46 protein-coding genes and 1 tRNA gene (1 of these 47 running past the window's edge) are annotated in these 51,214 nt (G+C 53.1%); 34 read left to right on the top strand and 13 right to left on the bottom strand.

Going from position 1 to position 51,214, the window contains the following annotated elements; all coding sequences use genetic code 11:
• Nucleotides 1–164, bottom strand: the 5' portion of a protein-coding gene (locus NW211_RS08080) for a Na(+)-translocating NADH-quinone reductase subunit A (RefSeq protein WP_258327534.1). It extends 1,186 nt beyond the left edge of the window; only the first 164 of its 1,350 coding nucleotides appear in the window; it begins with the start codon at nt 162–164; the stop codon falls past the left edge of the window.
• Nucleotides 165–772: 608 nt separating this feature from the next.
• Between NW211_RS08080 and NW211_RS08085 the strand changes: the two genes are divergently transcribed.
• The 25 genes from NW211_RS08085 (at nt 773) to NW211_RS08205 (ending at nt 23,954) form a co-directional block, all read left to right on the top strand.
• On the top strand, nt 773–1,582 hold the full coding sequence (locus tag NW211_RS08085) for a MotA/TolQ/ExbB proton channel family protein (RefSeq protein WP_087408882.1): 810 nt from the start codon (nt 773–775) through the stop codon (nt 1,580–1,582).
• Nucleotides 1,583–1,609: 27 nt separating this feature from the next.
• Nucleotides 1,610–2,227: a biopolymer transporter ExbD gene (locus NW211_RS08090; protein WP_087408881.1), complete on the top strand. Its 618-nt coding sequence runs from the start codon at nt 1,610–1,612 to the stop codon at nt 2,225–2,227.
• 21 nt (nt 2,228–2,248) lie between these two features.
• Nucleotides 2,249–2,932, top strand: coding sequence for a biopolymer transporter ExbD (locus tag NW211_RS08095; protein ID WP_087408880.1), 684 nt, complete (start codon nt 2,249–2,251; stop codon nt 2,930–2,932).
• Between the two features lie 25 nt (nt 2,933–2,957).
• Complete coding sequence (locus tag NW211_RS08100) at nt 2,958–3,776, top strand: energy transducer TonB (RefSeq protein WP_087408879.1); 819 nt, start codon at nt 2,958–2,960, stop codon at nt 3,774–3,776.
• Nucleotides 3,777–3,875: 99 nt separating this feature from the next.
• Complete coding sequence (locus NW211_RS08105) at nt 3,876–4,115, top strand: hypothetical protein (protein WP_258327517.1); 240 nt, start codon at nt 3,876–3,878, stop codon at nt 4,113–4,115.
• Between the two features lie 12 nt (nt 4,116–4,127).
• Nucleotides 4,128–5,096, top strand: a complete 969-nt coding sequence (locus tag NW211_RS08110; protein ID WP_087408877.1) for a PstS family phosphate ABC transporter substrate-binding protein — start codon at nt 4,128–4,130, stop codon at nt 5,094–5,096.
• A 34-nt stretch (nt 5,097–5,130) separates the two neighbouring features.
• Entirely contained in the window at nt 5,131–6,801 is a 1,671-nt protein-coding gene (locus NW211_RS08115; protein WP_258327518.1) for a tetratricopeptide repeat protein, read from the top strand.
• Nucleotides 6,802–7,278: 477 nt separating this feature from the next.
• Nucleotides 7,279–7,629: an NADH-quinone oxidoreductase subunit A gene (locus NW211_RS08120; protein WP_087408875.1), complete on the top strand. Its 351-nt coding sequence runs from the start codon at nt 7,279–7,281 to the stop codon at nt 7,627–7,629.
• Nucleotides 7,620–8,204 (top strand): NADH-quinone oxidoreductase subunit B, encoded by a 585-nt coding sequence (locus tag NW211_RS08125; protein WP_087408874.1) that lies wholly within the window; start codon nt 7,620–7,622, stop codon nt 8,202–8,204. Before NW211_RS08120 ends, NW211_RS08125 begins: the two co-directional genes overlap by 10 nt.
• Nucleotides 8,205–8,218: 14 nt before the next feature.
• Nucleotides 8,219–9,841, top strand: coding sequence for an NADH-quinone oxidoreductase subunit C (locus tag NW211_RS08130; protein WP_258327519.1), 1,623 nt, complete (start codon nt 8,219–8,221; stop codon nt 9,839–9,841).
• A 32-nt stretch (nt 9,842–9,873) separates the two neighbouring features.
• A complete protein-coding gene (gene nuoH / locus NW211_RS08135; RefSeq protein WP_258327520.1) occupies nt 9,874–10,950 on the top strand; it encodes an NADH-quinone oxidoreductase subunit NuoH in 1,077 nt (358 codons plus the stop codon).
• Between the two features lie 36 nt (nt 10,951–10,986).
• Nucleotides 10,987–12,498, top strand: a complete 1,512-nt coding sequence (gene atpD, locus NW211_RS08140) for a F0F1 ATP synthase subunit beta (RefSeq protein WP_087408871.1) — start codon at nt 10,987–10,989, stop codon at nt 12,496–12,498.
• 15 nt (nt 12,499–12,513) lie between these two features.
• Nucleotides 12,514–12,747 carry an ATP synthase F1 subunit epsilon gene (gene atpC / locus NW211_RS08145; RefSeq protein ID WP_087408870.1) on the top strand — a complete coding sequence of 78 codons (234 nt, stop codon included), beginning with the start codon at nt 12,514–12,516 and terminating at the stop codon, nt 12,745–12,747.
• Nucleotides 12,748–12,765: 18 nt separating this feature from the next.
• Nucleotides 12,766–13,848, top strand: coding sequence for a F0F1 ATP synthase subunit A (atpB, locus tag NW211_RS08150; protein ID WP_087408869.1), 1,083 nt, complete (start codon nt 12,766–12,768; stop codon nt 13,846–13,848).
• Between the two features lie 32 nt (nt 13,849–13,880).
• Complete coding sequence (gene atpE, locus NW211_RS08155) at nt 13,881–14,135, top strand: ATP synthase F0 subunit C (RefSeq protein WP_087408868.1); 255 nt, start codon at nt 13,881–13,883, stop codon at nt 14,133–14,135.
• A 9-nt stretch (nt 14,136–14,144) separates the two neighbouring features.
• Nucleotides 14,145–14,642 carry a F0F1 ATP synthase subunit B gene (atpF, locus tag NW211_RS08160; protein WP_087408867.1) on the top strand — a complete coding sequence of 166 codons (498 nt, stop codon included), beginning with the start codon at nt 14,145–14,147 and terminating at the stop codon, nt 14,640–14,642.
• Between the two features lie 6 nt (nt 14,643–14,648).
• Nucleotides 14,649–15,191 (top strand): F0F1 ATP synthase subunit delta, encoded by a 543-nt coding sequence (locus NW211_RS08165; protein ID WP_087408866.1) that lies wholly within the window; start codon nt 14,649–14,651, stop codon nt 15,189–15,191.
• Nucleotide 15,192: 1 nt separating this feature from the next.
• Nucleotides 15,193–16,770, top strand: coding sequence for a F0F1 ATP synthase subunit alpha (atpA, locus tag NW211_RS08170; protein ID WP_087408865.1), 1,578 nt, complete (start codon nt 15,193–15,195; stop codon nt 16,768–16,770).
• A 3-nt stretch (nt 16,771–16,773) separates the two neighbouring features.
• Nucleotides 16,774–17,661 carry an ATP synthase F1 subunit gamma gene (gene atpG / locus NW211_RS08175; RefSeq protein WP_241147836.1) on the top strand — a complete coding sequence of 296 codons (888 nt, stop codon included), beginning with the start codon at nt 16,774–16,776 and terminating at the stop codon, nt 17,659–17,661.
• Nucleotides 17,662–17,758: 97 nt separating this feature from the next.
• Nucleotides 17,759–18,223, top strand: coding sequence for an NADH-quinone oxidoreductase subunit I (locus NW211_RS08180; protein ID WP_087408863.1), 465 nt, complete (start codon nt 17,759–17,761; stop codon nt 18,221–18,223).
• Between the two features lie 12 nt (nt 18,224–18,235).
• Nucleotides 18,236–18,754: an NADH-quinone oxidoreductase subunit J gene (locus NW211_RS08185; RefSeq protein ID WP_258327521.1), complete on the top strand. Its 519-nt coding sequence runs from the start codon at nt 18,236–18,238 to the stop codon at nt 18,752–18,754.
• Nucleotides 18,755–18,759: 5 nt separating this feature from the next.
• Nucleotides 18,760–19,071, top strand: a complete 312-nt coding sequence (nuoK, locus tag NW211_RS08190; protein ID WP_241147835.1) for an NADH-quinone oxidoreductase subunit NuoK — start codon at nt 18,760–18,762, stop codon at nt 19,069–19,071.
• A gap of 5 nt (nt 19,072–19,076) precedes the next feature.
• Nucleotides 19,077–20,984 carry an NADH-quinone oxidoreductase subunit L gene (gene nuoL, locus NW211_RS08195; protein ID WP_087408947.1) on the top strand — a complete coding sequence of 636 codons (1,908 nt, stop codon included), beginning with the start codon at nt 19,077–19,079 and terminating at the stop codon, nt 20,982–20,984.
• A gap of 34 nt (nt 20,985–21,018) precedes the next feature.
• Nucleotides 21,019–22,509: a NuoM family protein gene (locus NW211_RS08200; RefSeq protein WP_087408860.1), complete on the top strand. Its 1,491-nt coding sequence runs from the start codon at nt 21,019–21,021 to the stop codon at nt 22,507–22,509.
• A gap of 11 nt (nt 22,510–22,520) precedes the next feature.
• A complete protein-coding gene (locus tag NW211_RS08205; protein WP_087408859.1) occupies nt 22,521–23,954 on the top strand; it encodes an NADH-quinone oxidoreductase subunit N in 1,434 nt (477 codons plus the stop codon).
• 92 nt (nt 23,955–24,046) lie between these two features.
• Here NW211_RS08205 and ccsA read toward each other — a convergent pair whose 3' ends face one another.
• From ccsA to NW211_RS08235, 5 genes are all read right to left on the bottom strand, one after another.
• The gene (ccsA, locus tag NW211_RS14140; protein WP_309249704.1) at nt 24,047–26,230 is read right to left on the bottom strand and encodes a cytochrome c biogenesis protein CcsA; all 2,184 of its coding nucleotides are present in this window, start codon (nt 26,228–26,230) and stop codon (nt 24,047–24,049) included.
• A gap of 93 nt (nt 26,231–26,323) precedes the next feature.
• Nucleotides 26,324–27,946, bottom strand: coding sequence for a di-heme oxidoredictase family protein (locus NW211_RS08220; RefSeq protein WP_258327522.1), 1,623 nt, complete (start codon nt 27,944–27,946; stop codon nt 26,324–26,326).
• Between the two features lie 19 nt (nt 27,947–27,965).
• Entirely contained in the window at nt 27,966–29,189 is a 1,224-nt protein-coding gene (locus NW211_RS08225) for an imelysin family protein (protein ID WP_258327523.1), read from the bottom strand.
• A gap of 39 nt (nt 29,190–29,228) precedes the next feature.
• Nucleotides 29,229–30,695 (bottom strand): autotransporter outer membrane beta-barrel domain-containing protein, encoded by a 1,467-nt coding sequence (locus NW211_RS08230; RefSeq protein ID WP_258327524.1) that lies wholly within the window; start codon nt 30,693–30,695, stop codon nt 29,229–29,231.
• A gap of 218 nt (nt 30,696–30,913) precedes the next feature.
• Nucleotides 30,914–31,840: a helix-turn-helix domain-containing protein gene (locus tag NW211_RS08235; RefSeq protein WP_241147833.1), complete on the bottom strand. Its 927-nt coding sequence runs from the start codon at nt 31,838–31,840 to the stop codon at nt 30,914–30,916.
• Nucleotides 31,841–32,015: 175 nt separating this feature from the next.
• Here NW211_RS08235 and NW211_RS08240 point away from each other — a divergent pair, with 175 nt between their 5' ends.
• From NW211_RS08240 to NW211_RS08250, 3 genes are read left to right on the top strand one after another with little or no spacing between them, the layout of a single operon-like run.
• Nucleotides 32,016–33,074: an efflux RND transporter periplasmic adaptor subunit gene (locus NW211_RS08240; RefSeq protein WP_241147832.1), complete on the top strand. Its 1,059-nt coding sequence runs from the start codon at nt 32,016–32,018 to the stop codon at nt 33,072–33,074.
• Nucleotides 33,074–36,223 (top strand): efflux RND transporter permease subunit, encoded by a 3,150-nt coding sequence (locus NW211_RS08245; RefSeq protein ID WP_258327536.1) that lies wholly within the window; start codon nt 33,074–33,076, stop codon nt 36,221–36,223. The genes NW211_RS08240 and NW211_RS08245 overlap by 1 nt, the downstream gene beginning before the upstream one ends.
• A 13-nt stretch (nt 36,224–36,236) precedes the next feature.
• Nucleotides 36,237–37,553 carry a TolC family protein gene (locus NW211_RS08250; RefSeq protein WP_258327525.1) on the top strand — a complete coding sequence of 439 codons (1,317 nt, stop codon included), beginning with the start codon at nt 36,237–36,239 and terminating at the stop codon, nt 37,551–37,553.
• A 157-nt stretch (nt 37,554–37,710) separates the two neighbouring features.
• Here the strand turns inward: NW211_RS08250 and NW211_RS08255 are convergent, their stop codons facing one another.
• Both NW211_RS08255 and pta read right to left on the bottom strand, forming a co-directional pair.
• Entirely contained in the window at nt 37,711–38,919 is a 1,209-nt protein-coding gene (locus NW211_RS08255; protein WP_087408852.1) for an acetate/propionate family kinase, read from the bottom strand.
• Between the two features lie 18 nt (nt 38,920–38,937).
• Entirely contained in the window at nt 38,938–39,945 is a 1,008-nt protein-coding gene (gene pta / locus NW211_RS08260; RefSeq protein ID WP_087408851.1) for a phosphate acetyltransferase, read from the bottom strand.
• A 231-nt stretch (nt 39,946–40,176) separates the two neighbouring features.
• Between pta and NW211_RS08265 the strand changes: the two genes are divergently transcribed.
• The 3 genes from NW211_RS08265 (at nt 40,177) to NW211_RS08275 (ending at nt 43,844) form a co-directional block, all read left to right on the top strand.
• On the top strand, nt 40,177–40,560 hold the full coding sequence (locus NW211_RS08265) for an START-like domain-containing protein (protein ID WP_087408850.1): 384 nt from the start codon (nt 40,177–40,179) through the stop codon (nt 40,558–40,560).
• 112 nt (nt 40,561–40,672) lie between these two features.
• A complete protein-coding gene (locus NW211_RS08270; RefSeq protein WP_258327526.1) occupies nt 40,673–42,619 on the top strand; it encodes an LptF/LptG family permease in 1,947 nt (648 codons plus the stop codon).
• 4 nt (nt 42,620–42,623) lie between these two features.
• Complete coding sequence (locus NW211_RS08275; protein ID WP_087408848.1) at nt 42,624–43,844, top strand: bifunctional 3,4-dihydroxy-2-butanone-4-phosphate synthase/GTP cyclohydrolase II; 1,221 nt, start codon at nt 42,624–42,626, stop codon at nt 43,842–43,844.
• 160 nt (nt 43,845–44,004) lie between these two features.
• On the opposite strand, the gene NW211_RS08280 is transcribed toward NW211_RS08275, so the two are convergent.
• The 5 genes from NW211_RS08280 to dacB all read right to left on the bottom strand — a co-directional run bounded on the left by NW211_RS08280 (nt 44,005) and on the right by dacB (nt 48,929).
• Nucleotides 44,005–44,649, bottom strand: a complete 645-nt coding sequence (locus NW211_RS08280; RefSeq protein WP_258327527.1) for a hypothetical protein — start codon at nt 44,647–44,649, stop codon at nt 44,005–44,007.
• A gap of 97 nt (nt 44,650–44,746) precedes the next feature.
• Complete coding sequence (locus tag NW211_RS08285) at nt 44,747–45,622, bottom strand: hypothetical protein (RefSeq protein ID WP_087408846.1); 876 nt, start codon at nt 45,620–45,622, stop codon at nt 44,747–44,749.
• An 18-nt stretch (nt 45,623–45,640) separates the two neighbouring features.
• On the bottom strand, nt 45,641–46,366 hold the full coding sequence (gene rsmI, locus NW211_RS08290; protein WP_258327528.1) for a 16S rRNA (cytidine(1402)-2'-O)-methyltransferase: 726 nt from the start codon (nt 46,364–46,366) through the stop codon (nt 45,641–45,643).
• Between the two features lie 9 nt (nt 46,367–46,375).
• Nucleotides 46,376–47,359, bottom strand: coding sequence for a hypothetical protein (locus NW211_RS08295; protein WP_258327529.1), 984 nt, complete (start codon nt 47,357–47,359; stop codon nt 46,376–46,378).
• Nucleotides 47,360–47,522: 163 nt separating this feature from the next.
• The gene (gene dacB / locus NW211_RS08300; protein ID WP_258327530.1) at nt 47,523–48,929 is read right to left on the bottom strand and encodes a D-alanyl-D-alanine carboxypeptidase/D-alanyl-D-alanine-endopeptidase; all 1,407 of its coding nucleotides are present in this window, start codon (nt 48,927–48,929) and stop codon (nt 47,523–47,525) included.
• A gap of 175 nt (nt 48,930–49,104) precedes the next feature.
• Between dacB and NW211_RS08305 the strand changes: the two genes are divergently transcribed.
• The 3 genes from NW211_RS08305 to NW211_RS08315 all read left to right on the top strand — a co-directional run bounded on the left by NW211_RS08305 (nt 49,105) and on the right by NW211_RS08315 (nt 51,082).
• Nucleotides 49,105–49,707 (top strand): thymidine kinase, encoded by a 603-nt coding sequence (locus tag NW211_RS08305; RefSeq protein WP_087408842.1) that lies wholly within the window; start codon nt 49,105–49,107, stop codon nt 49,705–49,707.
• A 58-nt stretch (nt 49,708–49,765) separates the two neighbouring features.
• Nucleotides 49,766–50,911, top strand: a complete 1,146-nt coding sequence (locus NW211_RS08310; protein ID WP_087408841.1) for an AI-2E family transporter — start codon at nt 49,766–49,768, stop codon at nt 50,909–50,911.
• A gap of 98 nt (nt 50,912–51,009) precedes the next feature.
• Nucleotides 51,010–51,082, top strand: a tRNA-Lys gene (locus tag NW211_RS08315).
• Nucleotides 51,083–51,214: the final 132 nt, after the last annotated feature.

Genomic DNA, 51,214 nt, shown 5'->3' on the forward strand with positions numbered 1-51,214 from the left:
AGAACCTTGTCGCCCGGTTTGACGTCGACCTTGGGAGTCAATCCCGTAAAATCGTCGGGGATAATGGCGTATAGCTGACTGTTTGTCGAGTTGGATATTTCAAGGGCTGGAGCACCTTCCAACTGAATGTCGAGCCCTTTTTTGATTTTGACTACATGATTCATCATGGATGTAGAAAATGAAATTTTTGGCAAAATTACAATTCTTTTCGGTTTCTGATAGAAACTTATCTCTATTTTTTTTAAAGCGGTGTCGTCTGCTGTCCCTTTCCAGGGTGCATGTGGGGGTAGGCCGGTTGTTGCGGAAGGTCGGGTAATTTCCCTTTAAAATAAGGTGTTCGACCGGCTTCGCCCGATCGAGTGGCAAGTCCGAGATTCAGGAATATCGGCAGTCGGTTCGCCCTTTCGAATACACCCGTAAACGAGGTGGAGAAGATGCAAAAAAACTCATTGTAAAGCGGTTGTGATTCCCTGTCTACATCGGAAATAGAGAACAAAGTGTCACAGAAAAAAAAAGAGAATTATTTTTTTCTCTCGAAATATTGTGCTACATTTGACGCACAAATGCAAAAAAGGTAACAATTGGACTCGAAAAGAAGGGATGAGCCCTCGGAAAGAGCCCTTTGCATATAATAAATGTAGGAGTGTATACGTTTTATGAAATAGGCAGTGTGCGAGCGAGGATAATTTCGCGGGATACAGTGCCGAACGGGTGAAATAAAGGATTGAACTGAACTAAATAACTAATACAAACACTTAGATTTTATTTAATTATGGAAGCTAAAAAAGCTAAAAAGAACAAGGTGCGCGGTATAAAAAACGCATTCATTGTAATCATCATCTGTTTTATCATCGCATTGGTGGTATTTACTCAAGTACTTGGTGCTCCTACAAACTTTGAAGGTGGCGATCCCGAGGGTGGACATCCTCTGAATCTGCTGGGTACAATCTATAAAGGAGGTTTCATCGTACCTATTCTGCAAACTTTGCTGTTGACGGTAATCGTTCTCTCGGTTGAGCGTTTCATCGCCATGTTGAGCGTTAAAGGTAAAGGTAGCGTCGACAAATTCGTAGCTGCTGTAAAAGCTGCTTTGGAAAAAGGCGACATCGCCGGTGCTCAAGCTCTCTGCGAGAAACAACGTGGTACGGTTGCCAGCGTAGTTGCTTCGGCTCTTATCCGCTACGGCGAAGTTGAACACGACGACACGCTGTCGAAAGAACAAAAAATCGAGGCTATCCAAAAACAACTCGAAGAGGCTGCCGCTCTCGAAATGCCTGCCATGCAACAGAACTTGCCTATCGTTGCTACCATGACGACGCTGGGTACGCTGGTCGGACTTCTCGGTACTGTGTTGGGTATGATCAAATCGTTCCAGGCTCTGGCCACTGCCGGTGCTCCTGACTCGGTTGCCCTGTCGACCGGTATTTCCGAGGCCCTTGTAAACACGGCATTCGGTATCGCAACTGGTGCACTCGCTGTAATTTCGTATAACTATTTCTCTAACAGAATCGACAACATCACCTACGCTATCGACGAGGTAGGTTTCTGCATTGTTAACACATTCGCTGCTACTCACAAGTAATCGGCATAAAATCGAAAGGACCATTATATGGCTAAAGTAAAAGTAAAAAAGAAGAGTACGCTCATCGATATGACCGCGATGAGTGACGTTACCGTGCTTCTGCTTACTTTCTTCATGCTGACATCGACCTTCGTTCAGAAAGAGCCTGTGCAAGTGAGTACCCCCTCTTCGGTATCCGAAATCAAAATCCCTGAAATCAATGTGCTTCAGGTTTTGATCGAGCCGTCCGGGAAAATCTTTATCAGTCTCGACAAACAAGAGGATAGGGTGAATGTATTGAACGCAATGAGTAGTATGTACGGAGTCTCGTTTACTCCCGAGCAAATAAATAAGTTCAGATTGGCAAACTCGTTTGGTGTACCTATCAAACAGATGCCGGGTTTCCTTGATCTGAAATCCGATATCCAGGATAAGACCCTCAAAAACTACGGTATCCCCTGCGACAGTACCAACAACGAGTTTAAGGAATGGGTACGTGCTGCCCGCAAGAACAATCCCGATTTGAAGATTGCCATCAAGGCCGACCAGTCGACCCCCTATGACAAAATCAAAAACGTGATGAGTTCGTTGCAGGACATCAAGGAAAACCGTTACAATCTGCTTACTTCATTGAAGAGTTTACCCGCAGAAGAAGAAAATAACTAAAGTCATGAAAGGAATTGAATTATGGCAGAAGTAGAAGTAAAAGACTCGGGTAAAGGCGGGAAGAAAGGACAACAGAAGAAAATGAAAATCCATGTGGACTTTACTCCCATGGTTGATATGAACATGCTTTTGATCACCTTCTTCATGTTCTGTACGACGTTGAGCAAACCCCAGACAATGGAGATCAGTATGCCTACCAACGACAAGGTAACAGAAGAAGAGCAAAATAAGGTGAAGGAATCGGAGGCTATAACCATCCTGTTGGGCGACAACGACCGGGTATTCTACTACCTGGGACAACCCAAATACGAAGATTATACCTCGCTGGTTGAATCGTCTTATGGAGCAGATGGTCTGAGAGCTCTCCTCCTTGAACGCAACAAGACCGTTGTGAACAAGGTGAAAGATTTGAAGGAACGTAAAAAGAGAAAAGAGATCGACGAGGTGACTTTCGATTCGCTGGTTACCGAGGCCAAGAAAACCAAAGGTTCGCCTGTGGTGATGATCAAGGCCAAACTGGCTGATGAGAATGGTAAAAACGGTGCTTCGTACCGCAACCTGATCGATGCCCTCGACGAGATGATTATCTGCGATATTGGCCGTTATGCCATCGTCGATATCACCGAAGGCGACCTGTTCCTGATAGAGAATTACGAGAAGAAAGGTGCTCTTTCCGATCAGATAGACACCGCATTGAAGAACTAATAGTACACATTAAAGGAGAAGAAAAATGTCAAAGAATGTAGATTTAACTTCGAAAGAATGGTGCGACTTAGTTTTTGTCGGGAAAAACAAAGCATTCGGCGCATACCTGTTGCGGGTAAATTCGCCTAAGCGTTACACATGGGCCACCGTAGGTGTTATCTGTGTTGTAGCTTTTGCCTTTGCGCTCCCGTATATTGTGGATTCTTTCAAGATTGGTGAAGCTGAAGAAGAGATTTCTACCGTAGTAGAAATGTCGCAACTGCCCGAGGCCGAGGTAGAGAAACAAGAGGTTCAACCCTTGGTAGAAACGCCTCCCCCCCCTCCCTTGAAGAGTTCTATCAAATTTACCGCACCTGTAATCAAGAAAGACGAAGAGGTTTCTGACGAAGAAGAGTTGAAGTCGCAAGACGAGTTGACTCAGTCGAAAGTAAACATCTCTATCGCCGACGTAAAAGGTAATGACGAAGAACACGGTCAGGATATTGCCGACTTCCGCGAAGTGATTGCCGAACCTGTCGTAGAGGAAGAGAAACCCTACGAAGCTGTAGAGCAGATGCCTACCTTCCCCGGTGGCGAAGCCGAGCTGATGAAGTTTATCCGTGATAACCTCAAATACCCGGTTATCGCTCAGGAAAACGGTATTCAGGGTCGTGTAATTCTGCGATTCGTCGTATCGAAGACCGGTACCATCGACAACGTGACTGTATTGCGTAGTTTGGACCCCACTTGCGACAAGGAGGCTATCCGCGTTGTGAAGAGCATGCCCAAGTGGATTCCCGGTAAGCAAAACGGTAACAACGTGCCGGTATACTTCACATTGCCCGTTGTATTTAAACTTTTGTAATCTCTCGATTGTTTTAACCAAGAGATTCGTGAATATAATACTCGCAGCCTATTATCCCATGATTTTAGGTTGCGGGTATTTTATAAAAAATCAATATCTATGGAACAGAAATACGGCCGCTATGACGAAGAAGAGAACGCCGAGGCAAAACGGCGTCCGCTGGGTATGAATGTCGTTTTGGGCATGATTATGATAGCCATCTATCTGGGTATGGCTTATTTGTTGCTTTTCACCACCTTCTTTTCCAACTTGTATGACATTGTGCGCTATATTATGGGGGTCGTGTTTGCTGTATATGGAGTTTTCAGGGGATACCGATTGTTCGTAGGAATGAAATAAAAAAATGGGATTATGAATAAGTTGCTGTCATTTTCGTTTGTCGTGCTTCTTGCAGCCCTCGTTTCGTCGTGCTCGTCGTGCCAAAACAGTGAAGACGAGAAGGGCGAGCGCAAAGTGAAGGAGACCATCACCTCGGGGGTAATCGACATTAGTTGTGACGAAAGTTTCGAGCCCATCATGGAGCAAGAGATTACCGTATTTGAGGCTGCTTATCCCAAGGCTTCGATTATTCCCTATTATGTGAGCGAAGCCGAGGCGTTGAACATGTTGCTGCAAGACAGTGTGCGGTTGGCTGTAGCCACCCGCAAGCTCACTCCGCAGGAAGAGGCGTCGTTCAAGTCGCGTCAGTTGCGGGTACGTACCGTACAGATTGCTCTCGACGGCATCGCTTTTATTGTGAACAAGAACAACAAGCACGACGTCATCTCGGTCGATGAGTTGCGCAAGATTGTGACCGGCGAGGCTACGGCCTGGAATCAGATCTATCCCGGTTCGTCGCTGGGCAAAATCAATTTCGTGTTCGACAATCAGGGCTCCAGTTCCATGCGCTATGCCATAGACTCCTTGTGTCAGGGCAAACCTCTGTACCAAGGGCTGTATGCCCAGAAATCCAATCAGGCCGTTATCGACTATGTGGCACAAACCCCCAATGCGATAGGTGTGATAGGTGCCAGTTGGATAGGCAATGAGGCCGACTCGACCAACACCTCGTTTACCGATGTGGTCAAAGTGATGGCCGTTCGCAAGGCTCCGGGATACGATCCCTACAAACCTTATCAATACTACATAGCTACGGGCGACTATCCGCTCACCCGTCCGATTTACATGATTACGACAGATCCGCGCAACGGACTGCCCACCGGTTTTACCAAGTTTGTCTCTTCGCAACGTGGTCAGTTAATAATTTTTAAGACAGGTATTGTACCTTGGCAAGCCAATATCGCGTTAAAAAGAGATGTAAGCATTACCGAAAATTTTTAACTAAGCAGAAAATTATCAACTTAAATATATATCAATGAAATCAAGTCTTAAATTCTTATTTTCACTGTTCCTTGCTGCCGGCTCGTTGACCGCTTTTGCTGCCAGCTATACCGATGGAATAGAGTATTTCAAAGCGGGTCAGCCCGATCGGGCAAAAATCCTGTTGGAGCGTACGCTCGACGATGCAGGAACCAATAAGGCAGAATCGTATTATTACCTGGGTGAAATCGCTTTCGGTAACAAAGACTACACCACGGCTGCCGAATATTACAAGAAAGGTCTCACCGAAGATCCCCTCTATGCCTACAATAACGTAGGCCAAGGTAAACTCGCTTTGACCGGTTCGGACAAGGAAGCTGCCGAAAAAGAGGCCGAGAAATATTTCAAGGAGGCTCTCAAAGGTAAGAACAAGAAAGATGCCGGTATCAATCTGGCAATTGCCAAAGCCTACTACGAAACCGGTACCCCCGGCTACGAAGAGTATATGAAGAAATCGTACAAAGCCGATAAGAAATACCCCGACTATTTCATGTTCGAGGGCGATGTGCTGGTAGACCAACAGAAGTATGGCGACGCTTGCGGACGCTATGAAAACGCCATCTATTTCGATCCCAACTGTATCGAGGCTTATGTAAAGTATTCGCACATCTACTTCGACATCAACCCCACGCTGGCTATCCAGAAACTCGAGGAGCTGCAGGAGATCGCTCCCAACTCGGCTATTGCACAGCGCGAAATGGCCGAAGCCTATTACAAAAACTCGCAATACACCAAGGCCGCTGCCGCTTATGAGAAGTATATGCAGAATCCCAACCACTTCCAGACCGACCGTCCCCGTCTGGCTACGCTGCTCTTCTACGGCAAGCGCTATGACGAGTCGCTGGAGCTGGCCAAAGAGATTTTGGCTCACGACCCCGAGAACTTCGTAATCCGCCGTATCGTCATGTACGACAACTACGAGTTGGGCAACATGGAGGCTGCCGAGCAGGCTGCCATCGAGTTCCTGGGCATGAACCCCGGCGACAACGTATTCACCGCTCGTGATTACCTGACCTATGGCGACATCCTCTCGAAAGAGAAAAAATATGCCGAGGCTATCGTACAATACGAGAAAGCCTACGAACTGGACAACACCCGTACCGACATTCTCAAAGTGTTGAGCGATACCTACGAGCGCAACAAAGACTATGTAAATGCCATCAGCGTATACGAGCAATACATGGCTGCCGACACCGTAAACAACCAACGCGTGATGGACTACTATCTGCTGGGTCAGATCTGTTACAGCGCCGGACAGGCTGCCATGGACAGCATCCCCTTGCGCGACATGTATCTGATTAAAGCCGACTCAATGTTCCAGGTGGTTGTAGAGCGTTCTCCGACGGACTACCGCGGTTATCTGTGGCGTGCCCGTGCCGCCGCCGTGCGTGACCCCGAACTGAAAGAGGGCTTGGCCAAACCGCTCTATGAAGAGACGCTGGGTATCCTCGACCAGGATGCTACCAACAAAGAGAAGGCCGCTACGAAACGTGTTTACATCGAGGCTTACAAATACCTGGGTTACTACAACTATCTGCAGACAACCAATCCCGCCAAGAAAAACGAGGCCATCGCTGCTACCAAAGACTATTGGAACAAGATGCTCGAACTGGATCCGCAGAATACCGAGATTATCGAGGCCCTCAAGACTCTCGATACCTTGTAATCGAATCGACTCGCTCGATATATGCCCGAGCGGCAGCCATAAGGCTGTCGCTCGGCTTTTTTATGGGACTGTCCCAAATCCCGGATAATTCGGCTCCAAATGCAGATAAAAATAAAAAAGAACAAACCCTTGGCCTTTTGTTGAAAATAAAATTTGTATATTTGTGCGACAAAAATTTTCGAGGGATAATTTGCAGTAAAACGAAGGATTTCTGGACGGACAACGCTGCTCGGGAATATCTGAAATTGCGGCATTAACCCCTTGAATAGAAATAAAATAGAATTTATATGCAAGTCTCGGAATGGAATAAGGCGATATGGAACTGCACGAAGGGTTGTATGGCAGGGCCGTGTCGTATCTCTTTTTCGGGATTCGTGTATAACAATTATCAACCGGGCCTTGTATTGCATTCGTGACAATACGGGGCTTTGTTATTTGGAAAGGAAAATAAAAAATAAATACAAACTAAATTAACGTATGAATTCTGCACTATTTGTAGTTGTATTGATTACCGGATTGGCGCTGGTAGGAGCGGCTCTGTTGATAGCCGGCCTCATTTCGCCACGCTCGTTCAATCCGCAAAAGGGAGAGCCCTATGAGTGTGGTATCCCCTCGCGAGGAGAATCGTGGATGCAGTTCAAGGTAGGCTATTATCTGTTTGCCATTCTGTATCTGATGTTCGACGTCGAAACGGTATTCTTGTTCCCCTGGGCGGTTATATTGAAAGATTTAGGTGTAGCCGGATTATTTAATATTTTATTTTTCATGGTAGTACTTATCCTGGGATTGGTATATGCCTGGAAGAAAGGAGCACTCGAATGGAAGTGAAAATCAAATCGATGAAGTATGAAGACTTCAAAGACAATGAATATATTGAACAGCTTATCAATGAACTCAAAGCGTCCAATACCAATGTGGTGGTGGGATGCCTTGACGAGGTTATCAACTGGGGCCGCTCCAACTCGCTGTGGCCTCTTACCTTTGCGACAAGTTGCTGCGGTATCGAGTTTATGTCGCTCGGCGCAGCGCGGTACGACATGGCCCGTTTCGGGTTTGAAGTAGCTCGTGCCAGTCCGCGTCAGGCCGACTTTGTGATGGTAGCCGGTACCATCGTACACCGCATGGCGCCTGTATTGCGCCGGTTGTACGACCAGCTGGCCGAGCCCAAGTATGTGGTAGCCGTGGGTGGTTGTGCCGTATCGGGCGGGCCGTTCAGAAAATCGTATCACGTATTGAAAGGAGTTGACGAAATTCTTCCGGTCGATGTCTATATCCCGGGGTGTCCTCCGAGACCCGAAGCCATGTTCTACGGCTTGATGCAGTTGCAACGTAAGGTGAAAGTGGAGAAATTCTTCGGTGGCGTAAATCGTCAGGAAAAACGAGAGAAAGTATTAGGAAAATAATATAAGTTACCTATATGGCAAACATACAGCAAGAAATAAGCAGTTTTCTGCCGGAGGCTACCTTTGTAGAAGGAACCATTCTGGAAGTGTCGGTTCCCGATGCCAAGTGGCACGATTTGGCACTCTATTTGCACGACAAACTGCACTTCGACTATTTGGTTTCTATCGTAGGCATGGACTGGGGCGAGACCTTGGGTTGTGTCTATTATTTCACATGCACGGCCGACAATTCTCAAGTTTCGGTGAAAGTCGAAACGGCCGACCGCGAAAACCCGTTGCTCCATTCGGTTACCGACCTTTGGAAATCGGCCTATCTGTACGAGCGTGAGGTCTACGACTTCTTCGGCATCCGCTTCATCAACCACCCCGACATGCGCCGGTTGTTCCTGCGCAACGACTGGGTGGGATACCCCCTGCGCAAAGACTACGATGCCAGCCCCGAGGTTAACCCCATTCGGCTTGAGCATGAGGCTGTCGACGATGTAACGCACGCTATTGTCGAGACTCCCGACGGTAAACTCGAGGAGCGCACCAACACGATATTCGCACCCGAAGAGTTCGTCGTGAACATCGGTCCCCAACACCCCGCTACGCACGGTGTATTGCGTCTGCGCACCTCGCTCGAGGGTGAGATTGTCAAGAAAATCGATGTCTATTGCGGTTATGTACACCGCGGAATCGAGAAGTTGTGCGAATCGCTCACCTATCCGCAGACACTCCACTTTGCCGACCGTCTCGACTATCTGTCGGCTCAGCAAAACCGTCACGCCGTGTGCCTCTGTATCGAGGATGCCCTTCAACTCGAAATCCCGGCCCGTGCACAATATGTGCGCACCATCATGGATGAGTTGATGCGTATCTCGTCGCACTTGCTCTTTTATGCAACCTTTTGCATGGACTTGGGTGCAACGACGGCTTTCTTCTACGGTTTCCGCGATCGTGAGAAAATACTCGACATCTTTGAAGAGACTTGTGGTGCCCGCATGACCTTCAACTACTATACGATTGGCGGTCTTATGGCCGACATTCATCCCGACTTCCAACGCAAGGTGAAAGAGTTTTGCGCCTACTTGCCCGGCATGCTGAAAGACTATCACACCCTCTTTACGGGCAACGTGATTGCACAGCAACGTATGAAAGGCGTAGGTCTGCTCTCTCGCGAGGATGCTATCTCGTACGGCATTGCCGGCCCGTCGGGCCGTGCTTCGGGCTGGGCCTGCGACGTGCGCAAGAACCACCCCTATGCCATGTACGACAAGGTAGAGTTCAAAGAGATTGTCCGCACCGAGGGCGATGTATTTGCCCGCTACATGGTGCGTATGGATGAAATACTGGAGTCGATCCACATCATCGAACAACTCATCGACAATATCCCCGAGGGCGATTATGCACTGAAGATGAAACCTATTATCAAACTGCCCGAAGGCCGTTACTTCCGTCAGGTCGAGGCCAGTCGTGGCCCGATAGGTATCTTTATCGAGAGTCATGGGGATAAGAATCCGTATCGGTTGAAAATCAACTCGGCCTGCTTGCCGCTGGTCGGCGGGCTCGACCCGATGTGTCGTGGTGGTAAAATTGCCGACCTCATTGCCATCGGCGGTTCGCTCGACTATGTAATCCCCGATATGGACAGATAATTAGTAATCAAAAATAAATTAAAGAATAAGTTATGTTCGACTTTTCGATAGTTACCCACTGGATAGATAATTTGTTGAGGAGTGTAATGCCCGGCTGGGGAGCTTTGCTGATTGAATTTGTACTGGTAGGCGTGGCGCTGCTGCTGTTGTATGCGGTGTTGGCCCTGTTCTACATCTATTTCGAGCGTAAGGTGTGCGCCTTCTTCCAATGCCGTCTGGGTCCCAATCGAGTAGGCCCCTACGGTATATTCCAGAGCGTGGCCGATATGTTCAAGATTCTGATCAAAGAGTTGATCTCGTTGAGCCACATCGATAAGTTCCTGTTCAATCTGGCTCCTTATCTGGTTATTGTGGCCTCGATGTTGGCCTTCGGCTGCTTGCCTTTCGGTAAAGGGTTGCAGGTGATCGATTTCAACATCGGTATCTTCTTCCTGATAGCCGTATCGTCGATTGGCGTGCTGGGTATCCTGCTGGCCGGTTGGTCGAGCCACAACAAATACACCCTGATCGGTGCCATCCGAAGCGGTGCTCAAATGGTGAGCTATGAGCTCTCCATCGGGTTGTCGGTGTTGACGATGGTAGTCTTTGCCGGTACGATGTCGATTACCGGTATCGTCGAGGCACAGAACAACGGCTGGTTCATCTTCACGGGTCATATCCCCGCCATCGTGGCTTTCCTCATTTACCTGGTTGCCGGTACGGCCGAGACCAACCGTGGCCCGTTCGACTTGCCCGAGGCCGAGAGTGAGTTGACGGCAGGTTATCACACCGAGTATTCGGGTATCCACTTCGGTTTCTTCTATCTGGCCGAGTATTTGAACCTGTTCATTGTTTCGGGTGTAGCCTCGCTGCTCTTCCTGGGAGGTTGGATGCCGTTGCATATTCCCGGATGGGAGAGCTTCAACCACGTTATGGACTATATCCCGTCGGTGGTTTGGTTCTTTGGTAAAGCCATTGTGATTTCGTTTATAATCATTTGGTTCAAGTGGACCTTCCCTCGTTTGAGAATCGACCAGCTGTTGCGTCTCGAGTGGAAATACTTGTTACCGCTGAACTTGATAAATCTCTTTGTAATGGTGCTCATCGTGATTTACGGGCTGCACTTTTAATGGATAAAATATAATACTGATAATAGAGGTAAAGCTATGGCAGATAAATTTGGATATATCACGCAGGTCATCGGGCCGGTTGTCGATGTCACCTTCGAAGGCGAAGGTAACGACGTGCCGCCTATTTATGCTGCACTGAAAATCGAGCGTGAAAACGGCTCCGACCTGATTGTCGAAGTGGAGCAACATATCGGTGAAAATACGGTACGCTGCGTCGCAATGGATTCTACCGACGGTCTTGTCCGCGGTATGAAAGCAATCGACTTGCAACGGCCCTTGTCAATGCCTACGGGCTCACAGTTAAAAGGGCGTTTGATGAATGTGTTGGGCGAGACGATCGACCACCTTCCTGCTCTGGATTATACCGAATTGAAATCGATACACCAGGAGGCTCCGGCTTTTGACGACCTCTCTATCAGTACCGAGATACTTTATACGGGAATCAAGGTAATCGATTTGCTCGAACCCTATTCGAAGGGTGGTAAAATCGGTTTGTTCGGTGGTGCCGGTGTAGGTAAGACCGTGCTGATTAAGGAACTTATCAACAACATTGCCAAGGGACACAACGGATTCTCGGTATTCACCGGTGTAGGTGAGCGTACTCGTGAAGGTAATGACCTCTTGCGCGAGATGATCGAATCGGGTATCATGTCGTATGGCAAGAAGTTCGAGGAGGGTATGGCTCGTGGCGAATGGAATCTGCAGGATGTCGATATGGGGCAGGTGAACCAGTCGCAGGCCACCTTGGTGTTCGGCCAGATGAACGAACCGCCGGGAGCCCGTTTGCGTGTGGCTCTGGCCGGTTTGACGGTTGCCGAGCAATTCCGCGACTCCGATGGCGGTGGTAAAGAGATTCTGCTCTTTATCGACAACATCTTCCGTTTCACTCAGGCCGGATCCGAGGTGTCGGCGCTTTTGGGCCGTATGCCTTCGGCCGTAGGTTATCAGCCGACGCTGGCCTCCGAGATGGGTAAATTGCAAGAGCGTATCACCTCGACCAAGCAGGGATCTATCACTTCGGTTCAGGCCATTTATGTGCCGGCCGACGACTTGACCGACCCCGCACCGGCCACGACCTTCAACTTCCTGGATGCAACTACGGTGTTGAGCCGTAAAATATCGGAGCTGGGTATCTACCCGGCCGTAGACCCGCTGGAGTCGACCTCGCGTATTCTCGACCCCCATATCGTGGGCGAGGAGCACTATCAGGTGGCTCAGGCCGTGAAACAGTTGTTGCAGCACTACAACGAGTTGCAGGATATTATCGCTATCCTGGGTGTCGACGAGTTGTCTGACGAGGACAAGCTGGTGGTAAACCGGGCTCGTCGAGCACAACGGTTCCTCTCGCAACCCTTCCATGTAGCCGAACAGTTTACCGGCGTGCCCGGTGTGATGGTTCCGCTCGAGGAGACGATTCGCGGTTTCAAGATGATTCTCAGCGGCGAGATGGACGAGTATCCCGAGCAAGCCTTCTTGAACGTAGGTACGATCGACGAGGCTATTGCCAAGGGTAAGAAATTGTTGGAGCAGGCCCAAGCGGCTCACTAAAAAGAGGAATGAATTATGGTACTTGAAATTATATCTTCGGAACAAATCCTTTTCCAGGGAGAGGTCGAATCGGTCACCTTGCCGGGTGCCCAAGGTTCGTTTACCGTTCTTGAAAATCATGCATCGCTGATTTCGACGCTCGATGCCGGTACCATTGAATATGTGACGGCAGGCGAACGCCATTCGGTACCTGTCGGTGGCGGGTTTGTCGATGTGGATAACAACCGTGTGGCTGTGTGCATACGGTAATTGCTGGAGTAAAAAGAGATGAGAAAACAAATCGCATACATAGTAGCTTTTTTGTTGATGGCCTTTTCGTTCAACCTGTCGGCTCAAGAGACGAGCGGCACGGAAGAGGAGAAAGCCTTTAACCCGAAAGAGACGATTTTTAAGCACCTGCTCGATGAATATAGCTGGGAGTTGCCTTTCTCGCACGAGCACAAGATCTCGCTTCCGGTTATTGTGAGAGACTATAAGGGCGACTGGAACATCTTCTGGTCGAGCCGTCTCGAACACGGGCAGCAGTACGAGGGTTTCTATATTGCTCAAGACGGCCCCAACAAGGGCAAGGTCGAGAGTGTCGACGACCAGGGCAACCGTTACCGGCCGCTCGATTTGTCGATTACGAAAAACGTGTTGGCCCTGATTATCGCCGCTCTGTTGTGCCTCTGGTGTGTGCTCTCGGTAGCTCGCTGGTACAAGAAGAAGCACTACAAGGCACCTCGTAAGGGGGTAGGAGCCATCGAGTTCCTCATCGAGTTTATCTATACGGGAGTCATCAAGAGCACGCTGGGCGACAAGGCCCCCCGTTTTGCCCCCTACCTGCTTACGATATTCTTCTTCATCTTGTTGATGAACCTGCTGGGGCTGATAGTCATCTTCCCCGGTGGAGCCAACCTGACAGGCAATATCGCCGTCACCATGGTGTTGGCCTTGTGTACCTTTATCGTGGTGAATGTGAAAGGAACCAAGGAGTACTGGAAAGAGACCTTCTGGCCCGATGTGCCTCTGTGGTTGAAGTTCCCGCTTCCCATCATGCCGCTCATCGAGGTGTTTGGTATCTTCACCAAACCGGCGGCCCTCATGGTCCGTCTCTTTGCCAACATGATGGGTGGTCACATGATTATCCTGTCGCTCATCTCGCTCATCTTTATCTTCGGCGCTTTTGGTGCCGTGGTCGTAGGCGGCATAACCGTCATATCGGTGCTCTTCTCGCTCTTCATGCTGATGATAGACACCCTGGTATCGTTTATCCAGGCCTATGTATTTACGATGCTTTCGACGCTGTTCATTTCGTTGGCACAGGTCGAGGGGCATCATGAAGGAAAAACAGAAAAAGTAGAAAAATAAAATAAGTGTATAATCTCTAAACAACAAACATTATGTTAGGAATGATTTTATTACAAGCAGCAGCCGGCGCAAGTCTGGCTAAATTGGGAGCATGTATTGGTGCTGGTATCGCAGCTATCGGAGCCGGTGTAGGTATCGGTAAGATCGGTTCGTCGGCAATGGATGCTATTGCCCGTCAGCCCGAAGCCAGTGGCGATATTCGAAGCAACATGATTGTGATTGCAGCCCTTGTCGAAGGTGTTGCCCTGTTTGCTGTAATCGTTTGCGTGCTGTCCTTGTTCATCTAATCATAAGATATGGAACTGTTCACGCCCGAAATAGGGTTGGTATTCTGGATGTTCGTTGTCTTCGTCATCCTGTTTGTCATACTCGCCAAGTTTGGCTGGCCGTACATCTTGCGCAGCCTCGACGAACGAGCCGAGTTCATTGACAAAGGGGTCGAGTATGCCCAAGAGGCAAAATCGCACCTGGACAACGCACAGGCCGAAGCCAAAGCTCTTTTGGTCGAAGCGCAGAAACAACAAATGGAGATTCTGCACGAAGCAGCCCAGATGAAGACTCAGATTATAGAAGAAGCTCGTCAGGCTGCCTCGGTAGAAGCTAAAAAAGTGATGGACGCTGCGGCCGTGTCGATCGAGCAGGCTCGCAAAGAGTCGGAACTCCAGTTCCGTCGCGAGGTGAGCCAGTTTGCCCTGCAAATTGCCGAGAAGATGGTGCGTAAGCAACTCTCCGATGACAAGACCCAGGTCGAAATGGTCGACAAACTGTTGAATGAAATTGAGAATCAAAACTAATAGAACATGAACGAGGGGTTAATACCGAATAGATATGCGAAGGCTCTTTATAAATATGCCCGGGAACATGGTGTAGCCGAGGCAATTTATGAAGAGATGAAACGCTTTGATGATGCCTTCAAGACACATCCAGAGTTTTCCAAGATATTGGGTAACCCGGCTCTATCTCCATCGGACAAGGTACGGGTGTTGTCATCGGCTTTCGGTGAAAAGCCCGACGACTACCTGCTCCGTTTTGTTCAGTTAGTTATCAAGAACCGTCGCGAAACGTTTGTAAGGTCTATCGGGTTGGCCTATCAGGATATCTACCGTCGGGCCAATCACATTGCCCGGGTGACGATAACCACGGCTACCGCTTTGCCTAAAGAGGTGCTGGGCCGTATCGGTGACCTTATGAAAAAGCAAACGGACAAGACGCTGGAATTTGTTTATGAAATAGATCCCACCCTTATCGGCGGATTTATTTTGCGCGTAGATTCGATGCAATTAGATGCTTCGGTCAATAGTGAATTAAAAAAATTGCGTTTGAAATTGCTAAACAGCAAGTGATATGATAAAACCCAGTGAAATATCGGATATATTGAAAAAACAACTCGACGAGGTCGATTCCAAAATCAATTTCGAAGAAGTAGGTACTGTTCTCGAAGTCGGTGATGGTGTGGCCCATGTGTACGGGCTCGACAATGTGCGCTCCAACGAACTGATCGAGTTTGAAAACGGCGTGCACGGCGTGGCCATGAACCTGGAGGAGAGTAATGTGGGTGTCATTTTGCTCGATAATGTCGATAAGGTTACCGAGAATATGACGGCTCGCCGTACCGGCGAAATTGCTTCTCTGCCCGTAGGCGAAGGTTTGCTTGGTCGAGTTATCAACACGTTGGGTGAACCTATCGACGGTGCAGGGCCTATCCAGGGCGATCTCATCCGATTGCCCCTCGAGCGCAAGGCTCCGGGTGTAATCTTCCGTCAGCCTGTGAACCAGCCTTTGCAGACCGGTATCAAGGCCATCGACTCGATGGTGCCCATAGGCCGCGGACAGCGTGAGTTGATTATCGGCGACCGCCAGATCGGTAAAACGGCTATCGCCATCGATACGATTATCAACCAACGAGAAAATTACAAAAACGGCGACCCCTTGTACTGTATCTATGTAGCTATCGGACAGAAAGCCTCGTCGGTAGCTGCCTTGGTCAATACGTTGCGGGAGCATGGAGCGCTCGACTATACGGTTGTGTTGGCGGCCAACGCCTCCGACTCGGCTGCGATGCGCTACTATGCACCGTTTGCCGGAGCCGCTATCGGCGAATACTTCAGAGACCGTGGCTGTCACGCTCTGGTCATCTACGACGACCTCTCGAAACAGGCTGTGGCCTATCGTGAAATTTCGCTGATTCTTCGCCGTCCGTCGGGTCGTGAAGCCTATCCGGGCGATATTTTCTATCTGCACTCCCGTCTGCTCGAGCGTGCAGCCAAGATTATTGACAACGACGAGGTTGCCGCTTCGATGAACGACCTGCCCGAGGTTTTGAAACCGATGGTAAAAGGTGGCGGTTCGCTCACGGCATTGCCTATCATCGAGACTCAAGCCGGCGACGTATCGGCCTATATTCCTACCAACGTAATTTCGATTACCGACGGTCAGATATTCCTGGAGACCGCCCTCTTCAACCAGGGTGTGCGCCCCGCCATCAACGTAGGTATATCGGTATCGCGTGTAGGTGGCGATGCTCAGGTGAAGGCCATGAAGAAGATTGCCGGTACCCTGAAGATCGACCAGGCCCAGTTCCGCGAGCTCGAGTCGTTCACCAAGTTTGGTGGCGATGTAGACCCCGTAACGGCCATGACCATCGACAAGGGTCGCAAGAACGAGCGAATCCTCATTCAGCCCCAATACTCGCCGATACCTGTCGAGGAGGAGATTGCCATCATCTATTGCGGTACGCAAGGCCTGTTGCACAATGTACCCCTCGAGAAGGTAGCCGAATTTGAGAAATTGTATTTGCAGATATTGAAATCAAAATATAGCCACGAGGTCCTGGACGAACTGCGTATAGGACATCTCGACGACAAGATTGCCGCCCTGATGACCGAAGTCGCTACCGAGGTGGCTAACCGATTTAAGGCATAAACTATGGCATCAATGCGCGACTTGAAAGGAAGAATCGGCTCGGTCGCTTCTTCCGAAAAAATAACCGGTGCGATGAAGATGATTTCGTCGGCCAAGATGCACAAAGCCGATATGGCTTTGCGCCGTGTTCGGCCGTTCCGGGATCAGATTCAGCGTACTATCAATCATCTTATTTCTGCCGATGCAGAATACAGTTCTCCGCTCACCGAGGCACGTCCCGTGAAGCGGAGGGCCGTAGTCTTGCTCAGTTCGGACGAGGGATTGTGTGGCGCATTCAACATGAATCTGTTTAAACGCACACTCGAGCTGATAAACCGGGGGCGTGAAGAGGCCGGTAATTCCGTGATGTTTGTTGTTTATCCGGTAGGAAAGAAAGCCTCTCAATTTGCCCGTAAACTGGTGGGCAAGGGTGTGGAGATTGCCGTAGTCGATTACATGACGGCCAAGAGTTCGGGCGAAGAGATTGCCCGTTTCACGAGCGAACTTACCCGCGACTTCCTGGCAGGCAAAATCGACGAAATAGAGGTCGTATATACCCATTACAAGAGTGCCAGTAAACAACTGTTGGCTACGCGCAAGCTATTGCCTATCTCGGCCGGCGATTTGGTTACCGGCGAGAAGGTCGAGCGCAATAAGCCCTACTTGTTCGAGCCCGATGTGAATACCATCTATAATGAGGTACTGCCGCTTTATGTCTTGGCAAATATGCAGGAAGCTATCAGTTCGAACCGGGTTTCGGAACAGGCGGCACGGGTGATGGCCATGCAGTCGGCAAACGATAATGCAAAAGAATTGTTGGACGATTTGCAACTGGAATACAACAAGTTGCGTCAGCAAAGCATTACTTCCGAGTTGTTGGATATTGCAGGAGGACAAGGCGCACAAGATTGATATATCGAGATTGGGAGCTTGGTGTGCCAGGCTCTTTTTGACGAACGAAATAAACCATAGTGTTAACTAATAAAATAAGAGTTCTATAAAGAAATTTATGGGAAGTTTAAAAAATTACATGACATCTTTCTGGAAAGGATTGCTGAGCCTTCTTCAAGGAATGGGGGTTACCGGTAAATACTTCTTGAGCCGGAAAGTTACCGAACAGTATCCCGAAAACCGGGCGACCTTGAAAATCCCCGAGCGTTTCAGAGGTACGTTGACCTTGATTTACGATGAAAACGGGCAGCACAAATGTGTGGCTTGCGGTATTTGTCAGATGAATTGCCCCAACGGGACGATTAAGATCGAGGCGTCGAAGATTACCACCGAAGATGGTAAGACCAAGCGAGTGTTAGATAAATATGTGTATGACCTGGGCAGTTGCACCTTCTGTCAGATGTGTGTGACTACATGTCCTCACCATGCCATCAAGTTCACCAACGAATTTGAACACGCCGTATTCCGGCGCGAGAAACTGGTGAAGATTCTCAATCATACCGATAACCCAACCGAAAAATAATAGATTAACATTATGGAACAAATAGCAAATCAAGTTATTTTTGGCTTGCTGGCATTGGTCATCGTGGTGTGCTCGATCTTGACAGTCACCACGCGACGCATTTTGCGGGCAGCCACGTACCTCCTGTTCGTTCTGTTTGCGACAGCCGGTATTTACTTTCAGCTTGACTTCACCTTCTTGGGAGCAGTACAGTTAGCCGTCTATGCCGGTGGTATTGTAGTGCTGTTTGTCTTCTCGATCTTGTTGACGAGTCATCCCGGCGACAAGGCGCAGTTGCTTACCCCGAAGAAACGCGTGGTCGGGCTCATAGCTTCGATATTCGGTGCAATCGTGTGCGGCTATACGCTGCTCACCTATCCGTTCTTCACCAAACCGCTCACCAGTGTCATCACCGGCGAGGTGGACATGAAGGTGATAGGACATGCTCTCATGGGAATGGACAAGTTCCAGTACCTGTTGCCCTTCGAAGCGCTCAGTGTGTTGTTATTGGCTTGTATCATCGGTGGCATTATGATTGCCCGTAAAAGATAAGAACTATGGAAATACCAATGATTGCCTATTTGGTGGTAAGTACCATCATGTTTTTTGCCGGGGTTTACGGGTTCGTTACGCGTAAGAATATGCTGGCGATGCTCATTTCGCTCGAATTGATGCTCAATGCGGCCGACATCAACTTTGTGGTGTTCAACCGTTACCTTTTTCCCGAGGCATTGGAGGGATTCTTTTTCACCCTCTTTGCAATAGGTATTGCCGCTGCCGAGACAGCGCTTGCCATTGCGATCATTATCAACATCTTCCGCCACATCCGGAATGTTGACGTGCATAACCTTGATAAAATGAAATATTGATCGATATGGAATATTCAGTGATAATACTTTTACTTCCGCTTTGCATGTTCCTCTTTCTGGGACTTGTGGGGCATAAGTTGAGCGAGCGTGTAGCCGGTATTCTGGGAACCCTCGGGCTGACCGTAACGGCCGTGCTGGCCTATGTGGTAGCGTTCAACTATTTTACTATGCCGCGCAATGCCGAAGGCGTTTTTGAAACCTTGCAGCCGGTCAATTTTGAGTGGTTGCGCTTTACCGAGCACCTGCATATCGATCTGGGTATCTTGCTCGATCCTATTTCGGTGATGATGCTGGTTGTGATTACGACAGTCTCGCTCATGGTTCATATCTACAGTATGGGCTACATGCACGGCGAGAAGGGCTTCCAGCGTTACTACGCTTTCCTGTCGCTCTTCAGCTTCTCGATGCTGGGTCTGGTGGTAGCTACCAACATTTTCCAGATGTATATCTTCTGGGAGCTGGTGGGTGTTTCGTCTTACCTGCTTATCGGATTCTACTATACGAAACCGGCTGCGGTATCGGCTTCGAAAAAGGCCTTTATCGTGACCCGTTTTGCCGACTTGGGCTTCCTGATCGGTATCCTTATCCTCTCGTTCTTTACCCAGACGTTCGACTTCCAGACGCTGATGTCGAATCCCACGTCGCTGGTAACCGAGACGGCCGGCATGACCTTCATGGGTTGCTCGGTAGCCGCCTGGGCCATGGCACTCATCTTCATGGGTGGTGCCGGTAAGTCGGCCATGTTCCCGTTGCACATTTGGTTGCCCGATGCCATGGAGGGTCCTACTCCCGTATCGGCCCTGATCCACGCCGCCACCATGGTGGTAGCCGGTGTTTATCTGGTAGCCCGGCTCTTCCCCATGTATTGCGCCGTGCCCGAGGTGCTCGACCTCATTACCTGGGTGGGTGCCATCACGGCTCTCTATGCGGCTGTCGTTGCCTGTGTACAAACCGACATCAAACGTGTACTTGCCTTCTCGACCATCTCGCAAATCGCCTTTATGATGGTGGCTCTGGGTGTGGCATTCGATAGTGACCTGCACGCCGGTCTCGGCTACATGGCCTCTATGTTCCACCTCTTCACGCACGCCATGTTCAAGGCTCTGCTCTTCCTCGGTGCCGGTTGTATTATCCACGCCGTTCACTCCAACGAGATGTCGGCCATGGGTAACTTGCACAAGTATATGCCGGTGACTCACATCACCTTCCTCATTGCCTGCTTGGCTATCGCCGGTATTCCTCCCTTCTCGGGCTTCTTCAGTAAGGACGAAATCCTCACGGCCGCTTTTGAAAAGAGCACCCTTTGGGGCGTTTGGATGACGGCTGTGGCCGGTCTCACCGCCTTCTACATGTTCCGGTTGTACTACCGCATCTTCTGGTGGAGCAAACCCGACTACGGTCACCACACACCGCACGAGGCTCCTGCCACCATGTATCTGCCGTTGGTATTCCTGGCTCTGGTTACCTGCGTGGCCGGTTTCATTCCCTTCGGCGAATTTGTATCGGTAAACGGCGAGGCTTATCACATTCACCTCGACTGGTCGGTAGCTACGACGAGCATCATCGTGGCCGTTGCCGCTATTGCGCTGGCTACCTGGATGTACTTCTCGGAGAACTCCAAACCCAAAGCTCTGGCCGACAAGTTCCGTGCTCTGCACACGGCCGCTTATCACCGCTTCTATATGGACGAACTCTACATGTGGGTTACCCACAAGGTAATCTTCCAGCATATCTGCCGACCCATTGCCTGGTTCGACCGTCACATCGTCGACGGTACGATGAATATGTTGGCTACCGTGACCAACGGTGTTTCCTACGGAATCCGCAAGTTGCAGTCGGGTTACATCCAGTGGTATGTATGGGTATTCATTATGGGTGCATTGCTGATTGCCGTATTGGCCATGTGCTTTTAACTGATGGTTGAACGATAAAAAATTAAAGAAACATATGAATTTTCTATCATTATTTGTGCTTATCCCTCTCTTGATGATGCTGGGTCTCTGGATCTCAAGAGATATGAAACAGATACGAACGGTAGCGGTTATTGGTTCAACCTTATTGTTGGCGTTGTCCGTATATACTCTCGTTGAGTTTCTGGCCGAACGCGCTGCTGGAAATACAGCGACGATGTTGTTCACCGACAGCCGCATGTGGTATGCGCCGCTCAATATCCACTATGCCGTGGGCGTAGACGGTGTATCGGTGGCCATGTTGCTGCTCTCGTCTATTATTGTCTTTGCCGGAGTCTTCGCTTCGTGGAAGATCAACCCGCTGCCCAAGGAGTTCTTCTTGTGGTTCATGCTGCTGTCGACCGGTGTATTCGGATTCTTTATCTCGGTCGACCTCTTCACGATGTTCATGTTCTACGAGGTGGCTCTTATCCCCATGTACCTGTTGATTGGCGTTTGGGGTAGCGGTCGCAAAAACTATTCGGCCATGAAGCTGACCCTGATGCTGATGGGTGGTTCGGCCTTGTTGATGATTGGTATTCTGGGTATCTACTACCAGTCGGGTCTCCACTCGATGAACGTGGTAGAAATCGCCGAGCACGGCAATATCCCCATGAATTGGCAATACTTCCTCTTCCCGATGACTTTCGTGGGATTCGGTGTGCTGGGCGCCATGTTCCCGTTCCACACCTGGTCGCCCGACGGTCACGCTTCGGCGCCTACGGCCGTGTCGATGTTGCACGCCGGTGTGCTGATGAAGCTGGGAGGTTACGGCTGCTTCCGCGTAGCTATCTACCTGATGCCTCAGGCTGCTAACGAACTGGCTTGGATATTCTTGATTTTGACCGGTATCAGCGTGGTTTACGGTGCCTTCAGCGCTTGCGTTCAAACCGACTTGAAATACATCAACGCCTACTCTTCGGTAAGCCACTGCGGTCTGGTACTGTTTGCCATCCTCATGCTCAACACGACGGCCATGACCGGTGCCGTGATGCAGATGCTCTCGCACGGTTTGATGACGGCCCTCTTCTTTGCCCTCATCGGTATGATTTACGGTCGTACCCACACGCGTGACATTCGCGAGATGGGCGGCTTGATGCAAATCATGCCTTTCCTCTCGGTAGGTTACGTGATTGCCGGTTTGGCTTCGCTGGGTCTTCCGGGCTTGAGCGGTTTCGTGGCCGAGATGACCATCTTCGTCGGCTCGTTCGAGCATACCGATACGTTCCATCGGGTACTGACTATCGTAGCTTGTACTTCGATTGTGATTACTGCGGTTTATATTTTGCGCGTGGTTGGAAAACTGCTCTATGGTGCCGTACAAAACGAGCATCATCGCGAGTTGAAGGATGCCGAATGGTGGGAACGCCTCTCGGTCATCACACTCATCGTGTGTGTGGTTGCCATCGGTAGCTTCCCGCACTGGATTTCCGACCTCATTCGTGAAGGTGTAGAACCTATTACTAATTTGTTGTCTCAAGCTCTTTAATCATATAGTATATGGATTATTCACAGTTTTTAGTTATGCGCTCGGAAATATCGCTGCTGATTGTATTCTTGCTGATATTTTTCGCAGACACCTTTGGCGGGAAGAAAACCCTCAAAGGATTATCGATTACAGCGTGTGTCTTGTTTGCCTTGCATACGATCTGGAACATCATACCGGTCGAGACGACCTCGGCTTTTGGCGGCATGTATCAAACTTCGCCCATGGCCTCGATGGTAAAGACCGTGCTCAATATAGGTACCTTCATCGTGTTGCTGCAGTCGGTATCGTGGAGCGAGAATCCCGATGTGAAAGTGCGTCGGGGCGAGTTCTATGAATTGTTGCTGATAACCCTCTTCGGTATGTACCTGATGGTTTCGGCCGGTCACTTCCTGCTCTTCTTTATCGGGCTCGAGACCGCTTCGCTGCCTATGGCTGCACTCATCGCCATTACCAAGAAAGACAGCGAGTCGTATGAGGCCGGTGCCAAATACCTCTTTACGGCTGTCTTTTCGTCGGCTCTCTTCCTGCTGGGCCTCTCGTTCCTCTACGGAGTTTCGGGTTCGCTCTACTTCGGCGATATTGCCGTAGCCATCTCGGCCAACCGCACGCCGCTGCTCATCGCCACGATTGTATTCGTGCTGGCCGGTATGGGATTCAAACTTTCGCTGGTTCCCTTCCACTTGTGGACGGCCGACGTTTACGAAGGTGCTCCCACGCAGGTAACCTCTTATCTGTCGGTTATCTCGAAGGGTGCGGCTGCCTTTGCCCTGTTGCTGGTTCTCTACAAGGTCTTCTTCCTCGACCCGGCTATCTGGCAGGGCATCCTGTGGGCCTTGATTGTGCTGACGATTACCATCGGTAACCTGTTTGCCATCCGTCAGAAGAACCTGAAACGATTCCTGGCCTTCTCGTCTATCTCGCAAGCCGGTTACATCATGCTGGGTATTATCTCGGGTTCGGCTCAAGGTATGACGGCTTTGGTTTACTACGTGCTGGTATACATCTTCTCCAACCTGGCTGCCTTTGGTGTTATCTCGTCGATCGAGCGTAACAGCGGCAAGCTGAGCATGGACGACTACAACGGCTTGTACAAGACCAACCCCAAACTGAGTGTAATCATGATGCTGGCCATGTTCTCGCTGGCCGGTATTCCTCCCTTTGCCGGATTCTTCAGCAAGTTCTTCATCTTTGCTTCGGCCATTCACTCGGGCTTCTATATCCTGGTGCTCATCGCCTTGTTGAATACGATCATCTCGCTCTACTACTATCTGCTGGTAGTAAAGGCCATGTTCATCAACACCGAGAACGAGTGCGTGATTCCTGCCTTCCGCAGCGACAACGCATCGCGTGTGAGCCTCGTGGTTTGTGTAGCCGGCATCGTGCTGCTGGGTATTGCCAGCTGTGTTTACGGTTACTTTGCCGACCTCAGCATGCTGGGTATCTGATCGAACGAAAATCTTATTCCATACAGACAACGGCCGAAGAGCGATTTGCTCCTCGGCCGTTGCTTTTTGTGGGGTATGAGAGGGGGGGAGTGTCAGGCGTAGCTGTGCATGCCTCCCAGTAGGAAATTAACTCCGAAATAAGTGATGAGTACGCAACAGAAGGCTGCCACACAAAAGCCGTGGAAAAAGAGGGGCTTTCTAAACAGGGGCAGCGATTCTGTGTGTAGAGCCAAAGCGTAGACGAGCCATGTGATAAGCGCCCATACCTCTTTGGGGTCCCACCCCCAATATCGCCCCCACGAGATATTGGCCCAAATGGCTCCCACAAAGATTCCGGCGGCCAAAGCGAATATAGCGGGATAGAGCAGTATGCGCCCCACGACTTGCAATTGCTCGGACTGCCGGGGGTGTCGCCGGTATAGTAGGAGGCCGGCTATGCCATTGAACATGACGAAGGCCAACAGGGTGTAGGCGGCCATGACGAGGACAACATGTATTGAGAGCAACGGCGAGGTGAGTACCGGCATGAGCGGAGTAATCTGGGGATTGGATTCGCCCATCATCGAGACCATCATGGCCAGCCCGCCGACGAGGTAGCCGGCTGGTAGGATCAGTATGAACCGACGGTAACACAGCATCGTGATACCCAAGGCGCACCATGCCATGAACTGCATGGTTTCGAATCCGTTGGAGAGAGGCCAGTGCTCGGCGATGTAGCCTCGCAGGAGCAGTATGATTGTGAGGTAGATAAAACCGAGAGCAATCCCTGCCGGCAATAGCCGTCGCACAAGAGTCGAGCCCGGGGTTCCCCGGGTGATACGACGGCATATGTAGACAAAGGCTGCCGTCCCGGTGATGATGAGGAGTATGGCCAGAGCCAGCGAATAGTTCATGCGGTTATAGAGTCGCTCGGCTTGCAGCCGGGTCGCCGAAGGGAAATCTTCGCCACAGCACTTTTGCTGGTACCGGCTTATTTTGGTGAAGACCTGCGATAGTGCGGTGTAGTCGCGTTTGGCGACCAGTTCGTTTACATAGTTCATCGATTGTCTGATAAATACGCCTTGCTCGTAAGGCAATTCACGGGGGAGTATATCGACCTGAGAAGCCCAGTGTAGGGTGTCGTTCAACCGATAGGGGAAAATTTGCAACATGGAGCCGGTACAAAGCATCGCCACGAGGTTGAACTTTTCGTTGGCTTCGTTCACACCCCGGTTGTCGCTATTTCCGGTGTAGTCTCTCAGTGCCCGGTTGAAGTCGGTGAGTCGGGCATATCGGCCTTCTATTCCCAACAGTCGCCGAGCTTCGTGACTTTTTATCTTGATCATGGGCTCTTGTTTCCATTCGTCGTAATAGAACAGCCAGCCCGCCAGAACTTGCTCAGGTGTGAGTCCACGGTAACGGCTTTTTCCATAGAGCTTTGTGGTGAAGTCGCGAGCCAGTGTGGAGAGTGGGCAAATGCGTTGGTTGTAATATACACAGAGCTCTCCCAGTTGTGATGATTGTTCCCGGGGAAGGGTGGGGGGAGCCGTTTCGGTGGCTTGTGCCGGGAATAAGGAGGCAAGCAGGATTACGGTACCGAGGCCGATTCCCCGCAGGGCGCAATTATGTAGCAGTCGGCGGAAAGTTCCCATTCGATCGATGAGATGAGCGGCCATTGCCAAAAACAGCAATAGATAGCCTGTGTAGGTGATGCCGATGCCCCACGGGTCGTAAGATAGCGAGAGGCGCGAACCCGCCCCGTCGGTGTCGTAGGACGACTGGTAGAAGCGGTACCCCCGATAGCGGGCGATGCGGTTCATGGCAACGGTTTCGCTGCGGGTCTGCTCACCGTCGGCGATGACGATGCGGCTCACAAAGTCGAGGGGCGCCCGGGTACCCGGATAGTATTCAATATGAAATTCTTCAAGGGCGACAGCAAATGGCAACTGTTCTTCCCGCCCCTCGTTGTCGAGATATACCGAGGTGGGTTTGTCGCCTAATCGCAGGTGCAGGGAGCCTTGCCGGCCGGTCAGGTAGGTGACGAAAGCTCCGCATAGAATGATGAGGAGGGCGATGTGCAGCAGACATGAGGCGGGTCGCAATGCCCGACGGCGGCGGAGGAGGTAGATCGCCGCAGAGAGGGCAAAGGTTAACCAGAGGGCTACGAATGTGGGAGATTGGTAGATATGGCGCGAGACAAATGGTGAGCCAAACTCTTTTTCGATGATCGTCGCCGCGGTGAGTACACACAGTATGGCGGCCAGCAGGACGAATGTAATACGTTTGAGAAGTTTCATCGTTCTTGGGATAGGGTTTCTTTATACCTCGAAATGCCGACGTGCGGTACGCCGGCATTTCGTAGGTTTTGTGATGTTATAGCACACAGACGGTTAAATCGCGTCGATGAATTTGACCACGGCATCACGATCTTCTTTGCTCAATGTCCGGAATTTCTCGACCGATTGGCGGGCGTCGCTTTCGGGCGCTCCGTGCCACATGATCGCTTCGATCACATTGCGCGCGCGGCAATCGTGCAGCCTGTCGCTCTCGAACGAACCGGTACATTTCTGGTGCAGGCCTCTACCCCACAGGGGCGTGGTGCGGCACCAGCCGGTGCGTATGTCGTTCTGCATGTGGAGCCGGTGTTGTACCAAGTCGGAGTAAGGCCATATTTTCTGATGAGGATAGCGGGGCAACTCGTTGCCGTAGTTGAAAAATCCGCTGGGGTCGGTGTAATGGTCGTCGCCGGTCGTCCAAGTGGGACGGTGACAATAGCTGCACCCCATTTCGGTGAAGAGTTGTTTGCCCCGTTGTATGGTAGGATCGTCGAGGTTGCGGGCAGCCGGCACGGCCAATCCACGGTGCCATATCATCAAGTCGGTGTAATACTCGTCGCTCATCTCTACCGGGAGGTCGGTCGCCATCAGGTAGTTGTAGATGTCCTGTTCGACGCCGGCGTCGGTTTTCCGGTCGGGAAAATAGTCATAGAACCGGGCTTGTACCTCGGGATCTTTCGAAGCCTTTTCGGCGTATGCCGTTGTCATGTAGTGATAGCGACGGTTCGAGCGGGTCACGTTGGTGATGTTCCAAATAGCGTTAGCACCGGCTGCGTCTTGCAAGGGACCCCGGCTAAGGGCGTAGGTGAAGCGGAAGGGGTGTTTCTCGCCCGTACCGCCATCGCTGGGTTTGGTGTTGCTGTATTGGCTCACCCATTCGCCGTTTTGGAAAATTTTGGGATTCAATTCGAAGTAGTTGTCGTTTTCCTGTTTGGCATATTCGGCTTTCAAATCGTCGTCGTCGATGGCGTCGAGCAGCCCTGTCCCGTAGATACCGATGGTGGATTCGAGCCGGATATTTACCTGGTCGGGCGACAGGGTACGGCCGTCGGTAGTGATGAGGTCTACATAATAGGCGTCGGCGGGAATGGCCACCTCGGGATAGATGAGTTCGTAGGTGGTACCGTCGGGGAAGGTGTTGTTCCAGCTGTCGGTGTACGATTTCCAGGTAATCTTGATTTTATCCGGATTTATCGGCGCCTTGAAAGGCTCTACGGCAAATAGCTGCGGCATGCCCGTGAGCGAAGCGATATAGTTGTCGTTATCGTCGTAGATGACCAGCAGATAGCCGTTGCCTATCTCGGTAGCGTTGAAAGAGCCTTCTTGCCGTTTACCGTGGCCATAGCCCGGGTGACAGTGCATGCAGGAAGTGCGGATATAGAGGGGGCCTAACCCGCCTCGAACCGACCCGTCGTCGGCCGGGGTGAAAATCTTTTCAAACAGGGCTTCGCCGTTTTTGAACGAGGTGCTCATGCCGGCGTTCTCGACGGCTGCCGACGGTTGTTCGAAGGCCGATGAGGTGGTGTTGAAGGCGGTACCCAGCTGGCCGCCCGTGTAATACTCTTCCGACAACTGCGGTGTAACGGGACGGGGTGTGTCGTCGGGGTTGTCATCTGTGCAACCGGCGACGCACAGCGCCGCCGTTGCAAAAGCCAGTAAAAAGGGATAAGATTTCATAGCTTTTGGAATTATATGATTATTGTCCTATGGCCGATTGTGCTTCGTCGAGAGCCTTTTTCAAGTCGTTGCAAGCCGTCGTGGCCTTTTTCCACAGCTCGTTGTGCGAGCCGGCGTAGTTGACAAAGGGGGCTGGAGCTGCATCGATGGCGTTCAATGCCGCCTCGATGGCATTGCGTACGGCTGTGTCGGCCGTGGGGTTGATGCTGGCCAGGTAGTTGCTCACCGACGGGTCGCCCACGTTCATGCCCAGATAGGCGTTCTTGATGCTGACGATATTGTCGTAGAAATCGACTTTTGAGTTTTTGGCATAGGGCGATTCGATGTAGCTGAGGTCTTCCGAAGCTCCGGCGGCTGCTTCGTTGGGGCGTCCTATTTTTTGGTTACCCACCTCGTCGGCGATGTCCGAGCAGCCTTGAATAATTTCTTGGGCGGCTTCGAGATAGCTCTTGTATTTACTGCCGCCTTTACCGGCGTTTTTCATGCTTTCGCCGTAGTTGAAGGTCGGTTCGAGTTCGGCTTCGGTCAGCAAGGTTTGTTTTTGGCTCGATACGTTGGCCAGTCCTTTCCATGAAGCTTCGAGCCGCACGCATTGGTTGGCCAGGTCGCCTGCCACGGCTGTGAGGTAGACCAGTTCTTCCTTGCGGCTGAAAGCTCCGGAGCGTGCCTTGCCTGTGGTCGAAGAGGCATCGATCTGGTGGTCGAAGAGCATGTATTCAATCGCATGGAATCCCAGCAGGCCGTAGCCCAATCCGGCGGCATACTCGGCGTCCATCATGCCCATGCGCACGGGGTCGTCGAGCAGGGCTTGCAGGTCGGTCGCATTGAGCGGCCACGAGTCGATATGGGGGTCGATGTTGTAGTCGCCGGCGGCCCCGTAGAGGAAGGCTTCGCTCAACTCCCACTGTTTGCGGGCTTCATACCATTTGGCACAAGCCTGTTCGACTATCGTTTTTGTCGCGGTGCTTAATGAGCCCGAGGCAGCGATGTCGGTCGAGGCGTTGGCCAGAGCCGAGGTTTCGATTTGGGCGCAGAGGTCGGCCAGTTCGAGGCTGGCATCGGCCAGCGAGGAGTAGGTGGGGATTACGGTCTTTTCGACAAAAGCGGTAGCCGCCGCCTGCAATTCGGTTTCGCGTTGTTCTTCCCAAGAGAAATCTTTCTCTTCTTCCGTGCAGGACACACCGCCGAGCAGCAGGGCCGACAAAGCAAATAGTTGTAACGAATTTCTGAAAACTCTTTTCATTGTAATAAATGGTTTTATGATTGAAACAATACGGTTTGATTATCGCGTGAATACCCCCGAGTAGGCGATGCCTATCGACACGGCGGGCTCGTTGTTGTAGTGGCCGATGCAGGTGGCACCGCTGGAGTCGGTATAGGTGTAGGAGTTGGCATTGAGCAGCCCGATGCTGTACTCGGCCTTGATGACAATCGACTTCAGGGGGCAGTAGTTGATGCCGGCGGCCAGCCGTTGGCGTCCGCACCATTTGTAGTGCTGCACGCGGGCCGGGGTCTTGAACATCGAGTCGTAGTATTCGTAGCGGCCGAAGAGGTAGAACTTCTGTCCCCGGGCCTGCAGGGTGGGCGAGAGCGAGAAAAAGTTGTAGCCCGCCTCGATGCCGGTGGCTATGGCGTCGGAGGCGACGGCCTGTTTGGCCGATACCGACGAGGCCGGCATGCTGCCGTTGAAGGCGGTAATCATATCGGCGTCGGAGAGGTGGCCGTAGTCGAAGTTACCCCGCACAATCCAGTGGTGGGCGTCGTAGGCAAAGTCGAAGGCCCCGACGAGTACCGTCCCCTTCACCCCCTTGTAGCGGCTGTTGGTTTGTGGGTAGAGCGTATTGGAAAAGCTGTTGCCGCCGTATCCGCTCACGCTCAGGCGCAATCCCGGTACCGAGAAATTGTCGATGCGGAAAGCGCCGGCATAGGCGTTTCCTATCTTGAACTCATAGGGGCTGCCGGCTCCGTCGTGTATCCACCCTTTGCTGTTGAAGCGGTCGGAGTCGAGACCCGGTAAGAACATCACTTCGTAGCGCCATTGACGGCCTAACATACCCCATAGGCTGATGCCGGTCTCGTGCCATGTGCAAGGTAGGATCGTGTTTTCACCCTCGGGTCGGTAGACTCCGAAGAACTCGGTGGGCATGTGGTGCATGTTGGTCGCGCCTACCGGTACGATGATGTGCCCCATGCGCAGGTTGAGAGCGGGCGAGAAACTTTTTTGAATCCAGAACTGTTCGAGGGCGACTTCGCCGCCACGTTCGATTTCCGACTCGTATTCGCCGGCTTCCTCCTCTTCGATTTCAACGGCGCTTTCGGTTCCGCCATGTTCAAACTCGATTTCGCTACCCATACTCCAGCCCCGGCCGAAGTCATATCCGAGGAAGATGACGACATGAGGCAGGTCGAACCGCCCGTGGCTTTCGCCTTTATGCAGATGAGCGTCTTGATATTTCTTGTAGTCGTCGCTGAAAAAGTTGCGCGAGGCTACCGCTTCGCCATATCCCCCTATGGTGAGGCGGGGTTTCGGGGGCTCGGCAGGTGTCGTGTTTGAGGTTCCCCTTGAGGTTTTCGACTCTTGGCGTAGCTCTTCCAGAATTTCGGTTTTCAGTTCGGCTTTCAATTGTTCTCTCTTTGAGTCTGGAAGCGGAGCCGCCTCTGCTGCGGCATCTGATGTTTTATTGTTTTGCGCCGCTGCCGACAGGGGGAGCAGCAAGGCTGTCGTGAGCCATAGGATTTTTCTTTGCATGGATTCTCTTTTTTTTGATTTCCAATGCAAAATTAGAGGGTCGGTTTAGGGCGGGCAATACCTACAATTTAGTAAAAAAAAGTTGAAATTGGTATTTTTTAGGTAAAAGAGAGTCCGGCGATTCTATCTGTCCGGCGAGGTGTGGGGGATAGAATCGTACTATGTATGAGCGAGGTAGATGCCGGTGTGGTTTGTGTGTGAGTGAAAAAGCCTTGATGCTATGAATTTTGATAGGCCGACGGCGAGCAGCCCACGGCTTTTTTGAAATAAACGCCAAAGAACGATTGGTTGGCAAAGTTGAGCATGTCGCTCACTTGCTGTACATTGTATTGCCCGCTTTTCAACAGCGCTTTCGCTTCGAGAATGACATAGTCGCGAATCCATTCGCCGGCATGCCTGCCGCTGAAATTTCGTACGACTTGCGATAGATATTTGGGAGTTAGGCACAGCTGGTCGGCATAGAAGCCGATGCTCCGCTCCTGGGTATAGTGCTGCCTGAGCAAGAGGGTAAACTGGTCGAAAATCTGTTTCTTGCGCGAAACATACTGGGTATCTTGCTGCTCGATATAGGGGCTCATCAGTTGACATAAGCTGTAATAGAATATTTGTATGTAACTGTTGATAATCTCGTGAGTAAAGAGTCTTTCGGGTTGAACAAGCTGTTGGCGTATTTGGTGATAGAACCCTATCATCTCGCCCATCTCTCGGTCGGAGAGTTGCAACATGGCGTTGTCGATGAGGAACTTGCGCATGATAAGGGCGCTTTGCGGGTTACCTTCGGGCAAATTGTTGACGGTGGCAAATGCAATGATGGCTATGCGGCAGTCGGGCGAAATCTCGAGACACTGCCCGATAGAGCCTGGTGTGACAATAAGCAGGCAATTACGCTGCAACGTATGCTCTTTCAGGTTCTGACTGATTCTTATGTAACCGTCGAGGCAAAGGTGCATCATGGCAAACTGTACTTTAAACGGGTAGGGTGAGGTGATGAAGGCGAGAATCTCGGGATTGTTCAGCAGGTCGGGTAGGTGATTGGGGGCGTCGAAGTTGTCGGCCAGAAACAGTTCGTTATGGTAGGCGCAGGTCTGCTCGTTGAAGGGCAGCATGTTTAAGTTCAGCGTGTTGAGAGTCGAATCTTGTGGCATAGTCTCTTGTCGTTTTTCGAGGGCGAATATACCTATTTGAATAATAAATAGGGCGATATACTTGTTAAATAGGGTTACTTATCGACTTTTTGAACAATATGCTCGTAGAGTGCAACAAATTGCTGTCGCTGAAAAAAGGGAAATTTGCAACTGTGAAATCAACTAAAACCAGTATATGATGAAAACGAATGTGTGTATGGTGGCGGCCGCCCTGCTGTTGTGTGCCTGTTCCGGCGGAGACCGGGAGGCTGCCCGTGAACGGAGTGTCTGTTTGACCCGCCCCGAGGCATTGAGCGAGGAGACGGTAAAGCTCTATTCGGGAATTGTGAAGGAGGCGCACGAGATAAGCCTCGGGTTCAAGACGGCGGGACAGATAGCCCGCATCCATGTTGCGGAGGGCGACCGGGTGCGTCGCGGCCAGTTGCTGGCCGAACTCGACGATGCCGACTACCGGCTGGGGGTCGAGGCGTTGCAGGTGCAGTACGACCAGGTGCGCGACGAGGTGAAGCGCACCGAGCGGTTGCTGGAGCAGAAGAGCGTGTCGCCCAACGACTACGAAAAGGCTTCGGCCGGACTGAAGCAACTGGAGGTACAGTTGCAGGCCAACAAGAACAAACTCAACTATACGAAACTCTATGCTCCGGCCGACGGGTACATACAGGCCGTGAACTTCTCGCCGGCCGAGATGGTCGATGCCGGCACGGCAGTCTTTACCCTCATGGATGTGTCGCAGATGGAGGTGACGCTCGACATTCCGGGTAGCCTCTACCGGCAGCGGGGAGAGTTCGTGCGCTTCTTTTGCCGGGCGTCGGGTGTCGATGAGGCCATGCCTCTCACACTCTCGAGCCTTACCCCCAAGGCCGACGGCAACCAGCTGTATCGGTTGCAGCTGGCCTTCGAGCAGCGCCCCGACCGCAAGTTGACGGCCGGACAGAATGTCGAGGTGGGTATTGTCGTGGGCGATACGGCATCGGCCCGTGGCTTTGCCGTGCCCTTGCAGTGTCTCTTCCAGGCGGGTGACTCGTCGTGCGTGTGGGTTTTCAATCCCGACTCTACGGTGACCCGCCGGCAGGTCGAGCTGGGCGATGTCGACCCCGAGGGTCGTGCTGTCGTTCTCGGCGGCCTCACCGGCGACGAGCAGATTGTGCGGGCTGGTGTGCATGTGTTGCAGGAGGGGGAGAAGGTACGCGTAATCGACGCCCCCAGTAGTACCAATGTAGGAGGGCTGTTGTGATGAAGATGACCGAGTTTTTCATGCGGCGGCCAGTCCTCTTCTGGTCGCTGATGGTAGCGATTATCATCGCCGGAGTCTTGTCGTTTGTGCAGATGCCCAAGCTCGAAGACCCGGCCGTGTCGGCCAAGCAGGCCATGGTCGTGGTGTCGTGGCCGGGAGCCAGTGCCCACGAGATGGAGCTGAAGGTGGCCCAACTCATGGAGGATGAGCTGCGGGCGCTCCCCAATGTCAAGAAGGTGAGGAGCGAGTGCCAGAACAGTGCGGCCCTGTTTACCGTCGAGTTTCAGATGACGGTGTTGAACCGGGACCTCGAGCAACACTTCGACCTGTTGCGGCGCAAGGTCAACGATGCGGCGTCGCGACTGCCGCAAGGGTGTTACGAGCCCATCGTCATCGACGACATGATGGATGTCTACGGCATCTTCTATGCCCTCACGGCCGACGGCTACGACTACCCCGAGATGTATCGCTATGCCCGCTACCTGCAGCGCGAGTTGCTCGACGTGAAGGGGGTGAAGCGCATCAATATCGTGGGGAACCGCGACGAGGTAATCAACATCGTCCTCTCGAAAGAGCAGATTGCCCGCAACGGCATTATCCCCACCCAAATCATGGCGGCCTTGCAAAGTGCCGGCAAGACGGTCAATGCCGGCCGCTACGGGAGCGACGGCGAGCGCATTGCCCTCTATGTCGACTCGCCGGTCAAGGACGAGGAGGACATTCGCAACCTGCAGATACAGACCCTCGACGGCAAGACCCTGCGCATAGGCGATGTGGCCCGGGTGGAGCGGGGATATGCCTCGCCGCAGCGCAACGGTTTCTTTGTCGACGGCAAGCCGGCACTGGCCATCTGTATAGCCATGGAGTCGTCGGCCATTGTGCCCGATGTGGGCCGGGCGGTCGATGCCCGGTTGGCCGAGGCCATGAAGAATTTGCCGGCCGGCTTTGAGACCGACAAGATATTCTTCCAGCCCGACAAGGTCGACGAGGCCATCTCGTCGTTCATGTGGAATCTGGTCGAGTCGGTCGTTATCGTCATTCTGGTGCTCATCTTCACGATGGGGTGGCGCAGCGGGCTCATCATCGGCTTCGGTCTGGTGCTCACGGTATGTCTCTCATTCCCCATCCTGCTCATGTGCGGTACTACGCTGCAACGCATTTCGCTGGGGGCCTTTATCGTGGCGATGGGCATGCTGGTCGACAACGCCGTGGTGATTATGGACGGTATCCTGATAGACAAGAAGCGGGGCCTCCCGCCCGAGACCTACCTCTACCGTATCGGGCGCAACACGGCCATGCCGCTGCTCGGGGCTACGATTATTGCCGCCTCGACCTTCCTCTGTGTCTACCTCTCGCCCGATTCGGCCGGAGAATATGCCGGAGACCTCTTTCTGGTACTGTGTGTGAGCCTGTTGGCCAGTTGGGTGCTGGCCCTTGTGCAGGTACCCGTTTGCGCCCACTCGTGGCTGCCGCGCCGCGAGAAGAGGCGGGGCAGCGATACCACCGGGGCGGTGATGAACTCGCCGGTACACCGGTTCGTGCGCAAGACCATTTCACTACTGATCGGGTACAAGCGGGTTACGATTGCCGTAGCCGTGGCGCTGCTGGTCGTTTGTCTGGTGGGTATGAGGCAGGTGAAGAACCTCTTCTTCCCCGACTTTGACTACAAACAGTTTGTGGTCGAGTGCTTTTTCCCTGCGGAAGCCAATGCCGATACGGTGTGTGCCCGCCTGTTGGAGATGAACGACCGGGTGTCGCAGAATCCGCAGATCGAGCGGGTGGCCGTCAGCCAGGGCAGTGCTCCGGCCCACTACTGTCTGGTACGCCCCATGACCTCGGGCGGTGACTGCTACGGCGAGCTGATTGTCGATTGCAAGGATTACCGCACGGTGGTCGAGCAGATACCCGTGGTGCGGGAGCAGTTGCGTCGCGAGTATCCCGAAGCCTATATCCGCATCCGCAAATACAACTTTTCGATTTCTACCTCGCATACCGTCGAGGTGGAGTTCTCGGGTCCCGACCCGGCCGTATTGCGCCGGTTGAGTGCCCAGGCCGAGGAGATTATGCGCCGTTCGCCCTATGTCGATGCCTATTCGGTGCAGAACAACTGGAAGCCGCGGGGAAAGGTGCTGGTGGCCGAGTATGACCAGCAGGACGCCTTGCGTTCGGGTGTCGGGCGCGGCGATGTGGCCAATGCCCTGCTGGCTGCTACCGACGGCATGCCGGTGGGTGTGCTCAACGACCAGGACCGTATGGTGATGCTCAACCTCCAGGTGCGCAACGACGACGGCACGACCATCCGCAATCTTGCGGATATACCGGTGTGGAGCATGCTCAACTTCCACCTCTCGAACGAGGCGTTGCAGAGTGCCTTGTCGGGCGGGCAGAGCATGAGCGACCTGCAGGACCAACTTTTCAAGGCCACTCCGTTGAGCAATGTGGCCCACCATATCCGGCTCGACTGGGACGAGGATGTGGTGCTGCGCCAGAACGGCCGGCGGGTTATCGAGGCCGAGTGCGACCCCAACCCCTATTGCGACGAGGCGACGCCAGCCAAGGTGGTGGAGTCGATCAAGGACGAAATCGAGGCTATCGACCTGCCCGAAGGGTATCGCATGCGCTGGGTAGGCGAGGGTGAGTTGCAGGGTGAGGCCATAGGCAATCTGATGAAGTTCGTACCGCTTACGATATTTATCATTCTGGCCATCCTGCTGCTCCTCTTCAACAGTTGGCGCAAGGTGATACTGATTCTCCTCTGCATCCCCTTTATCTTCTGCGGCATTACACCGGTGCTGTTGGTGAGCGGTCAGCCCTTCACCTTCATGGCCATCATCGGCATGATGGGCCTGATAGGCATGATGGTGAAGAATGCCATCGTGCTGGTCGACGAAATCAACCGGTTGCAGACCGAGGAGAAACAGTCGCCCTATACGGCGGTAGTCGAGGCCACGGTGTCGCGTGTGCGTCCGGTGCTGATGGCATCGCTCACGACCATTGTGGGTATGATTCCGCTCGTGACCGACCCCATGTACAGTTCGATGGCCATTACCATCATGGGCGGCCTCACCGTGGGGACCATCATCACGCTCGTGTTGTTGCCGCTCTTCTATGCGGCGATGTTCCATATCAAGAAACCAGTTAACGCATAAAACCAAAAAGACGATGAATCTGAAAACGATATATACGATAGTTTGCGCTGTGGGGCTGGCCGGTACTGGTAGCGCAATGGCCCAGCCGCTGCTGCTTTCGCACAGCCAGTGCCGCGAGATGGCGCTGGCTCACAGCGAGGAGCTCGAGCAGGCCGATATCCGGTTGCGTCAGGCCGAACTCGACAACCGAATAGCCACGACGGCCTATCTGCCCAAACTCGAGGGGTCGGCCACGGGGGCCTATGTATTCCCCGACATCGACATGATGGGCATGGACCTGCGCATGCGGGGCATGTATATGGCCGGCATTACGCTGACCCAACCCATCTATACCGGCGGGAAAATCACGGCCGGCAAACGTATGGCCCGCATTGGCGAGGCGGCGGCCGGCGAGCAGTTGCGCATGGCCCGCATGGATATTCTGGTCGATGCCGATAATGCCTATTGGACCTATCTAGCGGTCGGGCGCAAGGTGCATATGCTCGAGAGCTATTGCGAGCAGATGGATACGTTGTTCAGCCAGATGAGCGGTTCTCTCTCGGCGGGCATGATTATCGAGAACGACCTGCTGCGCATCCAGGCCAAGCAGAGCGAGATCCACTACCAGTTGCAAAAGGCCCGCAACGGGGCCGACCTGTGCCGGTTGTCGCTGTGCCGGCTGATTGGGGTCGACGACACCACGGCCATCGTGCCTACCGATACGGCGTGGGTTGCTACCGAACCCGGTCTGCTCACGGCCGAAATCGACAACCGTCCCGAACTCTCCCTGCTCAAGCAGCAGGTCGAGATAGGCAAGTTGCAAATCAAGAATGCCCGGGCCGAGATGCTCCCCACCGTGGGGTTGTCGGCCGGGTATACCTACTATGGCAACATCAAGCTCAACAGCCTGGTCGATGTGGGTAACGGCACGATGATGCCCTATTCGGAGGAGTTCCGCGACGGTATAGGCATGGTGATGCTGGCCGTAAAGGTGCCCCTGTTCCATTGGGGCGAGGTGCACAAAAAGGTGCGTAAGGCCCGCTACGAGTTGCGCAGTGCCGAGTTGGACCTGCAGAAAAACAGACGGTTGCTCAATCTCGAGGTGCAGCAGGCCATGCGCAATGTGCAGGATGGTTATCGCCTGATAGGCACGGCGCAGATTGGGTTGCAGCAGGCCGTCGAGAATTTGCGGGTGATGCGCAACCGCTATGCCGCGTCGATGGCCACGCTCACCGATTTGCTCGATGCCCAGTCGCAGTGGCAACAGGCCGAGAGCAACCTAATTGAGGCTCAGACCCAATACAAGATTTACGAGACAGCCTATCTGCGGGCTACGGGAAGGCTCGAGTAGAGAGACTCTTTTATTCTTCTTTCATAGGAAAGCGCCCTGTCGCAACCCGTTGAGGGCAGGCGACAGGGCGCTTGTTGTAAACTGCCGGTTGCGCCCTGCACGGTGGGGGCCCGCTTTTACGGGGTGTGCAGGGGTGTCGGCCAGCTGTATGGGTCTGTTATTTCTTCAGACTGTCGAGTACGGCTTTCGTGTCGGAGGCAATCATATACTCCTCGTCGGTGGGGATAACGACTACCTTCACCTTCGAAGCCGGGGTGCTGATGAGGCATTCGGTGCCCCGAATCGTTTTGTTCAGTTCGGCATCGATTTCCACACCCATGAAGGCGAGCGGTTTGCACACGGCTTCGCGGGTCTGGGTCTGGTTTTCGCCTACACCGCCGGTGAATACGATGATGTCGACGCCACCCAGAGCGGCAGCATAGGCACCGATGTATTTGGTGATGCGGTATTCATACATCTGCAGGGCCAGGATGGCGTGCTCGTTACCGGCGGCTACACCGGCTTCGATGTCGCGCATGTCGGACGAGATACCCGAGATACCGGCCACACCGCTCTTCTTGTTCACGAGGTTGGCGATACCGGCCGAGTCGAGGTGCTCTTTATCCATGAGGTAGGTGAGTACACCGGCGTCGACATCGCCCGAGCGGGTACCCATCATCAGTCCCTCGACGGGGGTCATACCCATGGAGGTATCGACCGACTTGCCGTCCTTGATAGCCGTGATGGAAGCTCCGTTACCGATGTGGCAGGTGATGATGCGTTGTTGTTCGTAGGGCACGCCCAGAAATTCGCAAGCCCGGCGCGACACGTAGCGGTGGCTGGTGCCGTGGAATCCGTAGCGGCGCACACCGTACTTGGTGTAAAGGTCGTAAGGCAGGGCATACATGTAGGCGTGAGCCGGCATGGTCTGGTGGAAAGCCGTGTCGAATACGCCTACCTGGGGAACCGAAGGCATCAGTTGCGAGATGGCCTCGATGCCGGCCATGTTTACCGGGTTGTGCAGGGGGGCTATGTCGTAGCACTCCTTTATCTTCTCAATCACTTCGTCGGTGATGAGGACGCTGGCGTTGAATTTTTCGCCGCCGTGAACCACGCGGTGACCTACGGCATCGATTTCGTCGAACGATTTGATGCAGCCGTACTCTTTGCTGGTAAGTACGTTGAGTATGTTTTGTATGGCCGAGTGGTGCTCGGGCATGGGGCTCTTGAGAATCACCTTCTCGCCGCTGGGCAAGGTGAGTTTCAGGAACGAGTCTTCCAGACCGATTTTCTCGGCACCGCCTTGAGCCAATACGGTTTTGGTATCGATGTCGAACAGTTTGTATTTAACCGACGAACTGCCGCAATTTAATACTAAGATCTTCATAAGGTATGTGTATTAAGGTTATTTTTTCAAGCTGATGGCCTGGTTGCAGGTGATGGTAATCATCTTGTACACGTCGTCGACCGAGCAGCCGCGCGAGAGGTCGTTGACCGGAGCGGCGATGCCTTGGAGGATAGGACCCACGGCTTCGGCGTGAGCCAGCCGTTGAACCAGTTTGTAGGCGATGTTCCCTACCTCGAGCGAGGGGAATACCAGCACATTGGCATGGCCGGCTATATCGCTTCCGGGAGCTTTGCTGGCTCCTACGGCGGGAACGATGGCGGCATCGGTTTGCAGTTCGCCGTCGATCTTCAGCGTAGGTTCCATTTCGCGGGCCAGGCGGGTAGCCTCGACTACCTTGTCGACCATCTCGTGGCTGGCGCTGCCTTTGGTCGAGAAGCTGAGCATGGCGATGCGGGGGTCGATACCGGCGATGTCGCGGGCCGTTTTGGCGGTCGATACGGCAATCTGAGCCAGCTCTTCGGCCGTGGGGTTGGGTACTACGGCACAATCGGCAAATACCATCAGTCCCTCTTCGCCGTACGAGGTGTCGGGGATGAACATCAGGAAGGCACCCGATACCACTTTCACGCCGGGTACGGTCTTGATAATCTGGAAAGCCGAACGCAGCACGTTGCCGGTGGTATTGCGGGCTCCGGCCACTTCGCCGTCGGCATCGCCGTTCTTAATCATGAGGCAACCCAGGTACAAGGGGTCTTCGACCAGTTTCTGAGCCTTCTCCATAGTCATTCCCTTGGCTTTTCTCAATTCGTAAAGCAGTTGGGTATAGGTCTCTTTCTTGTCGTGGCATGCGGGGTTTACCAGCGTAGCCTTGTCGATATGGGTCAAGTGATATTGATTGGCAAGAGCCTTGATCTCGTCGGGGTTGCCAATAAGAATCACATCGGCGATGTTGTCGGCCAGAATGCGGTCGGCAGCCTGTAAGGTACGATCTTCAGTTCCTTCCGGTAAAACAATACGTTGTTTGTTTGCTCGGGCTTGTTCTACCATTCGTTCCATCAAATTCATAGTCGGATTGGTTTTTATGTTGTTTTTTATACCTGCAAATGTAGCAATAAAATGTAATATCCAGTTTGCAATTCTGGGTAAATATTATATAAAATAGCTCGAATTTTTGTTTTCACTCCATTTTTTCAGGTTTTACTGCTAAAGATAGGAATAATATCTCTATATTCGCCGTCGGAAAGAGAAAAATTTTCCTTTGTCTGAAGAGGGAAATGCTATAATATAGAGAGGTTTATGAATAAGGAAAAGTTTGTGATTGAATATGAGTTGAAAAGCGTTTCACCTGCTTTACTGTGGCCGTATATAGGGACCAAAAACGGGTTGGCCGACTGGTTTGCCGACGATGTGCAGAGCGACGGCAAACAGTTTACTTTTTTCTGGAACAAGACATCGCAGGAGGCCCACCAGATAGCTGTGCGCACGGGGCTCTATATCCGCTTTCACTGGGTGGACGACGAGGAGAGCCGGAGCTACTTCGAGCTTCGCATTACCACCTCGGAGCTGACGGGTGCCACCATGCTGGTCGTTACCGATTTTGCCTATCCCGACGAGATGGCCGACAGCCGCGACCTGTGGGATCACCAGATCGAGACCTTGCGCCGCAAGCTGGGTGTGTGACGCGGAGGGTAGAGAGAGGTCTCTTTTCGACGATTCTTCCCAATAAAGGTTATAGCCTTTTCGGAAATTCATTTTTTTGCTTTACTTTTGCATTCTGATAATCGGCAAAAGAATGTTCTATATCAAACGACTATACAGGTTTATCCTGAAGAGCTTCTTACCCCTGTTTCTGATGACATTCTTCATCTGCCTCTTCATCGTACTCATGCAGTTTTTGTGGCGGTACGTCGATGAGATGGTAGGGAAGGGTCTCGAAATGTCGGTTCTGGCCGAACTGTTTTTCTATGCTGCCGTGACCATGGTGCCCATGGCCCTGCCGCTGGCCATCCTGCTGGCTTCGCTGATGACCTTCGGCAATCTGGGCGAGCGGCTGGAGCTGCTGGCCATCAAGGCGGCCGGTATCTCGCTGCTGCAAATCATGCGGCCGTTGGTTATCTTCCTTATCTTTGTGGCCATCGGTGCCTTCTTTTTCCAGAACAACGTACTGCCCAAGTCGCAGGTGAAGATGTGGACCCTGCTCTACTCGATGCGGCAGAAGTCGCCCGAGCTCGATATTCCCGAGGGGGTATTCTACGACCAGATAAGCGGCTACAACCTCTATGTAAAAAAGAAAGATCACAAGACCGGCATGCTCTACGACGTGATGATTTACGACATGTCGGCCGGTTTTGACAACGCCATGATTATTCTGGCCGACTCGGGCAAGCTGAAGATGACCGACGACAAGCAGCACCTATTCCTCACCCTCTACAACGGCGAGTCGTTTGAGAACCTGCGCGACCAGCGCACCAGTGCCACCAATATTCCCTATCGTCGGGAGACCTTTTCGCTGAAAGAGATCATGATTGCCTTCGATGCCAACTTCAACCGCATGGACGACGGCATCATGCAGAACCAGTATATCGGTAAGGACCTGAATGCCCTGCAACTGTCGATAGACTCGATGACGACCCGGGTCGACAGCATCGGCGACAACTATGCCCGCAGCCTGCGGTCGTCGGGCTACTTTTCGCTCTATGACCGGCCGGGGGCCAAGATACCCGCCAACGATTCGGTGCGGGAGCAGGAGGCATTGGCCGAGGCGGCTACGCTCGACCTCGACAGCGTGTTCAACGGCGGCAGTCTGCAGCGCAAGCAGCTCTACCTCGACCGGGCCTTGGCCCGGGCCGAACGCTATCGGTCGGATTACGAGTTCCGCAGCTACACGATGAAGGAGGAGAACAAGGTAATCAGACGTCACCAAATCGAGATGTACAAGAAGTTTACCCTCTCGTTTGCCTGCATCATCTTCTTCTTCATAGGGGCTCCGCTGGGGGCTATCATCCGCAAGGGTGGACTGGGTATGCCGGTGGTGGTGTCGGTGTTCATGTTTATCTTCTACTACATCATCGACAACACCGGCTACAAGCTGGCCCGTGATGGCCGCTGGGAGGTTTGGGAAGGCATGTGGCTCAGCTCGGCGGTGCTTTTGCCATTGGGTATCTTCCTCACCTACAAGGCGGTGAAGGATTCGGCCGTATTCAACCCCGACGTCTATGTCAACTTCTTCCGGAAACTGATTGGGCGGCAAGAGCTGCGCAAGGTGGTTTTGAAGGAGGTGATTATCGAAGATATGTTTCCCCGGGTGGCCATTGAGAAGGCCGAACAGTTGTCGGTAGCCTGTAACCGGTATCTCGACAAGGTGGGGCGCAAGCGACAGTCGTATTGGAGGTATTGTCTGTATGGATATGCCAAGGAGGATATTACGGCGCTGGGAGCCCAGATCGACGATTTGGTCAACTACACGTCGAATAGTCACAGTCAGCTGGTTATCAGTAAGCTGATGGATTATCCCGTGTTGCGTAACCTCTGGGTGTATCGTCCGGCTCCTTCGCCCAAATGGGGCTATGTGCTGGCCATCTTTTTCCCCCTGGGATTGTTGCTTTACGGGGTAGGGGCGCACCAGCAGCGTCTGTTGCGCAACGAGGTAGAAGGGGTGATTCGCACCAATGGCGAGTTGCAGGCTCTGCTCGAGAAGGATGAGGCCGATCGAATGAACGAAGAAGATAAAACTATATAAGGATATGAACAAAGAGACCATTTTAAGTACAATAGACGAGGCTGTCGAAGATTTCAGACAGGGCAAGTTTTTGATTGTCGTCGACGATGAGGACCGCGAAAACGAGGGCGATTTCATCATCGCCGCCGAGGCCATCACTCCCGAGAAGGTGAACTTCATGCTCACCAACGGCCGGGGTGTCTTGTGTGCTCCCATCACGCAGAAGCGTTGCGAAGAGCTTCAACTCTACCGCCAGGTGAGCCACAATACCTCGATGTTGGGGACTCCCTTCACCGTGACCATCGACAAGCTGGAGGGGTGCACCACCGGTGTATCGAGCCACGACCGTGCCGCTACGATACGGGCTTTGGCCGACCCCGCTTCGACTCCCGAGACCTTCGGACGTCCCGGTCACATCAATCCCCTCTATGCGCAAGACAAGGGTGTGTTGAAACGGGCCGGTCATACCGAGGCTGCCGTCGACTTGGCTCGCCTGGCCGGGCTCTATCCGGCTGCCGCCCTTATCGAGATTCTCAACGAAGACGGTACCATGGCCCGCTTGCCGCAGTTGACGCAGGTGGCCCAGAAGTTCGGCATCAAGATTATCGCCATTCGCGACCTGATTGCCTATCGGTTGAAACAGGAGTCGCTGATCGAGAGAGGTGTCGAGGTAGACATGCCTACCGAGTACGGACACTTCCGCCTGATTCCCTTCCGCCAAAAGAGCAACGGGCTCGAACACATTGCCTTGATTAAAGGCTCGTTCGAGAAGGACGAACCCGTTTTGGTGCGGGTACACTCCTCTTGTGCCACGGGCGACATATTCGGGTCGATGCGTTGCGACTGTGGCGAGCAGCTTCACAAGGCCATGCAGCAGATCGAAAAGGAGGGTAAAGGCGCCATTATCTATCTGAACCAGGAGGGCCGTGGAATAGGTCTGATGGAGAAGATGAAGGCTTACAAGCTCCAGGAAGAGGGTATGGATACGGTCGATGCCAATCTGTGCCTGGGCCATCAGGCCGATGAGCGTGACTATGGCGTGGGGGCCAGCATCCTGCGCGACATAGGTGTGCACAAGTTACGGCTGATGACCAACAATCCCGTGAAGCGTATCGGCCTCGAGGCTTACGGTCTGGAGATTGTCGAGAACGTGCCTATCGAGGTGACTCCCAACGAATACAACCGCCGCTACCTGCTCACCAAAGAGAAACGCATGGGCCACACGCTGCATGTCGAAGAAAAGTAGTGGTTGACTCTGGTGCGTTTGTCCCTCGGGAAGACCGGGATGTCTGTCCCACGAGATGATATACAAACAATCCCCGCAAGGCTCTGTAAAGGGCTTTTGCGGGGATTCTTGTTTATGGCGTGTCTCTATCCCTCGGGTTGCGGCTATGCCGGCCGACGGGTTACAGCGGGTGCGACTCGGTGCGTGTCGTGAAGTCGTCGTTGACGATACTGCCCTCCCACATGCCCTCGATGGTAACGGGGGTGTTGCTGGTCGTCTCGGTGAGCCAGGCGGTGTAGGCTATGTTGTAGTAGTTGATGCTGTACCGGCCGTAGACGTAGGTCTCGGTGTGAGGCGGGATACATATCTCGTCGATGGTCCGGTCTATTTCGGCCAAGGTCACCTCAGCCGTGAAGGACTGAAAGCTGTACAGCGAATCTCCCAGCACGATGTGGTTGTCGTCATCGACATAACAGGGGGTTCTCACCCGCAGGGTGTCGGTGTAGATTTGGGCCAGCACGGGGTCTTCGCTGGAGAAGTAGGAGTAGTTGTAGAGCGGGTCTTGTGGGGGCGAGGGTGTATCGTACCATTCCTGGTCGAGCGAGTTTGAGATGATGACGATACAGGTCTCGTCGGCCAGTTGGGTGGTCTTGCTGCTCCAATAGTCGAAGTAGTATCGGATACTGTCGACGACAAAGCGGCGGTCGCGCGCCGGGGGCAGCACGGGTCGCTCGGGATTATGGGGCAGGGGCGATTCCTTTTCGAAGAAGCTGTCGCACGAGGCAAGCAGCAGGAGCGGGAGTAGGATGGACAGATAACGAAACATGCGGGGCATCGGTGGTTCAGGCGAGGAGCAAAAATGAGGAGGCGAGGCCGGAGGTGTTGCCCTCCAGTCTCGTCTCGAATGGGGTTGACTATCGCAATCAGTTGAGCTCGACAACCAGGTAGCGGCTCAAGCTCCAGAAGCTCTCGGGATTGGTGATGACCAGCGTGATGTAGCCCTCGTTGTCCTTCTGCATTTCGTAGGTACCTTCGGGGTGCTTGGTCAGCAGCTTGGCCTTCTTGCTGTCGAAGGGGATGTCGCGCAGTTTGCGCATGTCGGCCGTGGTGAAATAATCTTTGTTGTATTCACCTTCCATCACCTTCTTCGACGAGAAGAGACCGCCTCCCTCGACAATCTTCTGCTCCTTCAGTTCCTTGTTGGTCCCCAGGGCATAGTATACGGTATTGAGGGCCTCGTCTTGAGTCATCAGCACCTCTTTCTGTTGCTGGTTTTCGGTGGTGAGGTTCTCTACCTGACCGGTGAGGTTGTTGACAGCTTCGTCGAGTTCGGCAATGCGCACGTCGCGTTTGGCGAGCGACTCCTGCAGCGAGGTAATCATTTCGGTCTTTTCGGCAATTTCGCCTTGCAGACGGGTAATGGTCTTTTGCAGGGCAGCCGACTGGTTCTTGCTCTGGTTGAGCTGTTTTTGCAGTTTGTCGAGCCGCTCCTTGTTCTTCTGCAAGGTCTCGGCCACCAGGGTCATATCGTTTTTGATTTGTTCACGAGTCGTAAGCGAAACCTCTCCGTTGGCATCTTTTTGAGTAACCAGATAATTTTCGGCCTCTTTGATTTGGCGGAAACCCTCTTCTACGTCGTTCATCAGTTGAATCATTTCGTTGAAGTCGGCCGTCGTCTGTGCGTTGACTTGGAGTAACGAATCGTTTTCGGCCTGCAGTCTTTTCACTTCGGTCGATTGGTTGGTACAACCGATCATCAATACAGATGCTGCGATGGCAGCGGTAATAGCCTTTTTCATAATGGTTTTAAATTAAAATTATAGTTGTGTATCGCTTTTGGGATATTTGTCTCTCTTTTTCTCCTTGGGCTTTTCGGGGGTACCGGCCACGACGATGACGATTTCGCCCTTGGGCTCGTGTTCGGTAAAGTGGGCGATGAGTTCGTCGAGGGTGCCTCGCACCGTCTCTTCGTGAATCTTGGAGATTTCGCGGCTCACCGAGGCTTCGCGTTCGCCGCCAAAGGTATCCTTGAACTGCACCAGGGTCTTGAGCAGGCGGAAGGGCGATTCGTAGAAGATAATCGTACGGGGCTCGTCGGCCAGTTGGGCCAGCCGGGTGGCCCGCCCCTTCTTCTGGGGGAGGAAGCCCTCGAAGCAGAACTTCTCGTTGGGCAGACCCGAGGCTACCAGGGCCGGCACGAAGGCGGTGGCACCGGGCAGACACTCGACGGGGATACCCCGCCGGCGGCACTCGCGCACCAGCAGGAAGCCGGGGTCGGAGATGGCCGGTGTACCGGCGTCGGAGATAAGGGCAATGGTCTCGCCCCCTTCGATGCGCGTCACGATGCCTTCGACGGTCTGGTGTTCGTTGAACTTGTGGTGCGACTGCATGCGGGTGTGTATGTCGTAGTGCTTGAGCAGGATGCCGCTGGTGCGGGTATCCTCGGCCAGAATGCAGTCGACCTCCCGCAGCACGGCGATGGCCCGGAATGTCATGTCTTCGAGATTGCCTACCGGTGTAGGTACTACATAGAGCTTAGCCATGGTGCAGGATTATAGAAAGTGTTTCTGTACGATTTTCATAAACTCGGCCACTTCGGGATTGTCGAGGTCCCAGTTCAGGTCGTTGAGTATGTAGTCCTCGGCCTCGTCGTAGGAGTGCATGGCGTCGATGAGGGCCAGGGTTTCGTTCATGCGGATGTCGCTGTTGCCGAAGAGTTCGCGGCGGAAGCGGAAGCGGTCGTTCAGACTCAGCGCCTTGCGCAGCTCCTTGGCGTGCTGGCGTTGCAGCACCTCTTCGAGGGTGACCGGGGCGGAGGGCTCGTCGGCAGGAAGGTCGGCTGCGGGGGTATCCTCGTAGTCGGTCTCGTCGTAGTCGTCGGTCTCTTCGTCGTCATAGTCGACGAGTTTGTCATCCTGTGCAGCCGACCGCTCCTCGTCGCTCAACTGCTCCCAGGGGTAGAGCGGCTCCTCGGGTTGAGGTTCCGGCTCGGCCGGGGTTTCTGGCTCGGGTTGGGGTTGATGCGATTCGTGCGATTCGTCGGCCGGTTCGAGGAAGACGTCCGTATCGGGTTCGTTCTTGTCCTCTTCGGCTGTTTCGGCCTCGTGAAGGGGGGTGGGCTCGATGGGTGTTTCGTGCTTCCCTTCAGCCCACGTATCAGCCGGTTCTTCTGCTTCGGAGGTTGGGGCAGACGGATTTACCGGTATGTTCCACGGCTCCTCCTGATCGTCGAAAGCCTCGTTGGTCGCCGAGGCTTCCGCTTCGTGAGCGGGACGCTCTACGCCGCTCTCCGGAGTATAGGGGGTTGCCTCGTCGGCCGGGGCAGTATCGGCAAAAGGTTCGTGGTTCTGCAATTCGGTCCAGAATTGGGGCGACCTCAGTTCGCGGGTCGAACGGTCTATCGACTCGGCTTTCTCCCGGGCCAGCTTCAGCAGGATACCGGGAGCGGCATTGCCTGCCTGCTCGATGACGAGCAGGAGCTCCCGCAGTTCGCCCAGTTGGCCGATGATATATGCGATGCGACTGTCTCGTGACATAAATTCGGTATTTTGGTTATTCAAGGATAGCGGGGGACAAGTGCAGCGGCAAACGGGAAACACGGTTTTCGACACTTGCCTGTGCCTGACGGCCTTCTATCTTCCACAAAGATATACAAAAATAACAGATGTACGCCGAGAGCCGAAAAAATTTAGAGGTCGGTTACTCTTTTTTAGAGAGTGTTGCGGTGAGCCATGCGGCAATTTTCTCCTTCAACTGGGTGCGGGTGCAGGTATAGTTGTTGAACATCAGCACGATTGTATACCGTTTGCCCGAGGGGGCGGTGTAGTAGCCGGCATAGGCGTGGACATCGCTCATGGTGCCGCTCTTCAGCCGCAGTTCGCCGGGCAGGGGACTGTTGCGCATGAACGAGGCTACCGAGCCTTCGCTTCCGGCCAGGGGCAGCGACTGCACGAAGGTTTCGCCTACCTGCGGGTCGCGGGCCGTGGCGGCGAGTACCTGGGTCAGATAGCGGGCCGACACCCGGTTGTTGCGGGCCAGTCCCGAGCCGTCGTAGAGGAAGAGCTCGGTCGAGTCGGCCCCGAGGGGTTGCCAGTAGCTGCGTATCGTTTCGAGACCTTTCTCGGCACTGCCCCGGGGAGCTGAGGCGAGAGCGATGTGCCGCAGCAGGCTCTCGGCATAGAGGTTGAGGCTGTGCACGTTGAGGCTGCGGGCCAGTTGGGCGAGCGACTCCGAGGGGTAGTCGAGCAGTTGGGTTTCGGGTCCTCCCTCGGTCGTTTGGCTTGCTTCGGTACAGGCAATGCCGGCCTGTTTCAACTGTTTGTGCAATTCGCGCAGGAACAGGCTGTCGGGATGGTCGACGGCCAGGTCGAGCCGATAGCGCGCCCACTGACGGGGAATGGTGCCGGTGAGGGTGTAGCGGTTGCCGATGTGGGTGACCGATACCTCTTCCCGGTCGCCGGGCAGGAGCCGGCTGTCGAGGTCGATGCTGCGCGGCGGCGTGATGCGGGCGGTCTTGTAGTTGTGTCCGTTGTATCGCACCTCGACGCGTACCTGGTTGTCGCGGTATGAGAAGGCGTGGCACCCGGTGGCGTAGTACCAGATGAGATCCTCGAGCATCCACTTGGGCGAGACGGCCGGTCCGTCGAAAAGCGAATTGTCGACCACGATGGTCCCCTCGATGGCCCGGATGCCATGCGTTTGCAGGGCGTCGATTACCCGGTCGACAAACTCTTCGGCCGGGCGGCTGCCGTAGGCCGAACCCAGCGAGGGGTCGCCTCCGCCCCGTATCACCAGCGTGCCGTGCAGGGTCCCCGCAGAGTCGATTTGTCCGGTGTATCCCACGGTGGTCGAGGTGCGGTAGTCGGCACCCAGCAGCCGCAGGGCAGTAGCCGAGGTGATGACCTTGACGGTCGAGGCGGGAATGATGGCTTGCCGGTCGTTGTGCGACACGAGAGTTTCACCCGTAGCCACATCGGTGATGCAGATGCCTATCGAGGCGGGCGTAAAGGCCGGGTCGGCCAGAAACGATTCGAGGCTTTGGGCCCGTGCGGGCGTATGCAGGAGCATGAATAGCGAGAGTAGTCCTGACAGGAAGATTCGTTGCATAATGTCTTGGTAATGTATGAGTATTATTTTTACAAAGATAGGCGATGAGATTTTCAGGACCAAATTTTGCCGGCTGCTTTTGAGATAAATAGCCGGGGCAAAGGTTGGCAAAGTCGAACTATCTTTTTACTTTTGTTGCATCATTTAAACAGAAAGAAAAAAGAGAACGACAACTATGGTTTTGACCGAAAATAACTACGAGACCAGCCGCCGCGGAAGCATCGAAGTGATATGCGGCTCGATGTTCTCGGGGAAGACCGAAGAGCTGATACGCCGCTTGAAACGGGCGAAGATTGCCCGCCAGAAAGTCGAGATATTCAAACCCGCCATCGATGTGCGCTACTCCGAAGAGAATATCGTTTCGCACGACAGCACCTCGATACTCTCGACCCCGGTAGACAATTCGCACAGCATTCTGCTCATGGCTTCGGGGGTCGATGTGGTGGGCATCGACGAGGCCCAGTTTTTCGACGACGGCATCGTCGAGGTCTGCTCCGAACTGGCCAACAACGGCACACGGGTGATTGTGGCCGGTCTCGACATGGATTTCCGCCGGGTACCCTTCGGCCCCATGCCGGCCCTGCTGGCCATCGCCGACGATGTGTACAAGGTGCACGCCATCTGTGTGAAGTGCGGCCATCTGGCCAACTACTCCTATCGGTTGGTTGATAACGACAAGCGGGTGCTCCTGGGCGAGAAGAACGAGTACCAGCCCTTGTGCCGCCGTTGCTACCTGCAAGAGATACAGGAGCGTAAAGAGAAACATCACGAAGGGTAAACCGCAACCGCTCCGAGATTGTTAGATAAAAATATTGATACACAAAAATAGAGTAGCCATGACCGAACGCCAGCCATACACCTTCGACCGGGTCGTCCGTATTTTGTTCGGAGCCGTTTTTGTCGTGGGGTTGTTCTACCTCATCTATATCCTCCGCGGGGCGTTGCTCCCTTTTCTCGTGGCCTGGATTGTGGCCTATATGCTCAACCCGCTGGTCGAGTATAACAAACGGGTCTTCAAGCTGAAGGGGCGCGTGCTGGCCATTACACTCACCTTTGTCGAGGTGATTATTACCTTTGCGCTGCTGTGTGTGCTGGTGCTGCCGTCGGTTATCGACGAGATAGGCGTCATGCGCAAGCTGTTGAGCGACTACGTCTACAACTCGTCGAGCATCCCCTTCGTGCCGCAGGAGGTGCACGACTTCATCCAGCAAAATATCGACTTCAGCCAGTTGTCGAGCCTGCTCAGCCGGGAGCAGTGGCTCTCGATTATCGAGGATAGTTTCTCGGGGGCCTGGGGATTCATCACCGGTTCGGTGGGCGAGATTATCAACATCGTCAGCTGGCTCATCGTGCTGCTCTACATTGTCTTTATTCTGCTCGACTACGACAAGATATTGGTCGGGTTCCAACGGATGATTCCGCAGAAGTACCGCCCTACGGTGGTCTCGATTGTCAACGACATCGAGGTGAGCATGAACCGCTACTTCCGCGGTCAGGCCGTCGTGGCCGGGCTGGTGGGTATCCTCTTCTGCATCGGCTTCCTCATTGTGGGGTTGCCCATGGCTATCGTGCTGGGGCTCTTCATCGGGTTGCTCAACATGGTCCCTTATCTGCAGCTTGTCGGCTTCATCCCCACCATCCTGTTGTGTCTGGTTTCGGCATCGGAGACCGGCACCAACTTCTGGTTGCTCTTCGGGGCCTGTATTCTGGTCTTTATCGTGGTGCAACTGATTGAGGACATATTCATCGTGCCCCGGGTGATGGGTAAGGTTACGGGGCTGAACCCCGCCATCATCTTGCTCTCACTCTCGATTTGGGGCACGCTGCTCGGCTTTGTGGGCATGATTATCGCCCTGCCGCTCACCACGTTGTTCCTGTCGTATTACGAGCGCTATGTGATAGGTGACGAGCCGGAAACTCCGCCCGAGGCGTCGGCTGGTTCGTCGGCCCCGGATGAAGAGGTGAAGCCTGAGAAAGAGTAAAAAAACTGTTCTTTAACATAAATTTGCGGAGGTATCGTTTTGTAGAATCAAAAATTAGCCTTACCTTTGCATCGCTTTTACAAAAAGCACCAAGGTTAGATTCGCTAGCTCAGCTGGTAGAGCACAACACTTTTAATGTTGGGGTCCTGGGTTCGAGCCCCAGGCGGATCACCGAAAGACGAGCGATTGACTTTCAAGTCGGTCGCTCATTCTTTTTTAAAGCTCCGGCAAAAGGTGGGGCGGAGGAGCCCCAGGGGACGGAATGAATCGACGTCAAAAGCGGATGGGGCCCTATGAAATCAA

The organism is Barnesiella sp. ET7 (genome assembly GCF_024733785.1).
Taxonomy (GTDB): Bacteria; Bacteroidota; Bacteroidia; order Bacteroidales; family Barnesiellaceae; genus Barnesiella; species Barnesiella merdigallinarum.

Coding starts and splice junctions, on each gene's coding strand:
- NW211_RS08085 (WP_087408882.1), top strand. CDS start 773: ATGGAAGCTAAAAAAGCTAAAAAGAACAAGGTGCGCGGTATAAAAAAC.
- NW211_RS08090 (WP_087408881.1), top strand. CDS start 1,610: ATGGCTAAAGTAAAAGTAAAAAAGAAGAGTACGCTCATCGATATGACC.
- NW211_RS08095 (WP_087408880.1), top strand. CDS start 2,249: ATGGCAGAAGTAGAAGTAAAAGACTCGGGTAAAGGCGGGAAGAAAGGA.
- NW211_RS08100 (WP_087408879.1), top strand. CDS start 2,958: ATGTCAAAGAATGTAGATTTAACTTCGAAAGAATGGTGCGACTTAGTT.
- NW211_RS08105 (WP_258327517.1), top strand. CDS start 3,876: ATGGAACAGAAATACGGCCGCTATGACGAAGAAGAGAACGCCGAGGCA.
- NW211_RS08110 (WP_087408877.1), top strand. CDS start 4,128: ATGAATAAGTTGCTGTCATTTTCGTTTGTCGTGCTTCTTGCAGCCCTC.
- NW211_RS08115 (WP_258327518.1), top strand. CDS start 5,131: ATGAAATCAAGTCTTAAATTCTTATTTTCACTGTTCCTTGCTGCCGGC.
- NW211_RS08120 (WP_087408875.1), top strand. CDS start 7,279: ATGAATTCTGCACTATTTGTAGTTGTATTGATTACCGGATTGGCGCTG.
- NW211_RS08125 (WP_087408874.1), top strand. CDS start 7,620: ATGGAAGTGAAAATCAAATCGATGAAGTATGAAGACTTCAAAGACAAT.
- NW211_RS08130 (WP_258327519.1), top strand. CDS start 8,219: ATGGCAAACATACAGCAAGAAATAAGCAGTTTTCTGCCGGAGGCTACC.
- nuoH (WP_258327520.1), top strand. CDS start 9,874: ATGTTCGACTTTTCGATAGTTACCCACTGGATAGATAATTTGTTGAGG.
- atpD (WP_087408871.1), top strand. CDS start 10,987: ATGGCAGATAAATTTGGATATATCACGCAGGTCATCGGGCCGGTTGTC.
- atpC (WP_087408870.1), top strand. CDS start 12,514: ATGGTACTTGAAATTATATCTTCGGAACAAATCCTTTTCCAGGGAGAG.
- atpB (WP_087408869.1), top strand. CDS start 12,766: ATGAGAAAACAAATCGCATACATAGTAGCTTTTTTGTTGATGGCCTTT.
- atpE (WP_087408868.1), top strand. CDS start 13,881: ATGTTAGGAATGATTTTATTACAAGCAGCAGCCGGCGCAAGTCTGGCT.
- atpF (WP_087408867.1), top strand. CDS start 14,145: ATGGAACTGTTCACGCCCGAAATAGGGTTGGTATTCTGGATGTTCGTT.
- NW211_RS08165 (WP_087408866.1), top strand. CDS start 14,649: ATGAACGAGGGGTTAATACCGAATAGATATGCGAAGGCTCTTTATAAA.
- atpA (WP_087408865.1), top strand. CDS start 15,193: ATGATAAAACCCAGTGAAATATCGGATATATTGAAAAAACAACTCGAC.
- atpG (WP_241147836.1), top strand. CDS start 16,774: ATGGCATCAATGCGCGACTTGAAAGGAAGAATCGGCTCGGTCGCTTCT.
- NW211_RS08180 (WP_087408863.1), top strand. CDS start 17,759: ATGGGAAGTTTAAAAAATTACATGACATCTTTCTGGAAAGGATTGCTG.
- NW211_RS08185 (WP_258327521.1), top strand. CDS start 18,236: ATGGAACAAATAGCAAATCAAGTTATTTTTGGCTTGCTGGCATTGGTC.
- nuoK (WP_241147835.1), top strand. CDS start 18,760: ATGGAAATACCAATGATTGCCTATTTGGTGGTAAGTACCATCATGTTT.
- nuoL (WP_087408947.1), top strand. CDS start 19,077: ATGGAATATTCAGTGATAATACTTTTACTTCCGCTTTGCATGTTCCTC.
- NW211_RS08200 (WP_087408860.1), top strand. CDS start 21,019: ATGAATTTTCTATCATTATTTGTGCTTATCCCTCTCTTGATGATGCTG.
- NW211_RS08205 (WP_087408859.1), top strand. CDS start 22,521: ATGGATTATTCACAGTTTTTAGTTATGCGCTCGGAAATATCGCTGCTG.
- ccsA (WP_309249704.1), bottom strand. CDS start 26,230: ATGAAACTTCTCAAACGTATTACATTCGTCCTGCTGGCCGCCATACTG.
- NW211_RS08220 (WP_258327522.1), bottom strand. CDS start 27,946: ATGAAATCTTATCCCTTTTTACTGGCTTTTGCAACGGCGGCGCTGTGC.
- NW211_RS08225 (WP_258327523.1), bottom strand. CDS start 29,189: ATGAAAAGAGTTTTCAGAAATTCGTTACAACTATTTGCTTTGTCGGCC.
- NW211_RS08230 (WP_258327524.1), bottom strand. CDS start 30,695: ATGCAAAGAAAAATCCTATGGCTCACGACAGCCTTGCTGCTCCCCCTG.
- NW211_RS08235 (WP_241147833.1), bottom strand. CDS start 31,840: ATGCCACAAGATTCGACTCTCAACACGCTGAACTTAAACATGCTGCCC.
- NW211_RS08240 (WP_241147832.1), top strand. CDS start 32,016: ATGATGAAAACGAATGTGTGTATGGTGGCGGCCGCCCTGCTGTTGTGT.
- NW211_RS08245 (WP_258327536.1), top strand. CDS start 33,074: ATGAAGATGACCGAGTTTTTCATGCGGCGGCCAGTCCTCTTCTGGTCG.
- NW211_RS08250 (WP_258327525.1), top strand. CDS start 36,237: ATGAATCTGAAAACGATATATACGATAGTTTGCGCTGTGGGGCTGGCC.
- NW211_RS08255 (WP_087408852.1), bottom strand. CDS start 38,919: ATGAAGATCTTAGTATTAAATTGCGGCAGTTCGTCGGTTAAATACAAA.
- pta (WP_087408851.1), bottom strand. CDS start 39,945: ATGAATTTGATGGAACGAATGGTAGAACAAGCCCGAGCAAACAAACAA.
- NW211_RS08265 (WP_087408850.1), top strand. CDS start 40,177: ATGAATAAGGAAAAGTTTGTGATTGAATATGAGTTGAAAAGCGTTTCA.
- NW211_RS08270 (WP_258327526.1), top strand. CDS start 40,673: ATGTTCTATATCAAACGACTATACAGGTTTATCCTGAAGAGCTTCTTA.
- NW211_RS08275 (WP_087408848.1), top strand. CDS start 42,624: ATGAACAAAGAGACCATTTTAAGTACAATAGACGAGGCTGTCGAAGAT.
- NW211_RS08280 (WP_258327527.1), bottom strand. CDS start 44,649: ATGTTTCGTTATCTGTCCATCCTACTCCCGCTCCTGCTGCTTGCCTCG.
- NW211_RS08285 (WP_087408846.1), bottom strand. CDS start 45,622: ATGAAAAAGGCTATTACCGCTGCCATCGCAGCATCTGTATTGATGATC.
- rsmI (WP_258327528.1), bottom strand. CDS start 46,366: ATGGCTAAGCTCTATGTAGTACCTACACCGGTAGGCAATCTCGAAGAC.
- NW211_RS08295 (WP_258327529.1), bottom strand. CDS start 47,359: ATGTCACGAGACAGTCGCATCGCATATATCATCGGCCAACTGGGCGAA.
- dacB (WP_258327530.1), bottom strand. CDS start 48,929: ATGCAACGAATCTTCCTGTCAGGACTACTCTCGCTATTCATGCTCCTG.
- NW211_RS08305 (WP_087408842.1), top strand. CDS start 49,105: ATGGTTTTGACCGAAAATAACTACGAGACCAGCCGCCGCGGAAGCATC.
- NW211_RS08310 (WP_087408841.1), top strand. CDS start 49,766: ATGACCGAACGCCAGCCATACACCTTCGACCGGGTCGTCCGTATTTTG.